Annotated in this window: 56 protein-coding genes; 38 read left to right on the top strand and 18 right to left on the bottom strand. The window is 74.6% G+C overall.

Annotated elements, in window-relative coordinates; all coding sequences use genetic code 11:
- Nucleotides 1–952 precede the first annotated feature (952 nt).
- The 5 genes from ACFWJ4_RS22355 (at nt 953) to ACFWJ4_RS22375 (ending at nt 4,629) form a co-directional block, all read left to right on the top strand.
- Nucleotides 953–1,213: a hypothetical protein gene (locus tag ACFWJ4_RS22355; protein WP_224279085.1), complete on the top strand. Its 261-nt coding sequence runs from the start codon at nt 953–955 to the stop codon at nt 1,211–1,213.
- 44 nt (nt 1,214–1,257) lie between these two features.
- On the top strand, nt 1,258–2,244 hold the full coding sequence (locus tag ACFWJ4_RS22360) for a 3-oxoacyl-ACP synthase III family protein (RefSeq protein ID WP_380546359.1): 987 nt from the start codon (nt 1,258–1,260) through the stop codon (nt 2,242–2,244).
- Nucleotides 2,241–2,996, top strand: a complete 756-nt coding sequence (locus ACFWJ4_RS22365; RefSeq protein WP_380546361.1) for an SDR family NAD(P)-dependent oxidoreductase — start codon at nt 2,241–2,243, stop codon at nt 2,994–2,996. The genes ACFWJ4_RS22360 and ACFWJ4_RS22365 overlap by 4 nt, the downstream gene beginning before the upstream one ends.
- A gap of 922 nt (nt 2,997–3,918) precedes the next feature.
- Complete coding sequence (locus tag ACFWJ4_RS22370) at nt 3,919–4,230, top strand: hypothetical protein (protein ID WP_380546363.1); 312 nt, start codon at nt 3,919–3,921, stop codon at nt 4,228–4,230.
- Nucleotides 4,231–4,296: 66 nt separating this feature from the next.
- The gene (locus ACFWJ4_RS22375; protein ID WP_380546365.1) at nt 4,297–4,629 is read left to right on the top strand and encodes a DUF6191 domain-containing protein; all 333 of its coding nucleotides are present in this window, start codon (nt 4,297–4,299) and stop codon (nt 4,627–4,629) included.
- A gap of 533 nt (nt 4,630–5,162) precedes the next feature.
- Here ACFWJ4_RS22375 and ACFWJ4_RS22380 read toward each other — a convergent pair.
- On the bottom strand, nt 5,163–5,891 hold the full coding sequence (locus tag ACFWJ4_RS22380; protein WP_380546367.1) for an SDR family oxidoreductase: 729 nt from the start codon (nt 5,889–5,891) through the stop codon (nt 5,163–5,165).
- Nucleotides 5,892–6,120: 229 nt separating this feature from the next.
- Entirely contained in the window at nt 6,121–6,621 is a 501-nt protein-coding gene (gene tpx / locus ACFWJ4_RS22385) for a thiol peroxidase (protein WP_380546369.1), read from the bottom strand.
- A gap of 172 nt (nt 6,622–6,793) precedes the next feature.
- Here tpx and ACFWJ4_RS22390 point away from each other — a divergent pair, with 172 nt between their 5' ends.
- The gene (locus tag ACFWJ4_RS22390) at nt 6,794–7,198 is read left to right on the top strand and encodes an Imm7 family immunity protein (RefSeq protein WP_380546371.1); all 405 of its coding nucleotides are present in this window, start codon (nt 6,794–6,796) and stop codon (nt 7,196–7,198) included.
- A gap of 383 nt (nt 7,199–7,581) precedes the next feature.
- Here the strand turns inward: ACFWJ4_RS22390 and ACFWJ4_RS22395 are convergent, their stop codons facing one another.
- Nucleotides 7,582–8,520, bottom strand: coding sequence for an oxidoreductase (locus ACFWJ4_RS22395; RefSeq protein ID WP_380546373.1), 939 nt, complete (start codon nt 8,518–8,520; stop codon nt 7,582–7,584).
- 82 nt (nt 8,521–8,602) lie between these two features.
- On the opposite strand from ACFWJ4_RS22395, the gene ACFWJ4_RS22400 reads away from it, so the two are divergent.
- Entirely contained in the window at nt 8,603–9,295 is a 693-nt protein-coding gene (locus ACFWJ4_RS22400; protein ID WP_380546375.1) for a TetR family transcriptional regulator, read from the top strand.
- Nucleotides 9,296–9,416: 121 nt separating this feature from the next.
- On the top strand, nt 9,417–9,935 hold the full coding sequence (locus tag ACFWJ4_RS22405) for a hypothetical protein (protein WP_380546377.1): 519 nt from the start codon (nt 9,417–9,419) through the stop codon (nt 9,933–9,935).
- A 153-nt stretch (nt 9,936–10,088) separates the two neighbouring features.
- On the opposite strand, the gene ACFWJ4_RS22410 is transcribed toward ACFWJ4_RS22405, so the two are convergent.
- Entirely contained in the window at nt 10,089–10,451 is a 363-nt protein-coding gene (locus ACFWJ4_RS22410; RefSeq protein ID WP_380546379.1) for a hypothetical protein, read from the bottom strand.
- Between the two features lie 393 nt (nt 10,452–10,844).
- On the opposite strand from ACFWJ4_RS22410, the gene ACFWJ4_RS22415 reads away from it, so the two are divergent.
- Nucleotides 10,845–11,162: an ArsR/SmtB family transcription factor gene (locus ACFWJ4_RS22415; RefSeq protein ID WP_380546380.1), complete on the top strand. Its 318-nt coding sequence runs from the start codon at nt 10,845–10,847 to the stop codon at nt 11,160–11,162.
- Between the two features lie 150 nt (nt 11,163–11,312).
- On the top strand, nt 11,313–12,596 hold the full coding sequence (locus tag ACFWJ4_RS22420; protein ID WP_380546382.1) for an MFS transporter: 1,284 nt from the start codon (nt 11,313–11,315) through the stop codon (nt 12,594–12,596).
- Nucleotides 12,597–13,670: 1,074 nt separating this feature from the next.
- On the opposite strand, the gene ACFWJ4_RS22425 is transcribed toward ACFWJ4_RS22420, so the two are convergent.
- Nucleotides 13,671–14,024, bottom strand: a complete 354-nt coding sequence (locus ACFWJ4_RS22425; protein WP_380546384.1) for a winged helix-turn-helix transcriptional regulator — start codon at nt 14,022–14,024, stop codon at nt 13,671–13,673.
- A 78-nt stretch (nt 14,025–14,102) separates the two neighbouring features.
- On the opposite strand from ACFWJ4_RS22425, the gene ACFWJ4_RS22430 reads away from it, so the two are divergent.
- Complete coding sequence (locus ACFWJ4_RS22430; protein WP_380546386.1) at nt 14,103–14,750, top strand: NADPH-dependent F420 reductase; 648 nt, start codon at nt 14,103–14,105, stop codon at nt 14,748–14,750.
- Nucleotides 14,751–14,906: 156 nt separating this feature from the next.
- On the opposite strand, the gene ACFWJ4_RS22435 is transcribed toward ACFWJ4_RS22430, so the two are convergent.
- From ACFWJ4_RS22435 to ACFWJ4_RS22445, 3 genes are all read right to left on the bottom strand, one after another.
- Nucleotides 14,907–15,875 (bottom strand): phosphotransferase family protein, encoded by a 969-nt coding sequence (locus ACFWJ4_RS22435; RefSeq protein ID WP_380546387.1) that lies wholly within the window; start codon nt 15,873–15,875, stop codon nt 14,907–14,909.
- Nucleotides 15,876–15,978: 103 nt separating this feature from the next.
- Nucleotides 15,979–16,350, bottom strand: coding sequence for a helix-turn-helix transcriptional regulator (locus ACFWJ4_RS22440; protein ID WP_359911921.1), 372 nt, complete (start codon nt 16,348–16,350; stop codon nt 15,979–15,981).
- A gap of 451 nt (nt 16,351–16,801) precedes the next feature.
- Entirely contained in the window at nt 16,802–17,674 is an 873-nt protein-coding gene (locus ACFWJ4_RS22445) for a BTAD domain-containing putative transcriptional regulator (RefSeq protein ID WP_359911919.1), read from the bottom strand.
- A 468-nt stretch (nt 17,675–18,142) separates the two neighbouring features.
- Between ACFWJ4_RS22445 and ACFWJ4_RS22450 the strand changes: the two genes are divergently transcribed.
- The 16 genes from ACFWJ4_RS22450 to ACFWJ4_RS22525 all read left to right on the top strand — a co-directional run bounded on the left by ACFWJ4_RS22450 (nt 18,143) and on the right by ACFWJ4_RS22525 (nt 33,811).
- Nucleotides 18,143–19,354, top strand: coding sequence for an aminotransferase class I/II-fold pyridoxal phosphate-dependent enzyme (locus tag ACFWJ4_RS22450; RefSeq protein ID WP_380546389.1), 1,212 nt, complete (start codon nt 18,143–18,145; stop codon nt 19,352–19,354).
- A gap of 74 nt (nt 19,355–19,428) precedes the next feature.
- Nucleotides 19,429–20,664, top strand: coding sequence for a beta-ketoacyl-[acyl-carrier-protein] synthase family protein (locus tag ACFWJ4_RS22455; RefSeq protein ID WP_380546391.1), 1,236 nt, complete (start codon nt 19,429–19,431; stop codon nt 20,662–20,664).
- Entirely contained in the window at nt 20,661–21,527 is an 867-nt protein-coding gene (locus ACFWJ4_RS22460) for a MaoC/PaaZ C-terminal domain-containing protein (RefSeq protein WP_380546393.1), read from the top strand. The genes ACFWJ4_RS22455 and ACFWJ4_RS22460 overlap by 4 nt, the downstream gene beginning before the upstream one ends.
- 5 nt (nt 21,528–21,532) lie before the next feature.
- Entirely contained in the window at nt 21,533–23,143 is a 1,611-nt protein-coding gene (locus tag ACFWJ4_RS22465; RefSeq protein WP_380546395.1) for an AMP-binding protein, read from the top strand.
- 57 nt (nt 23,144–23,200) lie between these two features.
- Nucleotides 23,201–23,485 (top strand): acyl carrier protein, encoded by a 285-nt coding sequence (locus tag ACFWJ4_RS22470; protein ID WP_380546397.1) that lies wholly within the window; start codon nt 23,201–23,203, stop codon nt 23,483–23,485.
- Nucleotides 23,486–23,490: 5 nt separating this feature from the next.
- Nucleotides 23,491–24,624, top strand: coding sequence for a hypothetical protein (locus ACFWJ4_RS22475; protein ID WP_380546399.1), 1,134 nt, complete (start codon nt 23,491–23,493; stop codon nt 24,622–24,624).
- On the top strand, nt 24,617–25,501 hold the full coding sequence (gene trpA / locus ACFWJ4_RS22480; RefSeq protein ID WP_380546401.1) for a tryptophan synthase subunit alpha: 885 nt from the start codon (nt 24,617–24,619) through the stop codon (nt 25,499–25,501). The genes ACFWJ4_RS22475 and trpA overlap by 8 nt, the downstream gene beginning before the upstream one ends.
- Nucleotides 25,495–25,869 (top strand): ectoine synthase, encoded by a 375-nt coding sequence (locus ACFWJ4_RS22485; protein ID WP_359911895.1) that lies wholly within the window; start codon nt 25,495–25,497, stop codon nt 25,867–25,869. Before trpA ends, ACFWJ4_RS22485 begins: the two co-directional genes overlap by 7 nt.
- Nucleotides 25,870–26,061: 192 nt before the next feature.
- Entirely contained in the window at nt 26,062–27,207 is a 1,146-nt protein-coding gene (locus tag ACFWJ4_RS22490; RefSeq protein ID WP_380546403.1) for an acyl-CoA dehydrogenase family protein, read from the top strand.
- On the top strand, nt 27,204–27,923 hold the full coding sequence (locus ACFWJ4_RS22495; RefSeq protein WP_380546405.1) for an N-(5'-phosphoribosyl)anthranilate isomerase: 720 nt from the start codon (nt 27,204–27,206) through the stop codon (nt 27,921–27,923). The genes ACFWJ4_RS22490 and ACFWJ4_RS22495 overlap by 4 nt, the downstream gene beginning before the upstream one ends.
- Nucleotides 27,920–28,621 (top strand): indole-3-glycerol-phosphate synthase, encoded by a 702-nt coding sequence (locus tag ACFWJ4_RS22500; protein WP_380546407.1) that lies wholly within the window; start codon nt 27,920–27,922, stop codon nt 28,619–28,621. Before ACFWJ4_RS22495 ends, ACFWJ4_RS22500 begins: the two co-directional genes overlap by 4 nt.
- Nucleotides 28,618–29,538 carry an alpha/beta hydrolase gene (locus ACFWJ4_RS22505; protein ID WP_380546409.1) on the top strand — a complete coding sequence of 307 codons (921 nt, stop codon included), beginning with the start codon at nt 28,618–28,620 and terminating at the stop codon, nt 29,536–29,538. The genes ACFWJ4_RS22500 and ACFWJ4_RS22505 overlap by 4 nt, the downstream gene beginning before the upstream one ends.
- Before the next feature lie 251 nt (nt 29,539–29,789).
- A complete protein-coding gene (locus ACFWJ4_RS22510; RefSeq protein WP_380546411.1) occupies nt 29,790–30,002 on the top strand; it encodes a hypothetical protein in 213 nt (70 codons plus the stop codon).
- A gap of 441 nt (nt 30,003–30,443) precedes the next feature.
- On the top strand, nt 30,444–31,346 hold the full coding sequence (locus ACFWJ4_RS22515; RefSeq protein WP_380546412.1) for a TIGR04222 domain-containing membrane protein: 903 nt from the start codon (nt 30,444–30,446) through the stop codon (nt 31,344–31,346).
- Nucleotides 31,347–31,602: 256 nt separating this feature from the next.
- Nucleotides 31,603–32,262 carry an AraC family transcriptional regulator gene (locus ACFWJ4_RS22520; RefSeq protein WP_380546414.1) on the top strand — a complete coding sequence of 220 codons (660 nt, stop codon included), beginning with the start codon at nt 31,603–31,605 and terminating at the stop codon, nt 32,260–32,262.
- 157 nt (nt 32,263–32,419) lie between these two features.
- A complete protein-coding gene (locus tag ACFWJ4_RS22525; RefSeq protein ID WP_380546416.1) occupies nt 32,420–33,811 on the top strand; it encodes a hypothetical protein in 1,392 nt (463 codons plus the stop codon).
- A gap of 47 nt (nt 33,812–33,858) precedes the next feature.
- On the opposite strand, the gene ACFWJ4_RS22530 is transcribed toward ACFWJ4_RS22525, so the two are convergent.
- From ACFWJ4_RS22530 to ACFWJ4_RS22545, 4 genes are all read right to left on the bottom strand, one after another.
- A complete protein-coding gene (locus ACFWJ4_RS22530; RefSeq protein ID WP_380546418.1) occupies nt 33,859–34,377 on the bottom strand; it encodes a hypothetical protein in 519 nt (172 codons plus the stop codon).
- A 115-nt stretch (nt 34,378–34,492) separates the two neighbouring features.
- On the bottom strand, nt 34,493–34,813 hold the full coding sequence (locus tag ACFWJ4_RS22535) for a DUF397 domain-containing protein (RefSeq protein WP_380546453.1): 321 nt from the start codon (nt 34,811–34,813) through the stop codon (nt 34,493–34,495).
- Nucleotides 34,814–34,834: 21 nt separating this feature from the next.
- Nucleotides 34,835–35,299 (bottom strand): NUDIX hydrolase, encoded by a 465-nt coding sequence (locus tag ACFWJ4_RS22540; RefSeq protein ID WP_380546420.1) that lies wholly within the window; start codon nt 35,297–35,299, stop codon nt 34,835–34,837.
- 89 nt (nt 35,300–35,388) lie between these two features.
- The gene (locus ACFWJ4_RS22545) at nt 35,389–35,538 is read right to left on the bottom strand and encodes a hypothetical protein (protein WP_380546422.1); all 150 of its coding nucleotides are present in this window, start codon (nt 35,536–35,538) and stop codon (nt 35,389–35,391) included.
- Nucleotides 35,539–35,660: 122 nt separating this feature from the next.
- On the opposite strand from ACFWJ4_RS22545, the gene ACFWJ4_RS22550 reads away from it, so the two are divergent.
- Both ACFWJ4_RS22550 and ACFWJ4_RS22555 read left to right on the top strand, forming a co-directional pair.
- Nucleotides 35,661–35,903, top strand: coding sequence for a hypothetical protein (locus ACFWJ4_RS22550; RefSeq protein WP_380546423.1), 243 nt, complete (start codon nt 35,661–35,663; stop codon nt 35,901–35,903).
- A gap of 257 nt (nt 35,904–36,160) precedes the next feature.
- Entirely contained in the window at nt 36,161–36,670 is a 510-nt protein-coding gene (locus tag ACFWJ4_RS22555) for an SMI1/KNR4 family protein (RefSeq protein ID WP_380546425.1), read from the top strand.
- A 12-nt stretch (nt 36,671–36,682) separates the two neighbouring features.
- Here the strand turns inward: ACFWJ4_RS22555 and ACFWJ4_RS22560 are convergent.
- The 3 genes from ACFWJ4_RS22560 to ACFWJ4_RS22570 form a co-directional block, all read right to left on the bottom strand.
- Nucleotides 36,683–37,488, bottom strand: a protein-coding gene (locus ACFWJ4_RS22560; protein ID WP_380546427.1) for an IS5 family transposase whose coding sequence is annotated in 2 segments (ribosomal slippage) — nt 36,683–37,149 and nt 37,149–37,488 — 807 coding nt in all. Because the reading frame shifts where the segments join, the coding sequence is not laid out codon by codon here.
- Nucleotides 37,489–37,597: 109 nt separating this feature from the next.
- Nucleotides 37,598–37,804 carry a DUF397 domain-containing protein gene (locus ACFWJ4_RS22565; RefSeq protein ID WP_380546429.1) on the bottom strand — a complete coding sequence of 69 codons (207 nt, stop codon included), beginning with the start codon at nt 37,802–37,804 and terminating at the stop codon, nt 37,598–37,600.
- Nucleotides 37,794–38,633: a Scr1 family TA system antitoxin-like transcriptional regulator gene (locus ACFWJ4_RS22570; RefSeq protein ID WP_380546431.1), complete on the bottom strand. Its 840-nt coding sequence runs from the start codon at nt 38,631–38,633 to the stop codon at nt 37,794–37,796. Before ACFWJ4_RS22570 ends, ACFWJ4_RS22565 begins: the two co-directional genes overlap by 11 nt.
- A 113-nt stretch (nt 38,634–38,746) precedes the next feature.
- Here ACFWJ4_RS22570 and ACFWJ4_RS22575 point away from each other — a divergent pair, with 113 nt between their 5' ends.
- The 6 genes from ACFWJ4_RS22575 (at nt 38,747) to ACFWJ4_RS22600 (ending at nt 42,117) form a co-directional block, all read left to right on the top strand.
- Nucleotides 38,747–38,908 carry a hypothetical protein gene (locus tag ACFWJ4_RS22575; protein ID WP_380546433.1) on the top strand — a complete coding sequence of 54 codons (162 nt, stop codon included), beginning with the start codon at nt 38,747–38,749 and terminating at the stop codon, nt 38,906–38,908.
- 64 nt (nt 38,909–38,972) lie between these two features.
- Nucleotides 38,973–39,344 (top strand): ferrous iron transport protein A, encoded by a 372-nt coding sequence (locus tag ACFWJ4_RS22580; protein WP_380546435.1) that lies wholly within the window; start codon nt 38,973–38,975, stop codon nt 39,342–39,344.
- Between the two features lie 40 nt (nt 39,345–39,384).
- A complete protein-coding gene (locus ACFWJ4_RS22585) occupies nt 39,385–39,942 on the top strand; it encodes a MarR family winged helix-turn-helix transcriptional regulator (protein ID WP_380546437.1) in 558 nt (185 codons plus the stop codon).
- Nucleotides 39,939–40,781, top strand: a complete 843-nt coding sequence (locus ACFWJ4_RS22590; RefSeq protein ID WP_380546439.1) for an ATP-binding cassette domain-containing protein — start codon at nt 39,939–39,941, stop codon at nt 40,779–40,781. Before ACFWJ4_RS22585 ends, ACFWJ4_RS22590 begins: the two co-directional genes overlap by 4 nt.
- On the top strand, nt 40,741–41,607 hold the full coding sequence (locus ACFWJ4_RS22595) for an ABC transporter permease (protein ID WP_380546441.1): 867 nt from the start codon (nt 40,741–40,743) through the stop codon (nt 41,605–41,607). Before ACFWJ4_RS22590 ends, ACFWJ4_RS22595 begins: the two co-directional genes overlap by 41 nt.
- A gap of 183 nt (nt 41,608–41,790) precedes the next feature.
- Complete coding sequence (locus ACFWJ4_RS22600) at nt 41,791–42,117, top strand: hypothetical protein (RefSeq protein WP_380546442.1); 327 nt, start codon at nt 41,791–41,793, stop codon at nt 42,115–42,117.
- A 114-nt stretch (nt 42,118–42,231) separates the two neighbouring features.
- Here the strand turns inward: ACFWJ4_RS22600 and ACFWJ4_RS22605 are convergent, their stop codons facing one another.
- Entirely contained in the window at nt 42,232–42,960 is a 729-nt protein-coding gene (locus ACFWJ4_RS22605; RefSeq protein WP_359914913.1) for an NAD(P)H-binding protein, read from the bottom strand.
- Between the two features lie 207 nt (nt 42,961–43,167).
- Here ACFWJ4_RS22605 and ACFWJ4_RS22610 point away from each other — a divergent pair, with 207 nt between their 5' ends.
- Nucleotides 43,168–43,710 (top strand): HEAT repeat domain-containing protein, encoded by a 543-nt coding sequence (locus ACFWJ4_RS22610; protein ID WP_380546444.1) that lies wholly within the window; start codon nt 43,168–43,170, stop codon nt 43,708–43,710.
- Nucleotides 43,711–43,744: 34 nt separating this feature from the next.
- Here the strand turns inward: ACFWJ4_RS22610 and ACFWJ4_RS22615 are convergent, their stop codons facing one another.
- On the bottom strand, nt 43,745–44,689 hold the full coding sequence (locus ACFWJ4_RS22615; protein ID WP_380546446.1) for a hypothetical protein: 945 nt from the start codon (nt 44,687–44,689) through the stop codon (nt 43,745–43,747).
- Nucleotides 44,690–44,799: 110 nt separating this feature from the next.
- Nucleotides 44,800–46,020 (bottom strand): helix-turn-helix domain-containing protein, encoded by a 1,221-nt coding sequence (locus ACFWJ4_RS22620; protein WP_380546448.1) that lies wholly within the window; start codon nt 46,018–46,020, stop codon nt 44,800–44,802.
- Between the two features lie 260 nt (nt 46,021–46,280).
- On the opposite strand from ACFWJ4_RS22620, the gene ACFWJ4_RS22625 reads away from it, so the two are divergent.
- Nucleotides 46,281–46,472 carry a hypothetical protein gene (locus tag ACFWJ4_RS22625; protein WP_380546450.1) on the top strand — a complete coding sequence of 64 codons (192 nt, stop codon included), beginning with the start codon at nt 46,281–46,283 and terminating at the stop codon, nt 46,470–46,472.
- Nucleotides 46,473–46,493: 21 nt separating this feature from the next.
- Complete coding sequence (locus tag ACFWJ4_RS22630) at nt 46,494–46,700, top strand: hypothetical protein (protein ID WP_380546451.1); 207 nt, start codon at nt 46,494–46,496, stop codon at nt 46,698–46,700.
- The last annotated feature ends 216 nt before the right edge of the window (nt 46,701–46,916 follow it).

The raw sequence follows: 46,916 nt of genomic DNA on the forward strand, positions 1-46,916 counted from the left end.
GCGGTTGGATGCCGCCCTTGTGCGGTGTTTCCGGTCGGACTGGGTTGCTGGCCGGGTCAGTTGGTTCCCGGGGTCGGCGGCTCTGCTGTGTTCGGGCGGCCGGGTGCCGCCCTTGTGCGGTGTTTCCGGTCGGACTGGGCTGCTGGCCGAGTCAGTTGGTTCCCGGTGCCTGCCGTGCCGTGCCGTTCGGGCGGTTGGGTGCCGTCCTTGTGCGGTGTTTCCGGTCGGACTGGGTTGCTGGCCGGGTCAGTTGGTTCCCGGGGTCGGCGGCTCTGCTGTGTTCGGTGTGTTCGGCGCCTGTCGTGCCGGGTGGCGGGGTGCTGCCCGGGGGCGGGTGGTTGCGTGCGGGTGCGGTGTGTTGTGGGTCAGGTAAGCGCGTGTCTCGCAAGCGGTGCGCAAGGCAGTGGGGGCCGGGTGGGTTGCGGGCCGGTTGCGTGGGAGCGGGTTTCATGCGGTTTCGGCAAGACGCACGGCTTCCGGGTCCGTTCCCGGGGGGGTGCTTCGGTTCCCGGACGGCGTGTTGTGCGCTGGTGCGGGGGTTGTGGGCGCTGTCGCCGTTGTGTTCCCGGTGTTGTCGGTGCCGGCTGTCCCGCCTGCCCGTTTGCCCGGCCGTCCCGCCTGTTCGTCCGCTTGTCCGCTTGTCCGTGTGTGGTGTCCGTGTCTGTCGGCCGGCCTGTTGTCGGTGTTCCGGTTCGTCCCTGCCCCCCTTGTTCGGTTGTCGGTTGTGTGTGGTGTGTTCCCGGGGGGCCGGGGGTGCGAGGAGTGCCGGGGCCGGGCCGGGGCCGGGGGTGCGGGGCCCGTAGCGGGGTCCGTAGTGGGCGGCGGCGTGGGCGGCGGCGTGGGTGGGTGCGGGCCGGGGGTGGCGGTGGTGTCGGCTGTGTTTTCTGTCCTGCTTCTTTCGATGCGTTGACGGCGTCCACCGTGTGGTGGGCGTGGAGAGGAACGATCACTGATGTCTCAGATCCCCACGATCGAGGACCTGGCCCAGCAGCTTCAGGCGGTCTCCGGTGCCCAGGAGATCGACGCGGACGCGGCGTTGCAGCACATCGCGGACGTCGATTCGCTGGACCTGATGGAGTGGCTGTACGGCTTCCAGAACCAGTACCCGCACATTCCGGCGGACGAGTCGCTGTTCGCGGACATCGACGACACCACGACGCTGCGTGTGGTCCACGAGCGGATCCTGGCGCTCGTGCCGGCCGCCGGTAACTGAGTCCGGGCGCGGCGGCGGAGCGGGAGAGGGAGAGGGGTCGCGTGGTGAGCGGTTTCGACGTCACCGGCTGGGGGATGTCGGTTCCCGAACGGGTGGTGACCAGTGCCGAACTCGCGCAGCGTTTCGGTGTGGACGAGCACTGGATCGTCTCGCGGTGCGGGATCCGTGAACGCAGGGCCGTGGGCGAGGGGCAGACCACGGCGTCGATGGCGGCGGAGGCCGGGCGCCGGGCGCTGGAACGCGCGGGGCTGACGGGTGCGGACATCGCGCATCTGATCGTGGCGACGGCGACGCCGGAGCAGCCCTCGCCGGCGACGTCGGCGTTCGTCCACGAGGAGCTCGCGATCGCGGGCAGCGCGCACGACGTGAATTCCGAGTGTGCCGGGTTCGTGTACGCGCTGGTGACGGCGGCGGGTCTGTTGCGGATGGATCCGCGGCCGATCCTGGTGATCGGCTCGGACACGCACACGCTGACCGCGAATCCGGCCGACCGGGACCTGTCGATCCTGGTGGGCGACGGTGCGGGGGCGGTGGTCCTGCGGCCGGGCGCGGTGGACCGGATCCGGGCGTGGAACCTGGGTGCGGACGGCTCGTGCAAGGACAGTCTGAAGGTCCTGGCGGGGGGTTCGCGGATGCCGACCACCGCGGACACCGTGGCCCGGGGTCTGCACTACGCGCAGATCAACGGCAACGAGATCTATCTGAACGCGGTGCGCTACACGGTGCGTACGATCCGCGAGACGCTGGAGCAGGCGAAGATCACGCCGGAGCAGGTCGACCACGTGGTGCCGCACCAGGCGAACATCCGGATCATCAACTCGGTGCTCTCCCACACCGGTATTCCGGCCGACCGGCTGGTGACGAACCTGGAGCGCTACGGCAACACCGCGTCGGGGTCGATCCCGATCGCGTTGGCGGAGGCGTTGGACGCGGGGCGGATCAAGGACGGTGACACGGTGCTGCTGGCCGGGTTCGGCGCGGGTATGACGTGGGGTTCGGTCCTGCTGACGTGGGGAGGGGTGGCGCGGTGAGCGGCAGGGACGTTTTCGGTGTGCGGCCGCCGTCGCCGGTGGCGCTGGTCACCGGTGCCTCCGGGGGGCTGGGCAGTGAGCTGGCGCTGGCCCTGGACGCGGCGGGCTGCCGGGTCGCGGTGCACTACAACAGCTCGCGCGAGGGCGCGGAGAAGGTCGCCGCGCAGCTCGTCAACGAGCACGTGCTGGTGACCGGTTCGGTCGCGGACTGGGACGCGGTCGGCGCGATGTACGAGCGGATCAAGGCGGCGCTGGGGCCGGTGGACGTGCTCGTCAACAACGGGGCGATCCGCAGGGACGCGCTGATGGCGATGCAGGACCCGGCGCAGTGGCGGCAGGTGATCGACACCAACCTCGTCGGCTCCTTCCACACCGCGCGTGCGTGCGTGCCGGCGATGCTGCGGGCGCGCTGGGGGCGGGTGGTCAACATCGTCTCCCCGTCGGCGCTGATCGCCACGGCCGGGCAGACCGCCTACTCGGCGTCCAAGGCCGGTCTGATCGGGCTGACCCGTACCCTCGCGGCGGAGTGCGGCCGCAGGGGGGTGACCGTCAACGCCCTGTCGCCCGGCTTCATGATCACCGGTATGACGGACACCCTGCCCGAGCACGTCGTGGCGGGCATGCGCGAGAAGGTCCCGGTGCCGCGGTTCGTCACCCCGCGCGAGGTCGCCCGCTCGATCACGCTGTTCCTCGACCAGGACTGCATGACCGGCCAGGTCATCAGCATCGACTCCGGGGCCTCCATCACCTGAACGCCCCCCGGGCGGGCCCGGACGGACCGTCCACCCGCCCGGGCCCGCCGGGGGCCGGCCCGCCCCGGGCGGTCGGAAGTCGGCCGGCCGGTCGTCCCCGGGGAGTCGGCCGCCCCGGGGCCGGCCACGGCGGTCGGCCGCCCCGGGGGCCGGCCCGCCCCCGCCGGGGCCAGGGGTGGCCGCCCGTGTCCGGGCCCGCCTGCTCGTGTCGGGGCCGGTCCGCCCGGGCCCGGGCCGCTTTGGGGCTCGTGTTCGGGTCGGCGGGTCCGTGGCCGGGTCCGTGGCCGGGTCCGTGGCCGGGTCCGTGGCCGGGTCCGGCCGCCGGACCTGTGCCGGGACCCCGGTCCGTCCGCCGTGCCCGTCCCAGGGCCTGGGCCGGGGACAGGGGCCCGTTCCGCCGGGCCCGTTCCGAAGGCCTCGCGCCCTCTTCGGTCCCGTCGGGTCCTGTGCCCGGGGGGGGATCCCGAGGAGGGCGTACCCGTGCCCGCCGTGTCCCGTCCGGCTCGTGCGCGGTCTCGCCGGTCGGGCCGGGTCCCGGCCGGTGGTGGCCGGCGAGGTCGCCGCTGTTCGCGGTTCGGCCGTGGCCGGGGCCGCGGCGGTGCGGTGCCCGTCCCGTGCCGGGGCCGACCTGTGTGTGGTGCCGGTGCTTGCGCGCTACCGGTGCCGGTGCCGCAGGAGCCGTCCCGACAGGGCGTCGTCCCGTCCCCTCGGGGTCCGACGGGGCCCGTGGGGGCTCAGCCGTTCGGAATGTCCTCTCGTCCCGTCGGACTTCGACGTCGCGGAGCAGGCGCGGTGCGGTGGGGTGCGTGGGGTGCGGGCACGAGCGGGGTCCTGCCGTCGGCACGGCGGGTGTGGCCCGGCTCCTGCCCGGCGGTGACGTTCCTGGTCACCGCCGGCTTCGGTCGAGGTCGTTTGTCCACGCGTGGTGCGTACCGCCCGCGACCTGCGTGCGGTGCGCCAGGGCCTGCTGCGGGCAGCGTGTGGCGTGCGGCGCGGACGTGGCATCCGGTGCACGGGCCCGGAGAAGCGCGAGCAGATCGCCGACCGCGAGAAGCGCGGCTCCCGCGGTGGCCGGCCTCCGGAGTCCGACGAGGACGTCTGCGAGCAGCGCCGCGTGGTGGAGCGCGGGACCGACCGGCCGAAGCGAAACCGCGCGACGGCCGCACGGTGCGACAGGCTCGCTGTCCGCTGCGAAACGACGGTGCTGGTCGCCGCGATCGGCGAATGGCCCTGACCGGCGCCGCCCTGACCGGCGGCACCGGCCGGGAACGGATGTGTCGCCTGCGCGCGTTGGGCCGGCATGGTGATGACGGCGGGTCTGCTTTTCATGGCAGTGCTGGTGATCGTGCCCTTCACACTCGCCTCGATCCGGTATCTCGTGGTGCGATCCGGCCGTCCGGGATGGTTGTGCCGCCGCCTGACCACGCGGCCGCGAAGCGGCGGGCCCGGCCTCGGCGCCACCGCGACCGAGGAGTTGCACGCCTTCTTCAATGCCAACAAGCGCGTGCAGATCGAGCAGCGGCGCACTCAACTGGTCATGCGGGACGACGACCACGCCGGTGCCCCGCCGCGCACGGGTATCGACTTGGCCGGCGGTACCGCTGTCGTTCGACAGCGGGAGAAGACGGCGTGACAGGGGGCGGGGCCGTGGGGGGCGGGGAGGGCACCCACGCGGCGGTGGTGGTGGCTCGACAGGAGGAGCGGTGGTAAGGCCGGCACCGGGGAACCGGGGCCTGAAACGGACCGGCGGAGGGCTGCGCCGTACCGGGGCGGCGATGACGGTGTTCTTCGACAACGGCTCCGGCGCCGACGCCGCGACGGCGGCCGCGCAGCCGATGTCGGCGAGTAGGCCCTGGGTCGTCCGGGCGAGGAGGTCCGGGGTGGTCCGGTAGGGCTCTCGCATCCCCTGGATCGCGTACACGGCTCTGAGCAGCCCGACCGGGTCGTCGAGGTCAGGATCCGGGCCGGTGGCTGCCGCGGAGGGGACGAGCTGGGCCTGTCACGCACCGCGCCGCCACGCCTCGCACTGCCTGACGATCGTTCACGGAATCGCGCCCAGAGCATGGACGACGGCCGGTGCTGCTGACGCATCCTGGGATGCTCGTCCTGCAAACACACGCGGACAGGCGGGAGCCCGTCGGCAGCGGCCCGGGGGTGTGCCGGGGTCTACAGCTGTTCGAAGTGGAAGGAGCGGATGAAGCAGTCGCGGGGCCGGCCGATCGCGAACAGGACGCAGTCGAGGACGGATCGGGCGTTCAGCGGGTCGTGCGCGGTGCGGGAGGTGTGGTCCCGGGCGGGGTGGAGCGGGTCGTCGTCCGTGAAGTCCGGCGGGTAGAGGGAGATGACCCGGATGCCCTCGGGGCGCAGCCGGTGGGACAGGACGTCGGCGAAGCCGGCCTGGGCGGCCTTGGCGGCGTAGAACGCGGGGTGGGCCTCGGAGCGGTGGTTGCGGGTCTCGGCGGCGGAGGAGACCAGGTTGACGACGTCGGCGCCCTCGGAGGCGCGCAGCAGGGGCAGGAAGTGTTTGACGGTGAGCAGGGTGCCGGTGGCCGCGGAGGCGACGGTGTCGGTGATGGCCTCGTCGTCGGCGTCCCACAGGTCGGGGCCGTGCAGGTAGCGGGCGCCGTTGTTGATCAGCACGTCCACCCGGGTGGTGCGGGCGGCGACGGCGTGGGCGAAGTCCCGTACGGTGGCGGGGTCGGCCAGGTCGCAGGCGAACGCGTCCACGTGCGCGCCGCTGTCGGCCGTGACCTCGCGGGCGGTGGCGTGGGCGGCGGCGGCCGTGCGGGCGGAGAGGAACAGGCGTGCGCCGGTGCGGCCGGCGTGCAGCGCGAAGGCCCTGCCGAATCCGCGTCCGGCCCCGGTGACCACCACGTGCTTCCCGGCGAGATCCATGCGTGCTCCTCCTTCGACCGTCCTGTGCCGGTCGTGTCACGGTGCGGGCGGCCGGGCGGGCCGGGGGTGGGTGTGCGGCGGCCCGCCGCCGGCCCTGCCCGCCGCCGCTTTCGGGGCGGGGAGGGGAGGGCGCGGGGGCGGGCCGTCACGGACGCGGACCGCGGACCGTGGGCACGGGCCGCGGACGCGGACTGCGGGGCGGCACCGGGGATGTGCGGTGCCGGGCGGGTCAGTTGAGGGCGGCGAGCGCGGCCTCGTAGTTCGGCTCGTCGGCGATCTCCGCGACCAGCTCGGTGTGCAGGACGGTGTCGTTCTCGTCCAGGACGACGACGGCGCGGGCGGTCAGGCCGGCCAGCGGGCCGTCGGCGATCGCCACGCCGTACACGTCGTGGAAGTCCCGTCCGCGCAGGGTGGAGAGGGTCTTGACGTTCTCCAGGCCCTCGGCGCCGCAGAACCGGGCCTGCGCGAACGGCAGATCGGCCGACACGCACAGCACCACGGTGTTGTCCAGCGAACCGGCCTTGGCGTTGAACGTGCGCACCGAGGTCGCGCAGGTCGGGGTGTCGATGCTGGGGAAGATGTTCAGGACCTTGCGCTTGCCCGTGAAGTCCTTCAGGGACACGTCCGCGAGTCCCTCGCCGACCAGCGTGAACCCGGGCGCCTGGCTGCCGGCGGCGGGCAGCGCGCCACCGACCTGCACCGGGTTCCCCTTCAGCGTGACCTGAGCCATGAAAAGCCTCCTACCAGCGGTGTGTACGGGATGCAACGCCGCCGATCCTACTGCCCGCCCCGGACCCCGCCAGGGGGCGGCCACCGACCGGACACCCGACCCCGGCCCCGGCCCGGCCCTGACCCCTGCCCGGCCCCGGGGCGTGGTGGGGCCCGCCGGTAGGGTGCGGGCCGTGTTCGGGTACCACGGCCGGATCGAGGTCGCGCACAGCGCCGCCGCCACCGACGACGACGAGGACGGCGAGGAGCGGCTGCGGGAGATCACCGAGGGCCTCGCACGGCGGATCCGGGAGATCGCCGGCCCCTACCTGCTGGACCCGAGGTGGATGAACGGCGAGCCGTTCGTCCACCTCGCGGGCTTCGCCGACCACCGTGACGAGCGGATCCCGTCCTTCTTCCGGGAGGTCGGGACACGGGCACCGGGCTCGTACGGCCTGCTGCACGTGCGCGACGACGAGGACCCCGGGCACGAGAACGAGGTGCGCGTCGCCAGGACGGTCCGCGGACGGACGACCGAGGGCCCCGAGCCGCTGCTGTCGCCCTGCGTCCCGGTCCTGGAGGACCCGTTCCACGTCTGAGCGCACGCGCGGACCGGGGCGCGCCACGGCGTCCCGGCGCCCCCGCGCGGGCGACCTCGGGCAACGCCCGCCCCCGCACGTGCGGGGGCGGCCCGGATGCGCACGCCGGTCCGGCACCGACGCGCACCCGCCGGCCGTAACCGGCCCGCGGCCTGCGGCAGTTGGCGGCTGCGACCCGAGGCGGCGACGGGGTGCGCGGGCACCCGGCCCCGGCTGCGCCGCGCGGTGGGCGACCACCGGCCGGGCCGGTGGGGGCGCCGGCGGTGGGGCCGTGGCCGAGGTCCGGGGTGGCGGGGCCGGGGCGGCCGGTGACGGGCCCTCACCCCCGGCCCCACCCCGGCCCCACCCCCACCCCGGCCCCGGCCCGGGCGCGGGCGCGGGGGTCAGGCGTCCCCGGTGCCGGGGACGGTGAAGGGCACCCCGGTCAGTTCCTGCGACACCTCCCACAGTCGCCGTCCCACCGCCTCGTCCTGCGCGCGGGGCGCCGGAGAGGTGAGCGCGGGCGTTCCGCGCAGTTCGCCGAGGCCGCTCGGCCCGTACAGTTCCCCGCCGCGCACCTGCGGCGCGGTCGCCGCGTGCAGCTGGGCCAGCGCCCCGCGGGCGGGGGACTGCGCGAGCGGGCGCAGCAGGTGTCCGAACAGCAGCCGCACCCCGGTGACGGTGCCGGCGCGGGGCAGGGCGGTGGCGGCGTAGCCGGGGTGGGCGAGCACGCTGCGCACGGGGCTGCGGGCGGCGTTCAGGCGGCGGTGCAGTTCGAGGGCGAAGACGGCGTTGGCGAGTTTGGACTGGTTGTAGTGGCCCATGGGGGAGTAGGCGTGTTCGCCGTTCAGGTCGTCGAAGTCGATGCGGGCGCGGCGGTGGTTGGCGGAGGTGACGGTGACCACGCGGGGGTCGCGGCCGCGGGCGAGCAGGTCGATGAGGTGGGCGGTGAGGGCGAAGTGGCCGAGGTGGTTGACGGCGAGCTGGAGTTCGTGGCCGTGGGGGGTGAGGGTGCGCGGGGGTGCCATGACGCCGGCGTTGTTGACCAGGACGTCGGGGTGGACGCCGTCGTCGCGCAGGCGCCGGGCGAAGGCGTGCACGCTGTCGGGGTCGGCGAGGTCCAGGCGGCGTACGTCCAGGCGGGCGCCGCTCTGTTCGGCGCGCAGGTGGGCGGTGGCGCGGTGGGCCTTGGCCTCGTCGCGTACGGCGAGGACGACGTGGGCGCCGCGGCGGGCGAGGGCGGTGGTGGTGGCCAGGCCCAGGCCGCCGGCGGCGCCGGTGACGACGAACACCCGCCCGCTGAGGTCCGGGGCGGGGTCGGGGGTCCGGTTGCTCGGTGTCATACGGCTCACGCTGCCCTGCATGTCACCAAGTGTCAAGACTGACGTTCGATGACGTGAGTGGCGTGGGGGCTAGGATGGGGCGGTGACCTCCCGACCCGCCGCCACCCTGGCCCAGCGCAAGCGCCAGCTCGTCGCCGACGAGCTGACCCGCGCGGCCCTGGACCTGCTGGCCGGCGGCGGGTTCGACGCCGTCACGGTGGACGAGATCGCCACCGCCGCGGGGGTGTCCAAGCGCACCTTCTTCCGCTACTTCGCGTCCAAGGAGGACGTGGTCGTCCAGTTCCTGGCCGCGCTCGGCACCGCCATGCGCGAGGAACTGGCCGCCCGCCCGGCCGAGGAGAGGCCCTCGGTCGCGCTGCGGCACGCGGTGTGGCGCTGCGTGGAGGACTGCGCCGGGCACGAGGAACGCGCCCGCAGGGTGGTGCGGCTGATCCTCACCACCCCCGCCCTGCTCGCCCGCTTCCTGGAACGCCAGGCGCAGTGGCGCGACGAGCTCGCCGCGCAGCTCGCCGAGCGCCTGGGCCTGGACGCCGCGCGCGAGCTGTACCCGCGGCTGGCCGCGGACATGGCGCTGGCGGCCTTCCACACCGTCCTGCAGCGCTGGAGCACCGCCGACGCCGACGCCGACGCCGCCGGCAACGGTGGGGGCGCGGGCGGGGACGGCGGCGGGGTGGACATCGCGGTGCTGACGGAGAACTGTTTCGCCGTCATCGCCCCGGCCCTGGACGCCGTCGTGCGCACCCCCGCCCCCGGCGGGGCCCCCGCCACGGCCTGAGCCCGCCACCCGTCACCCCGGCCCCGGGGGACGGACCGGGCAGGGACCGGGCGGGGACCGGGGGGACGGACCGGGCGGGGAGGGAGGGGCGGCAGCGCGGGAACCCCCTACGATGCGGGGCATGGAGACCACGGCGGAACTCGTCCACCTGGAGCGGACGCTGGTCGACTTCGGGGACTTCGGCTTCGAGGGGAACCGGCACGCCTTCCGGTGGGTCGACATCAAGCGCTTCGGGCCGGTCGCCGGGGCGCACGACCGGGACGTGCTGGCCGCGCTGATCGCGCACCCGCAGTTCCGGGACACCTACGACGGGGCCGGGGCCCGGGACTGGCCGCGGCACGGGCAGTGGTGGGTGGAGCGGATCACGCCCGACAGCTACGCGCCCGTGCCGGCGCAGGCGGCGGTCGACCTCGTCGAGGCCTGGACGCTGCAGCACGGCCCGGTGCCGCCGGCGCTGCTCGCGCGGCTGGAACGGGAGGTCCACGCCCCCGCCCGCCGGGCCCACGCCCGCTACCTGCTCGTGCACCCTCCCGAGGACGCCCGCCACGACTACGGCCCCGTCCACACCGACTTCCACGAACTCGTCCTCGTCGACCGCGCCACGGACACCGTCACCCTCCTGGTCGCCGCCGACGACTGACCCGCCCCGGACCGCCCCCGCCCCCGGTGCCCGGTGCCCGGCGCCCGGAAAGGCGCTCGCCCCGCGGCGTCCGCGGGGGATCCGCGGGCGCGACGGGGCGAGGGGCGCCGGTCCGTCACCGCGACGGTGCGGCCACCGGCCCGGCAGGCCGGGTCAGTTGAGGACCAGGATGTCGGTGCGCATCGTCAGCGGGCTGTTCCAGCCGATACTGATCTTGAAGGTCACCACCCCGTTCCCGGGGGCGATGCTCGACACCTGGAAGGGCGCGGCACCGACGAACCGGTTCCCGTTGGAATCGGTCTCGGAGGCCGTGATGACCACCGTCGAGTCGATCCCGATCACGTTCCACGGGATCTGCAGGTTGAACGTCCCGTTGCCCGGGCCCCACATCACCCAGCCCCGCCACACGGCACCGACGTTGCCGCCGACGTCCGCGAGGTGCTGCTCCCCGCCGGCGGACTGCAGGCCGCCCGTGATCTGCGGGACCCGGGAGGCGGTGGGTTCGCTTGCGGCCATGGCGGCTCTCCTCGCGCCGGGAGAGCCCCCCACGAGCCCTCCGGATACCCAGAGTGTCCGCTGCTGTGCACAGCGTCACAATCACTCGTAGGGGTGAATCACCGGCGCGCCGCCGCACCACCCGCGCCGCCGGGGTCCAAGGTTGTACGCCACCCGGCGCGCACCCGCCCCGCCCGCCGGTCCCGGCCTCCGGTCCGCCGGCCGGTCCCGGTCGCCGTTCCGGCCCGTCCGCCCCGCCGCCCGCCCCGCCGCCCGCCCCGCCGCCCGCCCCGCCGCCCGCCCCGATGTCCGCCCCGATGTCCGGCCCGGGGGCCCGCCTTGACACCTCAGGGTCGTATCCAGAATATTAGATACGTCCGGCGAGGGGCCGGGCGACGGGAAGGAGGGTGTGCGGTGGAGCTGGACCCGCTGGCCGTGCACAAGGCGCTCGCCAACCCGGCGCGCGCGGACTTCCTGCGCTGGCTCAAGACGCCCGAGCGCTACTTCGACGAGCCGTACTACCGCGAGCGCGGCGTCGGCTTCCACATCGGCGTGTGCGTCACCGACATCCAGGAACGCTCGGGGCTGTCCCAGTCGGTGGTCTCCGGCTACCTCCAGATCCTGCGCGAGGCCGGACTGCTGGTGTCCGAGCGTGTCGGCAAGTGGACCTTCTACCGGCGCAACGAGGAGACGATCGCCGCCTTCGCCGCCTACGTGCGCGACGAACTCTGACACCCACGCACAACACCCACGTACAACACCCACGCGTGCGCGCACATGCGCACCGCACTCCCCTCCGTGCGGGGGCGCCCGGCCGGCGCCCCCTTTTCTTCGACCTTACGCATCCAACTATCTAGATTTGTGCATCCATTGGAGGCTGTCGTGCACCGCACCGCTCCCGCCCGAAACGCCCTGGCCGTCCCGGTCCTGGCCCTGGGCGTGTTCGGCATCATCACCACCGAGATGGGCGTCGTCGGCGTCCTGCCCGCCCTGGCCGAACGCCTGCACGTGGCCCCCGCCACCGCCGGATGGCTCGTCGGCGCCTTCGCCCTCACCGTCGCCGCCACCGGCCCCGCCGGCGTCCTGCTCGCCTCGCGCCTGCGCCGAAAGACCGTACTGGCCACGGCACTTGCCGTCTTCGCCGGCTCCAACGCGCTCTACGCGCTCAGCGACTCCTTCCCCCTCGTCCTCGCCCTGCGGATCCTGCCCGCCCTGTTCCACCCCGTCTTCTTCGCCCTCGCCCTCACCGCCGCCACCCGCCTCGCCGCACCCGGAAAAGCCGCGCGCGCCGCCACCACCGTCTTCGCCGGCGTCAGCGCCGGCTTCGCGTTCGGCGTCCCCCTCACCTCCTACCTCGCCGACCACCTCTGCCTGCCCGCCGCGTTCTGGAGCGCCGCCGCCCTCAACCTGATCGCCTGCGCCGGCGTCCTCGCCTTCTTCCCCGACCTGCCCGACACCCAACGCCCCACCTACGGCGGCCAGCTGCGCATCCTGCGCCGGGGCCGGCTGTGGCTGGCCGTCGCCGCCGTCACCCTGGTGTTCGCCGCGATGTTCAGCGGCTACGGCTACATCGCCGAATACCTCCAGAACGTCACCGGCCTCGACACCTCCCTCACCGGCCCCGCCCTGATGGCCTTCGGCGTCGTCATGACCGCCGGCAACCTCGTCTTCGGCCGCCTGCTGGAACGCGCCCCCCTGCGCACCGTCACCGCCTACCCGATCCTCTACCTCGCCCTCTACCTCCTCCTCGACGCCGCCGGCCCCCACCCCGCCCCCATGCTCGCCACCGTCCTGCTCTGGGGCGCCGTCCACTCCGGCGGCCTGGCCGTGACCCAGACCTGGCTCGCCCGCGACGCCACCGACGCCCCCGAGTTCGGCAACAGCCTCTTCATCTCCTTCTCCAACCTCGGCATCACCCTGGGCACCACCCTCGGCGGAGCCGTCGTCACCACCGCCGGCCCCCGCCACCTGCCCCTGGCCGGCGCCGCCCTCGCCGCGGCCGCCCTCACCGCCGTCCTCCTGCGCCGCCGCCTCGACCCCGGCCAGAACCGCCAGAACCGCCAGAACCGCCAGAACCGCCAGAACCGCCAGGACCGCCAGGACCGCCAGGACCGGTCGGACCGGTCGGAGCGGCCGGAGCGGGCACACCCCGCCCCGACCCCCTGACCCGCACCCGCACCCGCACCGGCACGGCCCCGAGAAGCGCCGGCCACAGCCCCTGACCCACCGCCGGCCCCAGCCCCGACCGGTCCCCGGAGACCACCGGCCACGCGCTGCGCCCCGCCGATTCCGTGCGGGGCGCGGCGCGTGCGGGCCCCCGGGCCTTTCCGCGCGGTCGCGGTATCGCGCGCACCGTTGGCGAGCACGTGGACGAGGCCCGGTGGCGGCCCCGCCCCGGGGGCCGGGCGTGGCCGGACGCCCGTGTCCGGCCGCCGCGCCACCACCGGGTCCAGCACGGTGCGGTGCGCTGTGGCCGAACGCTGCTCTGCTTCGACCCGGTTCGGGCAGCGGCATGGGTTGGGCCGCCGGGTTCGACGGGACCGGGGAGTCCCGCCGGGCCGCCGTCGCCGTCGCCGTTGCCCTCGATCCCGTTCCGGGCCCGGCCTTTGACGACGATTCCCCCGTGTGGCGTCGTCGTCGGCGTCGAGGGCGGTGGGAAGACTGATGCCGCGGGTGTGCCCCGGCGGCGGGGGTGTCGACCGGGCCGGCGGGGCCGGCGCCGAGAGCGGTCGCACGACGGGTGCCGCCGCTGCCGGGCTGATCATGATCGTGGCGCCTTCCGCGGGCGCCACCGTGCTCTTCGTCGGGCAGGGTGCCGGAGCGTGCCCCGGCTCCTGCGTGCGCCCGTGGTCCGGGAACGGCTTCGTCGGCGCGGGCAGCGGCCGCACATACGGGGCCTGCGGCCGGAACATCGGCGATACGGGGGAAGCCGCGGCGCGGCGCTGCGGGGCGCTGCGGACGCGGACGCGGGGCGCCACCTCGTCGGTGACGGACAACGCCGGCAGCGGCGTCCGCTTCCACGGGCACGACGACTGCGGCGGCGGCGCACGGTCGGGACCGGCCCCCCGGGGGGCGGCCCTGCGTGCCGTCGCGGACCAACGGGAGGATCACCTTCCCCGCGCCGCCCCGCCCGCTCTCCCGGCCGCGCCCCCGTCCGCCTGTGCGGGGGGCGGCACTTCGCCGTGCCCGGGCGCGCCCCCGGGCCGTGCCGCGCCCCCCGGGCCACCCGGGCGGGGGTGGTCAGCCGGTGGCGCGGGTCCGGGCGGTGGTGACGGCGTCGCCGTGGTCGGCGGCCCAGGCGCCGAGGGCGGTGAGGGGGGTGAGCAGGGTGCGGCCCAGGGGTGTGAGGGCGTAGTCGACGTGCGGGGGAGTACCGGGGCGGGGGAGGCGTTCGACGAGGCCGGCGTCGCGCAGGCGGTGCAGGCCCTGGTTGAGGACCTTGGGGCTGATGCCGCCGATGCGCCGCACCAGTTGGTGCGGGCGCACCGGGCCGTGGCGCAGCGCCCACAGGACGACCGGGTCCCAGGTGTGGGCGAGCAGGTCGAAGGCGAGGCGGGCGGGGCAGTCGGCGAGAAGTTCCTGGTGGTCGGTCATGTACCGGATGGTGCCCGATCCGGCGCCTACTGTCGTGGCGAGGGCCGTACGGGCCGCAGGGGACAGGGGAGTTGTGGCATGAGGATCGGGATCGTCGGTACCGGGGCGATGGCGCGGGCGCTGGGCGGCGCGTGGGTGCGGGCCGGGCACGAGGTGCTGGTGGGCGGGCGCGACGCGGGCCGGGCGGCCGGTGCGGCGGGGGACGCGGGCGGTGCCCGGTGGGGCGGGGTCGGGCAGGCGGTGGCGCACGGGCGGGACGCGGTGCTGCTGGCCGTCCCGCACCGGGCCGCGCCCGTCGTGGCCGGCGCGCACGCGCGGTCGCTGGCGGGGCGCACCGTGGTGGACTGCTCCAACCCGGTGGCCGAGGGGTTCGCCCTGGCCACCGGACGGGGGCCCTCGGCGGCCGAGCGGATCGCGGCCGCCGCCCCCGGGGCGCGGGTGGTCAAGGCGTTCAACCTCTGCCACGCGAGCGTGTGGGACCTGCGCCCGCCGGTCTTCGACGGGCGGGCGCTGGCGGTGCCGCTGTGCGGGGACGACGATCGGGCGCTGGCCACCGTCGCGGCCCTGGTGCGGGACACGGGCTGCGAGCCGCTGACGGCCGGGCCGCTGGAGCGCGCCCACCTGCTGGAGGCGACGGCGGCGCTGCTGATCGGCCTGTGGGTGGGCCAGGGCGCCGACGCCCAGGCCATCGCCCCGCCGCTCGCCCACGCCGGCCCCCACGCCTGACCGCCGTCCACGCCTGACCGCCCCGCCCACGCCTGCGGCCCCCGCACCCGCCCGAACCACCCCGCACCCGCCCGAACCACCCCGCACCCGCCCGCACCCGCCCGCACCCGCCCGGACCCGCCCGGGCCCGCCGCGGCCCGAACCGCCCGGCCCCCCTCAGGCGTAGCGGTCGAACAGGCCCTGCAGGTAGTCCTCCAGGCGCCCGGTCAGCACGGCGGGTGTCAGGTCGGTGCGGCCCAGTTCCCGCCAGGGCTCGGCGACCTTCTGCGCGTCGGGGGCGAAGGCGAGGGCGTCCAGCAGCCGCCAGTACAGGTGCGCGCGGCCCTCGGCGAGTTCGCGGCCGCCGGCGGCGGTGTAGCGGTCGGCGAAGGCCAGGCCCGCCCCGGGGCCGTGCAGCAGGGCCAGGGCGGTGGCGCAGTGGGCGACGTCCAGGTCGGCCGGGCCCCAGGAGGTCTCCACCCAGTCGACGACCCCGGCGACCGCCAGGCCGGTGCCCGTGCCGGTGAACAGCACGTTGCCGGGGTGGAAGTCGCGGTGCAGGAAGCAGGCGTGGTGCGCGGGCACCTCGCCGCCGATCACCTCCACCGCCCGCTCCCACAGGCCGGTTCGGGCGGTGCCCGTGGGCACGGCGACCCGGTCGGGGGCCGTCCACGCCTGCCAGGCGCGCGGCCGCTCCCGCTCGCCGACCGCCAGGGCGTGCACGGCGGCCAGTTGGGCCGCCAGCAGGTCGGCGCGGGCGGGCGCGTCGCCGTCCTCGGCCAGGCGCACGCTGCCGGGCAGGTGGGTCATCACCAGCGACGGGTGCTCGCACACCGCCCCCGCCGCGTCCACCGCGACCAGCCGCGCCGCCGGGACGGCGCTGCCCTCCAGCAGGCGCAGCACGGCGGCCTCGCGGGCCAGCAGCCCCGGGGCGTGGCGGCGGTAGAACGGCTTGACGAAGGAGCGCAGCACCAGCGCGTACGGGGCCGCGCCGCCGGGGCGTTCGACGTCCAGGCGGCGCATCCGCGAGGTCCAGCCGCCCTTGAGCGCGGTCACCGCGGTGACGCGTTCACCGGGCCCGAGGTGCTCCTGGACCCACCGGCGCGTGCCGTCCCGTCCCCGCCCGGGGTCGTCGCTGTCGATCATGGGCGGCAAGCCTACGCCCCGCCCCCGACGGCCCCGCCCCACGGGGGGGCCGGAGCCGACCGACGGACGCTCAACTCCCGTACCGTCGCCGACCGGCCCGCCCTCACACCCCCGGCCCCGCGCACACCCCGCCCCCCTGTCCGGCCTCCGCGTCCGCGGCCGCCACCACCGCCGCCAGCAGCCCCGGGAACCGCCGCTCCAGCTCCTCGCTGCGCAGCGCGTTCATCTTGGTGGTGCCCACGTAGTACTGGCGCAGCAGCCCCGCCTCGCGCAGCACACCGAAGTGGTGGCTGGAGGTCGAACGCCCCACCGGCAGGTCGAAGGAACCGCAGCTCAGATCGGCTCCCGAGTGCGCGAGCGTGCGCACCACCGTCCTGCGGGCCGGATCAGCGAGCGCCTCCAGCACCTGCTGGACGCTCACGTCCTCCACACCAGGGTGCACGATCACCCGCGCCGCCACGCGTGCCCGTCCCACACCCACCACCCCTTCCCAACACTCGACCCCCGTCCGTTCGATGGCCAAAGACCGCGCCGTGTGCGCGACTTCACGTACACGACGCTACTATGCCCGACCCGGCAGCCACGCTCACCGCAACAGCCGCGCAACACGCCCCCGGCGCGGGCGACCTGGCGCCGCGACGGCGCAACGGCCGCCGCGCCGCCCGGACACGGCGCCGGCACGGGAGGGCGGCGGCGGCGGGCATCGCCGCAGGCCCCGCGCCCCCGACACACCGGCGGGGCACGACCGGGCACGGTCGGGCGGCACGCGCGCGCCCCGCCGGACGGGGGGACCGGCGGGGCGACGGAACACGGCGGACACGGCGCACGGGCCGGGCGCGCCGGACGGGCCGGACAGCGCCGGGCGGCGGCGGACGGACCGGGCGGCGGCGGGCGGCGGAGGGAAGAAGGAGGGGAGGGGCGGGGCCTCAGGCGGCGCGCACCGGCGCGGGCACCGGACGGGCCAGCCGGGCCAGCGCCAGCGGCTCGAAGATCCCCATCAGCACCGGGTCCACCGCCCGCACCGCCGCCGGAGCGGGCGCCGCGGGGGCGGGAGTGCGCAGCAGCGCGAGGTAGAGCTCCTGGGTCTCGGCGGCCGGGTCGATGCCCAACTCCTCCGCCAGCACCTGACGCAACTGCTGGTAGCAGCGCAGCGCCTCGGCCCGGTTGCCGGCGGCGGCCAGCGCCTCCATCCGGCAGCGGTAGGCGCTCTCGCGGAACGGGGCCCGGCGCACCGCCTCGTCGGCCCAGCGCAGCGCGTGGTGCTCCTCGCCGAGCGCGGAGGCCGCCAGACTCGCCGTCTCCAGCGCACCGATGCGCAACTCCTCCACGTGCTCGCGCACCCCCTGCGCCCACTCGCCCTCGTGGTCGGGCAAAAACGCCCCGCGCAGGTTCGACAGCGCCCCCGCGGCCAGCTGCTGGGCCACCGCGTGGCCGCCCGCCGCCAGCGCCTCGCCGGCCTCGCCCACCGCCGAGGCCGCCGCCTCCAGGTCCACGGCCGCGTCCGCGGGCAGCCGCAGCACGTACCGCCCGCCCTGGGCGATCAACGGGGTCGCACCCGGGCCCTGACCCGGCGCGGTGACGAAGGCCCGCACCCGGGAGACCACGCTGCGCAGCGCGGAGGCCCAGGTGTCGGGCAGGCCGTCGGGCCAGATGGTGTCGGCCAGCTGGTCGCGGCTGGTGCCGCTGGAACGCTCCAGCACCAGGCGGGCGAACGCCACCTGGGCCTGGGCGCTGGACAGGTGCTGCGGGGCGCCGTCCTGGTGCTCGACGGCCACCAGACCGGTGAGGCGGATCAGCATGCGCGCGCCCCCGATCTGCCGGACGGACCGTCTTCCCTGAAGCCATTCGACACGAGCTCCAACCCCCTTGAGTCAAAGCAGAAGTGACGGCCCGTATCGGCCGTCGGCGCGGGAAATCGCGGATCGGAACAATAAACCGCCGACCAGCCGTTCGGTTTCAGCGGATTTCGACCATACATTCGCCGCATCGCGCGGTGTCAACACCGGCCGAGAAAACATACCCACCGGCCGGTCAATGCGTCGTGGACGCAAGGTTTCTGCACGTCAGAGCTTTCCCGCAGGCCAGGAAAGCGGCTATTGCGGACGCCTTGCGCATCCTGCCGTAGAAATGTAGCCATCCTTGAGCACCCCGCGTGAAGGCTTCGAGAAAACACCCCCGCAGCCACCCCGGGCCCCCGCCCCCGCGGACGGGAAGCCGAATGCCCGCGAAAGCCGTGAAAACCGTGACGCCGTGAAGGAGAAACGCCCGTGAACGCCACCGGAGCATGGAACCGCCTGGAGCCGAAGCTCGCCGCAACCAACGCCCGCGTGGCCGCACTGGAGTCCGACCCCTCCCGGCGCAACAGCTTCGTCGCCTACACCATGGAACGCGACAGCGCCTACTGCGACCTCGACGGCGAGCGCCTGCTCATGATGTCCGGCTACAGCTACCTGGGCCTGGCCGGCGACGAGCGCGTCGTGGCCGCCGCCAAGGCCGCCGTCGACGTCTACGGCACCGGCAACCACGGCGTACGGGCCCTGGCCGGCACCATCCCCCTGCACGAGGAACTGGAGGCCGAGGTCGCCCGCTTCGCCCGCCGCGAACGCGCCCTGGTCTTCGGCTCCGGCTACGCCGCCAACGTCGGCACCGTCGGCGCCCTGGTCGGCGCCGGCGACACCGTCCTGATCGACAAGTACGACCACGCCTCCATCGTCGACGGCTGCCGCCTGTCCGGCGCCACCGTCACCCGCTTCCGCCACAACGACGTCGACCACCTGGAACGCCGCCTCAAGGCCGCCGCCCCCACCGGCGTGCGCCTGGTCATCGTCGACAGCGTCTACTCCATGGACGGCGACATCGCCCCGCTGCCCGAACTGCGCGAGGTCTGCGACCGCTACGACGCCCTGCTCATGGTCGACGAGGCCCACGCCCTGGGCGTCATCGGCGCCACCGGCGGCGGCATCGAGGAACACTTCGACCACAAGGTCCGCGTCGACGTCAAACTCGGCACCCTCTCCAAGGCCATCCCCTCCATGGGCGGCTGGGTCGCCGGCAGCCACGACCTCATCGGCCACCTGCGCTACGCCGCCCGCCCGTTCCTGTTCTCCGCCGCCCTCGGCCCCGCCCAGACCGGCGCCGCCCTGGAATCCCTGCGCATCCTGCGCCGCGAGCCCGAACGCGTCACCCACACCCAGACCCAGGCCCGGCGCCTGCGCAAGCGCCTCAACGACGCCGGCATCTCCACCATGCACTCCACCACCGCCGTCCTGCCCGTCATCGCCGGCAGCGACGACGCCGCCTACGACTACGCCACCGCCTGCCGCAAGGCCGGCGTCATCGGCCTGCCCGTCGTCACCCCCGCCGTCCCCAACGACCTCGCCCGGCTGCGCATCGCGGTCACCGCCCGCCACACCGCCGCCGACATCGACTTCGCCGCCGAGGCGTTCCTGACCGCCGCCGCCCAGACCGGCCTGATCTGACCGGCCCCGCCCCCTCACCCCCCCTTTTTTCCCACCGCCGGGCCGCCCGCGTGCAGCGCGAAGGAGACGAAGCCATGGCCCCCCACCACCGGCCGCCGATCGCCGTCACCGGCCTCGGCGTGGTCAGCCCCGCCGGCCACGGCGTCCAGGACCTGTGGCGCACCGTCGCCTCCGGACGCTCCACCGCCACCGCCCTGACCGACCCCGCCCTGGCCCGCCACCGGGTGCGCCTGGGCTGCCGCGTCACCGACCTGCCCGACACCGCGCACCTGCCCGCCAAGGACGCCCGCCGCCTGGACCCCTTCGCCCGCTACGGCACCCTCGCCGCCCTGGCCGCCCACGCCGACGCCGGCCACCCCGAGCCCGAACCCGGGCGCAGCGCCGTCGTGGTCGGCACCGCCGTGGGCGGACGCACCACCAGCGACCGCGAGTCCGCGCTGTACACCCAGCACGGCCCGCTGCGGGTCTCCCCGCTGATGCCGCTGGTCACCATGCCCAACGCCGCCGCCGCCCAGATCGCGATGCGCCTGCACTGGAGCGGCCCGGCACTGACCATCGCCACCACCTGCGCCTCCAGCGCGGACGCGATCGGCCACGCGGCACTGCTGCTGGAAAGCGGACGCGCGGACGTGGTGATCGCCGGCGGCTGCGAGGCCACCTTGACCCCCGTCACCCTGGCCGCGTTCGGCAACCTCGGCGCGCACTCCCTGCGCAACGACGAACCCGCCCGCGCCTCACGGCCCTTCGACGCCGACCGCGACGGCTTCGTGATGGGCGAGGGCGCCGGCTTCCTCGTCCTGGAACGCCTGGACGACGCCCGCGCCCGCCGCCGCACCCCCTACGCGCTGCTCGCCGGGTACGGGGCCAGCGCGGACGCCTACCACCTGTCCAACCCGCGCCCCGACGGCGCCGGCGCCGTCGCCGCGATGCGCGCCGCCCTCGCCGACGCGGGCCTGGCCCCCGGCGACATCGCCCACGTCAACGCCCACGGCACCTCCACCGTGCACAACGACCGGGCCGAGGCCGCCGCCCTGCGCGCCGTGTTCGGCCCCCACGGCGTGCCGGTCACCTCCACCAAGGGCGCCATCGGCCACCTGATCGGCGCCGCCGGCGCCGTCGAGCTGATCACCGCCATCGAGGCCATGAACGAGCGCACCGTCCCTCCCACCGCCAACCACGAGAAGACCGAAGAGGGCCTGGACCTCGACGTCGTGCACACCGCGCCGCGCCCGATCCGCGCCGGCGCGGCCCTGTCCAACTCGTTCGGCTTCGGCGGCCACAACACGACCCTGGTGGTGACCCCGCTATGACCCCACCCACGACCGCCCCCGCCCCCGCCGCGACCACCGCGGCGCCGGGACCCGTCCCGCGCACCCGCCTGCACATCCGCGCGCAGGACCTGACGGCCTACCGCGCCGCCGCCCGCGCCCACCTGGGCGCCCCGCGACGCGACGGGGCCAGCCCCGCACACCCCTTCGTCGCCGCCCACGCCCTCGCCCAGCACACCGTCACCGCCCTGACCGCCGGCGACCCGGGCTTCACCGGCGTGGTCCACCTCGCCCAGGAGATCCGCACCCACGCCCCCCTCGCCCCGGGCGACCTCGACATCGCCGTCGAGGTCACCGCGGTGCGCCGCGAGGCCCGCGGCACCCGCCTGGCCCTGACCACCCGCCTCACCGACGCCGCCACCGGCGCCCCCGTCGCCGACCTCGCCACCGCCGCCCTCCTGCTGGGCGCCACCCGCACCGAACCCCACGGCGCCCTGCCCGCCGCCGCCCACCCCGGCACCGCCCCCGACGGCACCGGCCACGTCTCCACCCACGTCCTGAGCGCCGCCGACACCACCGCCTACGCCCACGCCTCCGGCGACCTCAACCCCATCCACCTCGACGAGGACGCCGCCAGGGCGGCCGGCTTCCCCACCGCCATCGCCCACGGCATGCACCTCGTCGCCCTGGCCGCCGAACGGATCACCGACCTGCACGCCGACGGCGACCCCGCCCGCGTCACCGCGCTCGGCGCCCGCTTCGCCGCCCCCACCGTGCCCGGCACCGAACTGCGCCTGACCCTGCAGCCCCACGACCGGGGCACCGTGGTGCGCTTCACCATCGCCACCGACACCGGCACCGCCGTCAAGGCCGGCTGGGCACGCATCGCACCGGCGGGGGAGTGAACCCCGTGACCACGAACCCCACCGCCACGAACCCCGCGACCGCCACCGGCGCGACCGCGACGGGCGCGACGACCGCCACGGGCACGAACCCCGCGACCGGCACGAACCCCGCGACCGCGACGGGCGTCACGGGTGCGGCCCCCGCGCCGCCGGCGCCGCTGGCGCTGCCCGACGCGTTCACCGCCCACGCCCGCACCCGCCCCACCGCCCCGGCCCTGCTGTGGCACGAGCACACCGTCACCTACGGCGAACTCGCCGAGGCCGCCGAGGCCGAACGCGCCCGCCTGAAGGCCCTGCGGCTGGCGCCGGGGGAGCCGGTGGGCCTGTACGCCGTCAAGTCGCCCGGCGCGATCGCCCTGGTGCTGGCCTGCCTGATGGAACGCCGGCCCTTCCTGCTGCCCTCCCCGCAGCTCGCCCCCGCCCTGCTGGCCGCCCTCTTCGCCCAGGCCGGCGCCCGGCGCCTGCTCGCCCCCCTCGGCCAGGACACCCCCGCCCTGCCCGCCCTGCCCCACCCCGCACCGGTGCCCACCCTCGCGGCCGGCACCTCCTTCATGCTCACCACCTCCGGCTCCACCGACCTGCCCAAGATCGTCCCCCTCGCCCAGTCGGCCGTGGACCGCTTCACCGCCTGGGCCCACGACACCTTCGACCTCGGGCCCGGACGCGTCGTCGCCAACTACGCGCCCCTCAACTTCGACCTCGCCCTGCTCGACGTGTGGGCCACCCTCGCCGCCGGCGGCACCTGTCTGCTCATCGACCCCGCCCACGCCCTCAACGCCCGCCACCTGCTCACCCTGCTGACCCGCCACCGCCCCCACGTGCTGCAGGCCGTCCCCCTGGCCTACGCCCTGCTCGCCCAGGCCGCCGGCCCCACCGCCGTACTGGACAGCGTCGAGCACGCCGCGTTCACCGGCGACGCCATCGACGCCCGCACCCTCGCCGCGCTGCCCGCCCTGCTGCCGAACGCCCACCTGTACAACATCTACGGCTGCACCGAGACCAACGACAGCTTCCTGCACCGCCTGGACCGCCTGGACGCCGCGGCCGCCCTGCCCGTGCCCATCGGCGAGCCCCTGCCCGGCGTGCGCACCCTCATCACCACCGACGACGGCACCCCCCTCACCGGCCCCGGCAGCGGCGAACTCCACGTCTCCACCCCCTTCCAGGCCGCCGGCTACCTCGACCGCTCCCGCGACACCGGACGCTTCACCACCCGCCCCGAGGGCGCCGGCGAGGGACGGCGCTGGTTCCGCACCGGCGACCTCGTCACCCGCGACGACAGCGGCCGCATCCACCTCACCGGCCGCGCCGACTTCCAGGTCAAGGTCCGCGGCGTCGCCGTCAACACCGCCGAGATCGAACGCGTCCTGCTCGCCCACCCCGACGTGCGGGAGGCCGCCGTCGCCGCCGCGAGCGACCCGCTCACCGGCAAACGCCTGCACGCCGCCGTCCAGCGCACCCCCGGCTCCACCCTCAACAGCCTCGTCCTGCGCGAGCACCTGGCCCGCAACCTGCCGCGCGCCGCCGTCCCCGAGAAGCTCGCCATCCACGACACCCCCCTGCCCAAGACCGCCACCGGCAAGGTCGACCGCAGAGCCGTCCTGCCCGCCCCCTGAAACCCCGCACCACCGAACAGCAACCAACCACCCACTCATACAAGGGAGTTGCCCGCCATGAGCAACATCGACCGGATCAAGCGGTTCCTCATCGAGGAGTTCCTGCCCGACATCACCCCCGACCAGCTCGCCGACGACCACGACCTGCTCTCCGACGGCGTCATCGACAGCCTCGGCGTCCTCAAGCTCATCGCCTGGGTCGAGGACCACTTCACCCTGCCCGTCGACGACACCGACCTCGACCCCAACAACTTCCGCTCGGTCGCCGCCATCGACGCCTTCATCACCGAACGCCGCACCGCCGCCACCGCCGCCGCGGCCACGGCCACCGTGGGCGGCTGACACCCGTGCACCCGGCCCTCACCGCGCTCCTCGCCGCCCGCCCCGTCGACGCCGAGGCCTGGCACTCGTGGTGGGACCAGCTCGAACACCGCACCCTGGGCCCGGCCGACACCGACCGGGCCCAGGCGGCGGCCCTGCTGGCCGGCCTCACCACCCGCCTGCCCGACCCGGACACCCTCGCCGCCCTGGTCACCTCGCTCACCGAACGCACCCCCCACCCCGGCCCCGCCCACCCCCACAGCGTCAACATCGTCGGCACCGGCGGCGGACCGGCCACCTTCAACCTCTCCACCGCCGCCGCCCTCACCGCCGCCGCCATCGGCATCCCCGTCGTCAAGACCGGCTCCCGCGCCTACACCAGCGCCGCCGGCTCCGTCGACCTCCTGGAGCGCCTGGGCATCACCCTCACCTCCGGCCACGCCGCCACCGCCGACCACCTCGCCCGCCACAACATCGCCTTCGCCGGCCCCCACGTCTACCCGCCGCCCCTGACCCGCCTGGCCCGCACCCTCTACCCCCTCACCCTCAAACCCTTCGGCGCCTTCCTCAACACCCTCGGCCCCCTGCTCGCCACCGTCCCCGTCACCGCCCAGCTCACCGGCGTCTCCACCCCCGCCGCCCTCGACGCCCTGCGCCCCCTGGCCGCCCGCCTGCCCGCCCGCACCGTCTGGCTGGCCCACAACCGCACCGGCGCCGACGAACTCCTGCCCTTCGCCGACAACACCCTGCACACCCCCACCGGCACCGTCCACCTGCCCGCCGGCTGCGTCGCCCCCGACAGCGGCACCCTCGCCGACCTCGCCCCCCACCCCGGCGACCTCACCGGCCACTTCCTGCGCGCCCTCGCCGGACAGGCCGGCACCACCGCCACCCGCACCATCGCCCTCAACGCCGCCGCCCTCGCCCTGGCCTCCGGCCGCCACACCCACTGGAACACCGCCTACGACGCCGCCCTGGACGCCCTCGCCGACGGCACCCCCCGCGCCCTGGCCGAACGCCTCGCCACCGCCCGCCCCGCCCGCCCCGCGGCCCCGGAGACACCCGCGGCACCCGCGGCACCCGCGCCACCCGCGGCACCGGCCGCCAGGACCGCCGCCCCGGACCCCGCGGCCCGCCGACCGGAGGCCACCCGTGCCTGAACCCCTCTTCCCCCAGGACCGCCCCGGCCTCGCCCTGTTCCTCAACGCCGGCGACCCCGCCGACCGCCTCACCGACCTCGCCCTCATGCTCGACGAGCAGCGCGTCGACGTCCTCGAACTCGCCGTCCCCTTCCCCGACTCACCCACCGACGGCCCCGTCATCCGCCGCTCCGCCACCCGCGCCCTGCACACCGGCACCACCTGGGACACCGTCCTCGCCGACCTCACCGACCTCACCCCCCGGCTGCGCCACCTCAAGGTCGTCCTGCTCGCCGACTGGAGCCACAGCCTGCGCCACCGCGACCCCGCCGCCACCGCGCGCGCCGCCACCGCCGCCGGAGCCCGCGCCCTGCTCGTCCACGCCCTGCCCCCACGCCTGCGCCCCGCCTGGCAGCAGGCCCTGCGCGACGAAGGCCTCCCGCAGGTCACCACCTGCTACCCCGCCTCCGCCCCCGACGTCCTCGCCGCCGCCGCCCGCGACGCCACCGGCGCCTACGTCTACCTCGTCGCCCACTACGGCCGCTCCGGCACCACCCCCACCACCGGCCACCGCGCCCTGGCCACCACCGTCGCCACCCTGCGCACCGCCGCCCCCGCGACCCCCGTCGCCATCGGCTTCGGCGTCAGGACCGCCGCCGACCTGGACGCCGTCACCGCCGCCGGCGCCGACGCCGCCATCGTCGGCTCCGCCGCCGTCGCCCGCCTGGAACACGCAGCCGCCCACGGCCTGGACGCCGTCACCGAACTGCGCGCCTTCCTCACCGACCTCCGCCCCGCCCGCCCCCCTCACCCGGACGCAAGAGGCGGACCCCGCTCCACCCCGCACACCCCCACCACCCCCGGCACCACCACCCGAGAGGAACAACCCGCATGCTGATCCGCGACCTGGCCGACGTGAAGACCGTCGAGTGGGGCAACGGCCTGTCCCGCCGCTTCCTCGTCGAGAGCGACAACCTCGGCTACAGCCTCACCGACACCATCGTCAACGCCGGCACCAAGTCCCGCCTGGAGTACCGCAACCACCTGGAGGCCTGCTACTGCATCGCCGGCTCCGGCGAGGTCATCGACATGGACGGCAACTCCCACCCCATCACCCCCGGACGCCTCTACGCCCTCGACGAGCACGACGCCCACTACCTGGTCGCCGGCCCCCACGAGGACCTGCGCCTGGTCTGCGTCTTCTCCCCGGCCCTGCGCGGCGACGAGGTCCACCAGCTCGACGCCCACTCCTCCTCCGCCTACTAGCCACCCCGCCAGGCACCCGCGGCCAGGCACCCCCGCCAGGCACCCCGCGCCCCACCCGGGGCCCGCCGCCCCCACCCACCGCCCGGGGGCCCGGGCCCCCGCACGGGCCCTGGAACCGACGTCAGCCGGCGCCACCGGGCGCCGGCCTGCCACCCCGGGCCCCGACGGCCCGGGAGGAAGGCGGCACCCCCGATGATCCGCTGGAACGCCGACCAGACGGCCCTGCGCGAGGGCCTGGCCCGCTTCGGCGACGACCTCAGCGCCGGCCACATCGAAGGCGACGAACAGGCCGCCTTCTCCCACGACAAGTGGCGCCTGATCCAGAAGACCGGCATCCTCTCCCTGCCCTTCGACGAACGCCACGGCGGCCTGGGCCAGTCCCTGCTCACCACCATGTACGTCCTCGAAGGCCTCGGCCAGACCTGCCGCGACGGCGGCCTCAACTTCTCCGTCACCACCTCCATGGCCTCCACCGGCGTCCCCCTCCAGGCCTTCGGCTCACCCGCCCTCAAGGACGCCTACCTGCCCCGCATCGCCTCCGGCGACGCCATCGGCGCCCACGCCATCACCGAGTCCGAATCCGGCTCCGACGCCATGCAGATGCGCACCCGCGCCGTACGCGACGGCGACCACTTCGTCCTCAACGGCTCCAAGACCTTCGTCTCCAACGGCCCCGTCGCCGACGTCGTCGTCGTCTACGCCCGCACCCACCCCCAGGGCGGAGCCCTCGGCGTCACCGCCTTCCTCATCGACGCCGACACCCCCGGCCTCACCACCGGAAACCCCGTCAAGAAGATGGGCCTGCGCACCTCCCCCCTCTCCGAGCTCTACCTCGACGACGTCCGCGTCGGCGCCGACCGCGTCCTGGGCCGCGTCGGCGGCGGCTTCCTCGTCCTCGACCACGTCATGAAACGCGAGATCCTCTACACCTTCATCGTCAACACCGGCGAGATGCAGCACCGCCTCGCCCGCTGCCTCGACTACGCCAAGACCCGCATGTCCTTCGGCAAACCCATCGGCTCCTACCAGTCCGTCGCCAACAAGATCGTCGACACCAAGATCCGCCTGGAAACCGCCCGCAAGTGGCTGTACGACACCGCCCAGCGACTGGAAGCCGGCGACAACGTCACCGTCGACATGGCCATCGCCAAACTCCTCACCAGCGAATCCAACCTCGCCACCTCCCTGGCCGCCGTCCAGGTCTTCGGCGGCAACGGCTACATGTCCGAATACGGACTGGAGAAGGACGTGCGCAACGCCGTCGCCGGCACCATCTACTCCGGCAGCAACGAGATCCAGTACAACCGCATCGCCGCCATGCTCGGACTCGGCAAATGACCGCCCCCGCCGCCCCCCACGCCCCCACCCGCAGCGGCCACCTCAAAGTCTGCGGCGCCCGCACCCGCGCCGACCTCACCCTCCTCGCCGACACCGGCCCCACCCTGGTCGGCCTGTGGCACGGCATCCCGGGCGGCCCCGCCGAACTCGAGGCCGACCGCCTCGCCGACCTCGCCGCCACCGCCATCCGCCTGGGCCTGGAACCCGTCCTCGTCACCTTCCTCGACCACGCCCCCACCCTCGCCGCCCTCGCCCGCGCCACCGGCATCCGCTGGATCCAGCTCCACGCCTACCAGAGCCCCGCCCTCGTCGCCGAACTGCGCGAACACCTGCCCTACGCCGTCCTCGTCAAAGTCCTCCACCTCTCCCGAGGACGCTGCCTCGAACGCGCCTTCACCGGCGCCTTCGCCCGCGCCGGCTGCGACCTGTTCCTCCTCGACACCGTCACCGACGACGGCCGCGTCGGCTCCACCGGCCAACCCCTGGACCCCGCCCACGTCCACGCCCTGCTGCCCCGCCTCACCATCCCCTTCCTCCTCGCCGGCGGCCTCAGCACCACCAACCGCGACACCTACCGCACCATCACCGACCACCCCCTCTACGCCGGCGCCGACATCGACTCCGCCGCCCGCGACCGCACCGGCCGCTTCACCCACGAGAACGTCACCGCCCTCACCCGCGCCTGGCACCCGCGCCTCCAGGAGACGACCGCATGAGCCCGAGCTTCATCGACGCGCTGCTCACCGCCGCCCGCCCCCTGGTCATGGAAGTCAAACTCCGCGACCCCCACGGCACCGACCTCCTGGGCCCGCGCACCGTCACCGACCTCGTCACCCGCTACGAACAGGCCGGCGCCCCCTGCCTGTCCGTCGTCACCGGCCGCTGGTTCGGCGGCACCCCCCGCCTGCTGCGCGAGGTCACCGCCGCCACCGAACTGCCCGTCCTGCAGAAGGACTTCCTCACCCGACCCGCCCAACTCGAAGCCGCCCGCGCACTCGGCGCCTCCGCCGTCCTGCTCACCGCCGCCCTGCTGCCCGCCACCTCCCTCGCCCGCCTGGTCACCAGCGCCCTCGACCTCGGCCTGACCCCCTTCGTCGAGATCACCGACGAACGCGAACTCGACACCCTGCCCCGCATCGCCGACTGCGTCGTCGCCGTCAACAACAAGGACATCCGCACCCGCGAACGCGACCGCGGCGACCTCGGCCGCAGCCTGCGCCTGCTGCCCGCCCTGCGCGCGGCCGGCTGCCGCGCCCCCGTCTCCGCCTCCGCCATCACCGACCCCGCCGACGCCGCCCGCCTCCTGGACGCCGGCTACGCCGCACTGCTCATCGGCACCTCCCTCATGCGCAACCCCGACCTCACCGGCTGGCTCGCCGACCTCGACAACGCCCGCACCGGAGTCGCCGCATGAGGAACGACCTGCGCACCCGCTCCCTGGTCCTGGACGCCGCCGGCATCCCGCTGTCCGCCCTGGTCGCCGAACCCGAGGACCGCGCCCCCAAAGCCGTCCTCCTCGCCGTCCACGGCCGCGGCATGCGCGCCGCCTACTTCGCCGGCCCCGCCCACCCCGACACCAGCCTGCTCACCCTCGCCGCCGACCTCGGCTACACCGTCCTCGCCGTCGACCGCCCCGGCCACGGCGCCTCCGCCCACCGCCTGCCGGCCGGCCAGCTCATCGCCGACCAGGCCGCCACCCTCCACGCCGCCCTCACCGACTACGCCCGCGCCCACGACACCGGCGCCGGCGTCCAACTCCTCGCCCACTCCTTCGGCGGCAAGATCGCCCTCCAACTCGCCGCCCACTGGCCCGACAACCCCCGCCTGCCCCTGCTCGGCTGCGACATCTCCGGCCTCGCCCAGCACTACGCCCCCGGCGCCTGGGACCGCCCCGACGACCTCGCCGGCGGCGGCCGCCTCAACTGGGGCCCCCTCAACCTCTACCCGCCCGGCACCTTCCACGCCGCCCGCACCCTGCTCACCCCCGTCCCCGCCCTCGAATCCCGCGAACTGGCCACCTGGCCCGCCCGCTACAGCGCCCTCGCCGCCCGCGTACGCGTCCCCGTGCGCCTGACCCTCGCCGAACACGAACACTGGTGGCGCCTGGACGAGGCCTCCCGCACCGCCCTGACCACCGCCTTCCCCACCGGCCTGGCCCACCTGGTCACCGCCCACGGCGCCGGCCACAACCTCTCCCTGGGCCACGCCGCCCGCCCCTACCACCTGCGCGCCCTCGCCTTCACCGACGACTGCCTCACCCGGCCCGCCACCGCCGCCGCACCCGCCGCCGGTGCGGCCGCCGTGCCGGCCCCCGCCCTCGCCACCGTCTGACGAGGGCCCACCGACCACCTGGCGCAGGGTGACAGGAAGGCCCCGCCGTCCCCCCGGGCAAGGGGACGGCGGGGCCCGCCCCCCGCGCGCCGAGCGCGGGAATCCCGTACCGCCCGGGGAAGTTGCGGCCGACAGCCCACGAACGGACCCCCGGTCCGCCGCGGGCACACCGACGGCCACCGCCGCTTCGTCGCCGCCCGAACCCCGCCCACGCCCCCCCGCGGCCCCGCCACCGCCCGGACGGTGCCCGCATGCCGGTAGTCATCGCAGGCGGCCACGGCAGGGTCGCACTCCTGACCACCCGTCTGCTCACAGGCCGGGGCCTGCGGGTGTCCGGGATCATCCGGCGCCCCGAACAGGGCGCCGACGTCCGCGCCGCCGGCGCCCGACCACTCGTCGCCGACCCCACCCCCGTCCACGAAGCCGTCACCCACGTCGCCGCACGCTCCCTCACCGACCACTGACCCCGCTCGCCGGGCCCGGCCCGTACCCGGCGAGCCGAACGCGGCCCCGCCCGCCGCCCGCGCCCGCCCCCACCGGCCCGTACCGGCGCGGCCTCGGGCAAGTCCGCCGCGCCCACTGCCTGTTCGCCCCGCCGACCCATGACATCACCCACCGGCGCCTTCCGGGGCCGCCCCCGCCGGGAACCCGCCCGCTCGGCCGCGACGCCCCCGCCCCGACCGTCGCCGCAGACCCGCATACCGGTGACGGCGTCCACGGCGCCGTCAGCGCCCCCGTCACCCGGCGGCCTGTCCGCCCGTGACGGCACCGGCTCCCGGGCAGCCCGCCGACCGGCCCCCGGCGGTGCAACGCCCGGCAAGTCCCACGGCCCGTGCCCGGCCCGGGACTTGCCGCCCGGCCCTGGCGCGCCCACACTGGGCCGACCTGTGGGGAGAGGGGGCGTCATGTGGGTGGTCCTGGTCCTTCTGGCGGGGGCGGGGGCGGCCCTGGCCGCGGCCGGGGCGCGCTGCCGCCGCGCGCTGCGCGAGCTGAACCGCGCCGAACGGCTCGCGGCGGGCCGGGACTTCGACCTCGACCGGGAGGAACTCGCCTGCCTGGCCGGGAACCTGGCGGAGCTGACACTCGCGGAGATGTACGACAGGGGCCGGATCGTCGCCTCCCGCTCGGGGGACGTCACGCTGACCACGGCGGCCACGACCGGGGACGGGGACGGGTTCGAGGCGGTGGCCGTGCGCGCGTTCGGCCCCACCCGCACCGGCGACGTCGGGAAGCTGATCCCGTCGGTGGACTGGTCGCCGGAGGCGAAGGCGCTGCGCAAGCGGCTGGCGGCCTCGGGGCTGATCGACGACGAGAAACTGGTCGAGCGGGTGCGCAAGGCCTACGGGTGGATGCCCGTGGTGCTCCTCGCGGTGGCCGCGGCGGGCGTGGCCGCCCTGGTGTGGACGCTCACGCGGGACGGGAACCGGCTCGTGCCGTCGGCGGGTTTCGTCGTTCTGTTCGCGGTCGCCCTGTGGGTCAACCGCCTGGTGCGGCCGCCCGTGCGCCCGCTGCGCCCGCTGACCGCGCTCGGCTCCCGCGTGCTCGCCGACGCCCGGACGGCCGAGCGCCGCGGGCAGGGGCCGGCGACGGTGGCCCTGGGCGGGCTGTCGGCCCTGCCCGTCGACCACGACCTGCGGATCTGCCGGGAGGCGGCCCGCGCCCGCTCGAACGCCCTCGCCCGGACCGCGGCCGCGAGGAGCACCACCACCTCCCACAGCGGCGGCAGCGGCGGCGTGGGCCTGGGCGGGGGCTGCGGCGGCGCGTCCTGCGGGGGCGGCTGCGGAGGGGGCTGCGGCGGCGGTCTCTAGCCCCGGCGCGGCCCGGTTCTGCGGCACGTCGCGGACCTCGGTCCGGCCGGCGGCGCATACGCCCCGCTCGCCGGGGAAGCCGAGTGGGCGGCCCGGACCGGCGCCGCTCCCGGCCGGGCCCCCGGGGAAGCTCGGAGGAGGCCCCGGGGCGCCGCCCGCACCCGCACCCGCACCCGCACCCGCGGGCGCGGGCGCGGGCGGCGCACGGCACACTGGGCGCAGCCGGACATCCGGTGCCGCATGAGGGAGTGGTGTGATGGTGCAGGTAGCCGTGGTCACCTTCGACGGGTTCAACGAGCTCGACAGTTTCATCGCCTCCGCGCTGATCAACCGCTGCCGCAAGGACGGCCTGGAGGCCTTCATCACGACGCCCACGCCGCGGGTGACCTCGATGAACGGTGTCGAGGTCGCCGGGCAGCGCCCGATCGGGTTCGTCACCGAGGCCGACGTCGTGCTGATCGGCAGCGGGGTGCGGACGCGCGACGTGGTCGCCGACGCGCCGCTGCTCGCCCGGCTGCCGCTCGACCCCGCGCGGCAGTTGATCGGCTCCCAGTGCTCCGGCGCGCTGGTGCTGGCCCACCTCGGCCTGCTGGGCGCGATGCCGGCCTGTACGGACCTGACGAGCCGCCCGTTCGTCGAGGCCCGCGGCGTCACCGTGCTGGACGCGCCCTTCCACGCGGAGGGCAACATCGCCACGGCGGGCGGCTGCCTGGCCTCCCAGTACCTCGCGACCTGGGTGGTGATCACCCGCACCCTCGGCGAGGACGCCGCGCGCGCCGTCCTCGACTACGTGGCCCCGGTGGGCGAGAACCGGGAGACCGCCGACCGCGCCCTGCGCGCCGTCAGTGCCATGGGTGCCGTGGGTGCGGTCCCCGCCGTGGGTGCGGTCCCCGCCGCCTCCGCGGCCCGGGCCTGAGCGGGCGAGGAGCGCGACGCAGGCGGCGATCGCCGGCGTCGGGGGACGGTCGGCGTCGGTGCCGTCAGGGAGCCGCCGCACCCGGGGGGTTGAGCGGGCCCGGCCGGCGGGCAGGTCCGGCCGCGTCGCACCGGAGCAGTCCTGGCATCCTGGCCGCATGGATGCCGACGCCCCGACCCCGGTCCGCCTCGACCACGTGCTGGACGGGCTGGCCGTGAACCCCGCCCTGCCCGCCGCGATGGTCCGGCGGCTGTTCGCCCGGCGGCACGGATTCGGGGAGGTGGCGGGTCGTGCGGACCTCACCGAGGACATGATCGACGAGATCGTCGCGACCGGCGACCACTGGCTCCTGCACAGTCCGGCCCTCAACGACCGGCTGCCGCACCGCTTCCGCCTGCGCCTGGCCGCCCATCCGGACGAGGGGGTGCGGGCCGCGCTCGCCGTCCGTGCCGCGACCGCGCCGCGGCGGATGCTGGAGCAGTTCGTCGACGATCCGGAGCCGAAGGTCCGCGAACACCTGGCCCAGGAGGACGGCACCCCGCCCGACCTGAGGGCCCGTCTCGCCGCCGACCCCGAGCCGGAGGTCCGCGCCGCCGCCTGCTCCACCTGCTCCGCGCACCTGCCGCATCCGGTACCGCCCGCGGACCTGCTGCCGGCGCTGCTGGCGGACCCGGTGACCCGGGCGGGCGCGGTGGTCCACGCCGTCCTCGACGCGGACACCGCCCGGCGGCTCGCCGAGGACCCGGACAGCGGCGTGCGCGCCGAACTCGCCCGGCATCCCGACCTGCCGCCGGCGCTGCGCGAGGCCCTGGCCGTCGATCCGGCCCTGAGCGTGCGGGTGAAGGTCTTCGCCCGGCCGGACACGCCGGAGCACGAGCGGGCACGGATCCACACCTCGGTCCACGAGGCGTCGCGCTCGACGGCCGAGCCGGGCCCCGACGCCGACGACGAGGCCTTCCTGCGGTGGTACGAGAACTCCTTCGCGCCCACGGAACTACGGATCCTGCGCCTGGACTGGGTGACGGCCGACCCGCTGCCGCACGTCGACTCGCCCTACGTCTGCTTCCGGGTCTCCGCTGCCGCCGCCAAGGCCCTGCCCGCCGAGGCGGTGGCCCGACTGCTCGCCGACGAGGAGGAGTTGGTCCGCCTCACCATGGCGCACACCGCCCCGCACCTGGTCGACCCGGCGACCGCCGAGGACATCGAGCGCCGCTACCGCCGACGCGACAAGTTCACGTTCTGGTGGGACAGGGCGCAGGTCCTGCCGTTGCCCCCGGAGACCCTGCGCCGCTTCGCCACCGACCCCCAGCCCCGGCTGCGCTCCCTGGCGCCCCGCGATCCGGACCTGCCCCCGGAACTCGCCGGGCAGCTGGCCGACGACCCCGAGGAGCGTGTGCGCCGGGCCGTCGCCGCCCACCGCAACCTTCCGCTCCCGTCCCTGCTGCGGCTGCTCGCCGACCCTTCCGAACACGTCGCGCGGGCCGCCGCCGCTTCGCCGTTCCTTCCCGTCGAGCACATGGAGCGGCTGCTGACCGGGGCGGGCCTGTAGCCGTCGCGGACCCGCCGTCAGGCCCTCGGGCCCCGAGTCCAGTCCCCTCAGGGCCTTCGGTTCGCCGGCCCGGCCTCGACCCGTCGCGGCACGCGTACCGGCGCGAGGAACTTCTCGTTGAGGACCAGCAGCCACGCCAGCGCGATGATGCCGACGATCGGGAGCCCGAGCAGCAGCAGGAGGAAGAGGATCGGGTGCTCGTGGCTGAACGCGTCGGCGTTGAGCCCGAAGAGCGTCACGGGACCGGCGACGACCAGTGGCACCATCAGCCAGCAGAACAGGTAGGTGCGGATCACCTCGCTCGCGCGCAGCTCGGCCTCGCCGAGGAACACGTACTCGGTGGTGGTCGTGGAGGCGCCGCCTCGTCCGGGGACGTCGACCGTCTCGCCCTCCTTGACGTAGTAGCGGCCCAGCGGCCGGATCGGCAGCATCAGCACGGTGAACCAGTGGGTGGCGAAGCAGGCGCCCTGGGCGTCCACGCGGGTCTTGCCCAGCATCGTGCGCCCGAATCCGTTGACCGTGCCCAGCCGTGGTGCCGCGCGCAGCGGCCTGACCTTGTCCGGCATCCGCCCCCCTCGTCCCCTCCCGGTGACAACTCTTGACCCCAGCATGCCAGTCGCCGGCGACAGCGTGCCGGGCCGGGGCGCAACACCCCGGCCCGGGCAGGTCACTGAAGGAGCCTCAAATGCCGTCGGCCGGGCCGACTTCCCACGGGAGGCGTCCACGCGCGGCGGTGCGGGAGACGGGGGTTCGTCCGCGCGTCGCCGCCCGGAGGCGGGCGGCGACGCGCAAGTGCCCTCGGCCGGCGTCGATTTCGCCCGCGCGGGCGGCGGGGGAGAGGAAGGGGAGGGTGGGGCCGTCGGGGTCCTTGGAGTTGCGGACGGGTGTGAGGCCGGGGATGCCGTCGGCGACCTCGATGCACTGGCCGCCCTGTCCGTTGCGGGTGCTCCTGCGCCAGGTGACGGGGTGCTGCTCTTCCCTCCCGGTCGGGCGGTGGAGCAGGAAGTCGGCGGGGCCGACTTCTCATGCGAGGCGTTCGGAGGCGGTGAGGTGCCGGCCGTCATGGGAGCGGATGCGCGTGAGGCCGGGGCGCAGGGCATCGAGGACGCGGACGGCATAGACCTCGGCCATGCGGTCGGTGACCTCGTCGGGGGTCAGCCAGGCGATGGCGGTGGATTCGGAGGAGAGTTGTTCGGCGCCGTCCTCGGGGTGGCACCGGAAGACCAGGGCGACGATGCCGCGGGTCATGTTCTTGTAGACGCCGGTGAGCCGGTCGACGCCGACCTTGAGCCCCGTCTCCTCGTGGATTTCGCGGCGCAGGCCGTCCTCGACGGTCTCGGTGAGTTCGAGGACGCCGCCCGGAGGCTCCCAGGTGCCGTTGTCGGCCCGCCGGATGGCCAGCACGCGCCCGTCCTCGCGAACGACCACGCCCGCGACGGACACGGAGTGGAGCGGCATCGGGGCGGGCCGGCAGGCGTCGTGGCTCATGGACACGAGGATAGAAGCCTCGCCCGCCACCCTCGTCGCATGCGCCCGCCGCCCTCGTCGGGGCGGCGGGCGAACCGGGAGACGCGGATTCAGGCGCTGGTGCGGGCCGGGATGGTGGGAATGTCGCTGCCCCGGGACCAGAGTTCCTCGATGTGCTCGGCGAAGCGGTCGAACATTCCGTTCTCCTCGCTGCGCCGCAGGTGCATCAGCGGGGAGTCGTGGCCGACGGTTCGGGCCAAGTGCGGGGTTACCAGGGCGTGTTCGTCGAATCGGAAGACGGACAGGCCGATGTGGTTCGGGCCGTCCTCCGGGGAGCTGAAGTGGGCCTCGACGCCCTGGGTGCCGGAGAGAGCTTGGACAGGTGCTCCAGCGTGACCCGGATCCGGGTGGACACGGTGAGGGCCACGTCCTCGATCTGCTCACGCCGACGCGTCGTCTCGGACCCGGGATCGCCGAGGAGGAAACGGATGCGGCAACCGCTCTCGGCCTTGCGCCGCAAGGTCTGGAGGAGGGCGGGCTGCTCCAGCCGGACGAAGTAGTTGGTGTACCCGGCGAGGAAGACCTCGGACCGCGCCTCGGCGATCAGCTGCGCCAGACCGACTGAGGGCAGGCCGACCGGTGCGGATAGACGGCGAACACCTCCCGGTCGTGCCCGGTCTTGACGTTCGCCCGGACGCTGTTGGGCCAGACCACTCGTTCATCAACCCCTGAAGCCGCGCAGACATCGATACGGTTCCGCTGATGCGGCACCAGTGCCGCATCGGAGAGCTGGCGTTCCACTGTCTTACTGGTCGTTTCAAAGTGAGGCTTGCCCTGCCTCGATGCCAGGTGGGGCACCTGTCCACCCGGAGCGGGAGTCCTATGCTCGCGGAGGCGGCAGAACCGGGTGAGAGGTGGGGCGCGATGGATCGAGTGTCTGAGAGTCGTCCGAGAAGCGTGCTCTCGGAGGCGGAGGTTCTGTCCTTCGAGCGTCAGTACGGGGTGACCCTCCCTGAGGACTACCGAACCTTCTTGACGACCATCGGCAACGGTGGCCCGGGGCCTTACCACGGTATTTGGCCGCTGAGCAGGTCGTACGGTCCCAGGGACGAGGCCTGGTGGCCCGGGTACCTTGCGACGCCGTTCCCATTCACGCGTGCGGTGGGCCCGGACGACCTCGAAGACGACTACGACGAGGACGGGATCATTCCGGGGTCAATGATCATCTCGGACATGGGGTGCGGCGCGTTCGTTCGGCTGGTGGTCACTGGAGCCGCCAGCGGGCAGGTCTGGTTCGACACCCTTGGGATAGAGGACAGGCTGGCCCCTGGCCCGGTCTTCGGGGACTGGTATCGAGCGTGGACGACCAGTGGGAACCACGATGCGATGTGAACGTATCGCAGTTCAAGCCCCATGGAGTCGCCGGAGACAGATGAGGCTGGAGGCCAGTTCGAGCAGGCCCTGGTGGAGGTCGGCGCGGCGTTCATAGCGGATGCGCAGGCGCTTGAACTGGTGCAGCCAGGCGAACGTCCGTTCCACTACCCAGCGAACCTTGCCGAGGCCGGAGCCGTGGGCGATACCGCGGCGCGCGATCATGGGCTTGATACCGCGCTTCCACAGCAGGCGGCGGTACTTGTCGAAGTCGTAGCCCCGGTCCGCGTACAAGCGGCGTGGTCTGTGCCGAGGGCGTCCCCGCAGGCCACGGATCGACGGGATCGCATCCAGGAGTGGTATGAGCTGGGTGACATCGTGTCGGTTCCCACCAGTGAGGGTGACAGCGAGCGGGATGCCATGTCGGTCGACGATCAGGTGGTGCTTGGAGCCGGGACGGCCACGGTCGACCGGCGACGGCCCAACGTGATCCCCCCTTTCAGCGCCCGCACATGCGACCCGTCCACGGCACAGTCGTCCAGGTCCAGCAGGTCGGCACGGCGCAACTCGTCGAGTAGCGTGGCGTGCAGACGCGGCCAGACACCAGCCTCCGTCCAGTCCCGCAGCCGGCGCCAAGCCGTCACCCCTGAGCAGCCCACGACCTGCGCGGGGACATCGCGCCAGGCGACACCGGTCCGCAGCACGTACAAGACACCGGCGAGCGCGGCCCGGTCAGGAACGCGTAGCCGCCCCGGGTGACGGTAGCGCCGCTCAGGCGCAGGCGGCAGCAACGGGGCTACTCGCTCCCAAAGATCGTTCAGCACAAGATCAGCACGCACGCGGACACCCTGCCGACCAAGATCACTGAGCGCAAGACCTGGGGCTCAAGCCATTGTGAAATGATCAGTTAGGTGTAACACCGACCCGGGCGGCGAAGCGCAAGTGCCCTCAGGGGGCGTCGAATTCGCCGGTGCGGACGGCGGTGACGAAGGCCTGCCAGGCGGGAGCGGGGAAGAGGAGGGCCGGGCCGCCGGGGTCCTTGGAGTCGCGCACGGGCATGACACCGCTGAAGCCGTCGGCGACCTCCACGCAGCCGTTCTGGGCCCCGCTGTAGGTGCTCTTCCGCCAGCCAGCGTGGGTCAGGTCAACATCCATCCTCATAGCCCTTCCGTACCGCACGGATCATCTCCATGGATGCGGCCTGATTCAGTGCCTCGATCTGAAGCCGATCGTAGCCCCTGAACAGTGGAAGGACAGTGTCGATATCGCGATCAAGGTAACCGCGGACTTCGGTCTCGCCGTACCCGAGCAACTTGCGGTCGGGCATGGTCAGCAGGGTCACATGGGAGCTGAAAGGCCGTTCCTCGCCCAGGGAGTACGGGGCGACCTGAATGATCACGCTCGGGGAGGCGGCAAGCTGCTCAAGGTGCTGTAGCTGCTCGATCATCACCTTCGCTCCGCCGACAGGTCGGCGCAGGCAGCTTTCATCGAGAACTGCATGAAGGAGAGGGGTCGGAGTGCGGGCCAGGAGTTGTTGGCGCGTCATGAGGAAGGCGACCCGTTCCTCGGCCTGTTCGGGAGTCGCGGTGCCGCGCCTGATGTTGGCCGCTTCCCAGGCGCCGGCGTAAGCATGGGTCTGCAGCAGCCCGGACACGATGTCGATCGAGAACAGCCGCACCTCTGCGGCGCGGTTCTCGTGGTTGGCGTACTCCGGGAAGCCCGGCACGAGCGCGGTGTGCTTGTGCTGCCACCACATCAGCATCAACGTCCCGCCCGTTTCCAGGACTTCGTCGGCCTTGGTGGCAAACTTTTCACTCGGCGGTCGGTGCGCAAGTTCAACGAACGAGACATACGAGGCACTGACTCCGCACTTGCGCGCGAGCTGGTGCTGCAGGAGGCCCTTCGCCTTGCGTGAGTTGCGGAGTTGGATGCCGAAGGGGGCCCTTGGGCTGGACGACGGGTCGATTTCCTTGATGTTCACCATGGGGGCTCCGACTCGACGCGGCCTCGAAGTCAAGTTGTTTGCGCTTCCGATGCTGGGCGAATCCAGGCCACCATATGCACAGAACGTGAAACTCCGATCGCAGAGGGTTCACCATGCCCCACGGCCAAGCCACCCGCCTCCCCGGCTACGGCGCCCGCTTCGTCCCCGCCCGCGACCTGCCCGACGTCATGGCCCCCTCCCAGACCGCCCGCGTCGACGAGGCCCTCGCCAACCGCACCCTGCCCGCCCTCGTCCACGGCCAGCGCGCCGCCTGAACCCCGCCCGAACCCACCGATTAACCGGTGGCTCTCCCGGCCCCCGTCCGTGGAAGCTGAGCGCATGAGCGTCGACCCGTCCTCCGACACCGCACACAACCGGGACCAGGATCAGGACCGGGACCGGGCGGCCGTCGAACGGATCCTGGACCGCCCCCTGAACCGCGACCGGCCCGCCGGTGCACTGCCCCCGGGCACCCGGGTCACCGTGGTCCGCGACCCGCAGTGGGACGGCCCGTGGCAGGTGGAGTTCACGGGCACCATCGACCCGATGGGGGCGCCGGAGCCCGCCGGCAACCCGCGGGCCGAGGACGGCGAACTGGCCTACTGGGTCGCCTTCGACGCACCGCAGTACGACGGCGCCGGCGACGGCCCCTACCGCAAGGCCCAGATCTGGGCCCGCCACCTGCGCAGCGCACCGGAAACGGACGCGTGACCCCCGCCGGATAGCTCTCACTGAGAGCTAAAATGAGGGTATGACCGCGACAGAGCCGCAGACGCTCGACGTCGCGCCGGCGGACGAGTTCTCCACCCTCCTCGTCGGCATCCAGCGACTGGTCCGCCGCCGCCTGCGGCAGACGATGGACGAACCCCGCCTGCGCGGCGCCCAGGTCGAACTGCTGCGCCTGGTGACGGAAACCCCCGGACTGCGCGTCTCCGAGGCCGCCGAGGAGCTGTGCCTGGCCGGCAACTCGGTGTCCACCCTCGTCAACCAGCTCGTCGCCCTCGGCCTGCTGCGCCGCGAGACCGACCCCGCCGACCGCCGGGCCGCCCTCCTGCACGCCACCCCCGAGGCCGTCGAGCGGATCGAGGCCTGGCGCCGGCGCCGCCGCGCGCTGATGGAGGACGTCGTCGCCGGCCTGCCCGCCGACCGGCGCGAGGCCCTGGCCGCCGCCCTGCCCGCCCTGCGGCAGGTCGCCGAAGGCCTGCGCACCCTGCCCGCAGCACCCGCAGCACCCGGAGGACCTGCGGCACCTGCTGCGCCCGCAGCGCCCGCAGCACCCGCAGGAGCCTGCGGGGAGGAGGAGCCATGAGCACCGAGGACGCGGTGGTGTGCCAGGGCCTGGAGTACGTCTTCCGCCACGGCCGCGGCAGGACCACCCGGGCCGTCGACCGGATCGACCTGACCGTGCGCACCGGCGAGGTGTTCGGCCTGCTCGGCCCCAACGGCGCCGGCAAGACCACCACCATCCGCGCGATCACCACCCTGCTGCCCGTCGGCGCCGGAATGGTCCGCGTCTTCGGCCACGACGCCACCCGCCACCCCATGCAGGTGCGCCGCCTGCTCGGCTACGTCCCCCAGCAGCTGTCCGCCGACGCCGGGCTGACCGGACGCGAGAACGTCGCCCTGTTCGCCCGCGTCTTCGACGTCCCGCGCGCCGAACGCGCCCGCCGCGTCGCCCAGGCGCTGGCCGCCGTCGACCTCACCGAGGCCGCCGAGCGGATGGCCGCCACCTACTCCGGCGGCATGGTGCGCCGCCTCGAACTCGCCCAGGCCCTGGTCAGCGCCCCGCGCCTGCTCGTCCTGGACGAACCCACCATCGGCCTGGACCCGATCGCCCGCACCGGCGTCTGGGAACGCGTGGACGCCGTACGCGCCGCCACCGGCATGACCGTCCTGGTCACCACCCACTACATGGACGAGGCCGACCGCCACTGCGACCGCATCGCCCTCATGGACCGCGGCCGCATCCGCGCGCTCGGCACCCCCGCCGAGCTCAAGGAGCAGGTCCACCGGGCCGACCCGGCCCGGCCGGACCCCAGCCTCGACGACGTCTTCCGCCACTTCGCCGGCCGGCAACTGGCCGACGCGACCGAAGGAGACTTCAGCGATGTCCGCCGAACCCGCCGCACCGCGGGCCGCGTCGGCTGAATCCGCCGGCGCCGCCGGCCCCGACCTGTCCCTGCTGCTGGTGCCCCCGCGCGCCCGCACCGGCTGGCGCCTGGTGCCCGCCCGCATCGGCGCGATGTGCGCCGTCGAACTGCAGAAGCTGCGCCACGACCGCACCGAGCTGTACACCCGGGCGGTCCAGCCGGCGCTGTGGCTGCTGATCTTCGGCCAGACCTTCACCCGCCTCAAGGCGATCCCCACCGGCGGCATCCCGTACCTGGACTTCCTCGCGCCCGGCATCATCGCCCAGTCCGCGATGTTCATCGCGATCTTCTACGGCATCATGATCATCTGGGAGCGGGACTCCGGAGTCCTCACCAAACTGCTGGTCACCCCGACCCCGCGCGCCGCCCTGGTCACCGGCAAGGCCTTCGCCGCCGGGGTGAAGGCCGTCCTGCAGGCCGCGGTGGTGGTGCTGATCGCCGCCGCCCTCGGCGTCGCCATGACCTGGAACCCGCTGCGGCTGCTCGGCGTCGTCGCCGCCGTCCTGCTCGGCTCGGCGTTCTTCTCCTGCCTGTCGATGGCCATCGCCGGGATCGTGCTCACCCGCGACCGCCTGATGGGCATCGGCCAGGCCATCACCATGCCGCTGTTCTTCGCCTCCAACGCCCTCTACCCGATCGCCCTGATGCCCGGCTGGCTCCAGGCCGTCAGCAAGGCCAACCCGCTCAGCTACCAGGTCGACGCGCTGCGCGGCCTGCTCATCGGCACCCCCTCCCACCTGCCCCTGGACTTCGCCGTCCTCGCCTTCGCCACCCTCCTCGGCATCGCCGCCTCCTCCGCCCTCCTCGGGCGCCTCGCGCGCTAGGAGGGCAGGAGGGAACGGACCCCGGACCTGACGGCGTCCCGGGCCACGGCGCCGGGAAACCCGGTGACAAGCGCGCGCCGCACCAGGAGACTTCCTCCCGACAGGCCGACAGGCCGACAGGCCGGCAGAGCGGCAGACGGACGGGCCGCCGGGCCGCCGGGCCGAACACCGGGAGGCAGCACCGTGGCACTGGCCAAGAAGGGCGCGCGCCGCATCGTCGTCGACGGCGTGGCGTACCGCTGGCGCGTCACCAAGCAGCACTGGTGCTGCGACTTCGAGGGCAGCACCCTCGGCTACGCGGTGGAGGACGCCGCCCACCCCGCGACGACGCTCGTCGTGGACACCGGCCGACCCACCCGGCACACCCCGGACGCGGTGCCGGCCCACGTGGTCATGCCGGGGGAGGTCGCCGCGGGCATCCGCTCCGCGCGCACCGAGGGCTGGACGCCCACCGCCAACGGGTCGCCCTTCAGGCTGCGCCTGTCCGCCGCCGGACCACCGGCCGCCTGACGGGGGCCGGTGGTCCGGCCTGCCGCGCACGCCGCGTCGCCGGGACCGTCGCCACGTCCGCGCCCGTGTCCGTGTCCGTGCGGCATCCAGGTGTGCGGGGCCCGGGCGCGCGGGTCAGGAGAGCCAGTCGGCGTAGCGGGTGGGGGCGAGGCGGGCGCGGGGGTCGGTCAGGACGTCCCCCTTGACGACGGCGAACATCCCGGCGGTGGGGTCGGTGACGACGGTACGGCTGTCGCCCTTGCGGGACAGGGTGATGCGCCCCAGCTCGTCCAGGGGGAAGATCTCGGGGCCCGCGATGTTGCGGATGCCGCCCAGCGGGGCGCCCGCCGCGACCTCCGCCACCGCACGGGCCACGTCCGCGGAGGCGATCGGCTGGACCGGCGTGGCGGGCAACCGGACGGTGTCGCCGTCGGCGGTCCAGGACAGGACGGCGTCCACGAAGTCCATGAACTGCGTCGCCCGGACGATCGAGTAGGGGATCGGCCCGGCCGTGAGGATGTCCTCCTGGAGCACCTTGGCACGGTAGTAGGCCAGCTCCGGCACCTGGTCCACGCCGACGATCGAGAGGATGACGAAGTGGCCGACGCCACCGTCGCGGGCCGCGGCCAGAAGGTTCTCCATCGAGGTCCGGAAGAAGTCGAGGGAGGCCTCGTCGAAGGTCGGGGAGTTCGTCAGGTTGACGACGACGTCGGCCCCCGCCACCGCCTCGGTCAGGCCCCGGCCGCTGATGACGTCGGCTCCGGTGGACTTGGAGTGCGGTACCGCCTCGTGCCCGGCGGCGTTCAGATCTTCGACGACCTGCGAGCCGATCAGCCCGGTACCGCCGATGACCGCGAACCTCATGACATGCCTTTCGTCGGGACCATGTCCGCAATATGGCATATGAACTCCGTGCGGGCCTGGCGTGCGCCCACCCGGGCGGGCCGTTCGCCGCGGTCGCGGGAACCGGGCGGGGAACGGCGGCGGCGCCGGCCTGTGGTGGCGGCGGGCGGTGGCGGCGGGCGGTAAATCCCTTTGCCCGGCGCCGTTTTGCGGCCCGACACTGGGCGCATGCTCGGATTCGTCAGCACCGACAACGAAGCCCTCGTCTCCTGCCTGGGCGATCCCCGGCGCACGGTGGCCGCCCACCGGGAACTGCTGCGGCGCGGGCAGGACGTGCTCGGGGCCGTGCGGGCGGGCCTGTCCCACGAGAACGCGGCCGTGCGGGAGGGCTGCTGCCGGCTGCTGGACCACCTGGTCGACACCGAGTCCATGGACCAGCTCGTCGCCATGGCCGACGACCCGGACGCCCGGGTGAGGACCGCCGCCTTCCACGCCCTGGCCTGCGACCGGTGCAAGGGCGACACGTGCGCACCGGGCGCGGACCGGGTCCTCGAACCCGCGCTGCGCCACCTGGCCCACGATCCCGACCCGGGCGTGCGGGCCAGGGCCGCCGAGCTCGTCGGCCGCTTCGCCCGCACCGAGGCCCGGGCCGTGGCCGCCCTGCGGGCCTCCCACGACCGGGACCCGAGCCCGGCGGTCCGCAAGAAGGCGGGCTGGTACATCCCCGGCGGCGCGATCTACGAACGCGCCGCCGCCCGTACGGCCCGGTGAACGGGCCCGGCAGCGGGCCGGGCCAGGACGCCGGTCAGGCGCAGGTGTGGCGCACGGGGTGGCCGTCGGGGCCGGTGGTGAGCCAGGAGCCGTCGCCGAGCGGGCGGATGTCGTACGGGTCCGTGGTGCGGGCGTCGAACTCGCCGTGGACGCGGCCGGTGCGGGCGTCGAGGCGGTAGTGGCGGAACCAGTCCTCCTCGTCCTCGTCCTGGCCGACGAGGGTGGCGACGACGGTGTCGGCGCTCAGGTGGCCGCCGCTCCATTCCAGGAAGACGGTGTCCGGGTCGTGCCCGAAGTCGGCGGCGGTGCGGGTGAACAGCACGTCGCCGCCGGGGAAGGCGTGGACGGCGAGGTCGTTCTGGGCGTGGTCGACGGTCAGGAACCGGTGGCCGTCGGGTGACAGGTCGATGAGGCACCGGTCGTCCCAGGGGTAGCGGGCGAGTTCGATCCGGCCGCCGGTCAGCGACGCGCGGTGGATCACGCTGCCGTCCTGCCCCTCGCCGACGTTGAGGAGGATCTGGCCGCTCGCCGGGTGCGCCAGCTGCACGGCGCCGTGCCCGACCGTCTCCAGGTCGGCCCGGGCGAGGACGGTCCCGGTCGCGGCGTCCATGGCGACCCACTGGTCCGGGCGGCCGCGCCCGGCCATGGCGTCGGGCCGGTAGACCCACAGCACCCGCCCGTCCGGGGACAGTTCGCAGCCGGGCCGGTGACCGAAGACCTCGCTCGCCTCCGGCTCGAACCGCGAGCGCCACAGCTGCGTGCCGTCCGCCCCCACGCAGACGGCCGCGTCGAGCGTGGTGTAGTGGGCGCGGCCCAGGTCGGCGGCGACGGCGTGGCCGACGACCTCGTCCCCCGGCAGGGGCCGGAAGGCCGCCACGGGGGACAGCGCGCCCACGGCGCCGGCGTGCGGGGCGTAGGCGTGGACGAGCCCGTCGACGAGCCGCGTGGCGGGCCGGACGGCACGGGGGGAGGAGACCATCCCCGGAGGCTACCCAACCCCCTGCCGCCGCCCCGCGCGGGGCGGCAAGGAAATCGCCGGGCATCGCCCCGACCCGCACCCCTGACCTGCATGGCAGGCGCTCGACGTCCCTACGACACGCCTGTTCGCGCGGCGAGCGCCCGCACGCCGGCCACCGTCACCGGCGCATACAGCAGGTCCGCCGTCAGCGCTCGCACGGCAGGACGGCGGACCTCCTCCGGTGCGACCTGCTCCGTGAACCGGAGCGCGACGACCGTGCGGCGGTGGTCGCCGAGGTGATGCCACATGCGTGCGCAGTCCGTGCCGTACCGGGCCTGGCGCTCCGCTGTCGGCAGCCGGCCCGGGACGATCCGTGCCGCGTACGGTACGGCCTCGTCGGGAGTGCCCAGCGCGGTGTGCACGCCGATCCGGTACAGGTCGGCCTGGGCTCTGGTGGCGTCGACCGTGAACAGCGGACTCGGAGGCCTGGTATCGGCAGAGGCCAGACGGTCGACCGCGTCCTCGGCGCCCGCCATCAGGTCAAGAGCATCGGCGCGGCGCCGGCCGCATGCGGCCGTGTAGGCGCCCGTCAACAGCAGCGTTGCCGCCACCGCCTGGGCCACGTCGCTCCGGTCCTGTTCGAGCGAGCCCGCGGTGCGGCGCAGGAAGTCGACCGCCGCGCCAGGGCGCCCGGCACGCCGCATCGTGATCGCGAGGACCCGGGCCGCCTCCCCCCGGACCACCGGGTCGCCACTGGCCTGTGCCGCAGCCAGAGCCCGATCCGCAGCTGGCCAGGCCACCTCGGAATGTCCTTTCAAGGCGAGCTCCGTTGCCAGTACCCAGGCGCGGGCAACGGCGGCGTGCGCCTCCTCCCGGGCCCGGCCGGACAAGGTGTTCCGCGTCGCCTCGCCAGTACCCAACAGGCCGGGGAGAGCGGCACCGAGATCCTCGTACCGGGCCGCCGTGAACTGCGTGCGCGCCGAGGCCAGTGCCCGGCCGAGTTGCTGCAGTGACACAGGTGCCGACTCCGTCGGGTCGTACAGTGCTCCGACGATCCGGGCCGACGCATCCGGGCGTGCTGCGGCGGTTGCCGTCGACGGGAGCATCGATGTCCCGGCCGCCGCCATGCCCGCCACGAGCAGTTGCCTGCGGAGCATGGCGTCCTCCTGATCCGGGGTCACATCTCGCGCCAGAGTAGCCGGTCGGTCGAGGTCGAGGGCGTCAAGCGAGATCCCCAGCACCTGGGCAATCCGAGGGAGTGACTCCTCGGCCGGCCGCAGCAGTCCCGCCTCCACCCGACTGATCGCGGACGCCGAGTAGCCGCATGCCCGACCCAGTTGGGCCTGCGTCATCCGCTGTGCACACCGGGCGGCCCTGATGACCGTCCCGAGTCGACGATGACGTGACACGGCGCCCCTTCCGACCGTACGGGGCCGCCACCGTACCGACAGGACCGCACCCATGGGCAGGGCACGCACAGGGTGTGCGAGGCACGCACACGGCGTGCGGGAGCGCCCCTGGGCCTCCCCGTGAGGCCGCCGACCGGGAAGCCTGGTGAGTGCCCCGGCCGGGCGCACCCCCAATCCGATCCTCGTCCGGAGGAGAGTGCGTCATGAGTGCAGCCCTGCTGCTCGACCGCCCCGAGACCCCGAACCTGACGTACGGCGTCCCGCAGCCCGGTAACGTGCCGAACAGCGACCGGACCACGTCCGCCATGGCGTGCCCGATCTGCGGGTCGGGAGCCACCTACCAGACGATGGACGGCCGCTGGGGCTGCACCATGTGCGGCTCCACCTGGGCCTGAGCGAGTGAGGAGGGCGGCAGCATGCCGATCTGCGCCGAGTGCCGCACAGTGGACGCGGCCATCGAGGACCTGGACGTGGATCCCCCGCGACCATGGTGCCTGGGGTGCGCCACCGTCCTGGTCGCCGCAGGTGACCCGGTGCTCAACTACCGGAACGTGGGTGACGGGGCGGCCGAATACTCGCGTGTCCTGTGCGGGCGCAGTACCGCGGTGCTGCCGTTCGGGTAGCCGCCGGCCGGACACGCGACGACACGCCCCCGCCCCTCCCGAAGGGGCACTGTCGGTGAACTCCGCCTCGCCGTTGATGCGGCGAGGCGGAGCCGTCCGAGGGGCGTCACCCGTCCGAGGGCACGCGGTGAGCCGGTGGGCCAGGCGTCCGGCGGACGTTCAGGGGCCGGCCCCGCACCACCGGGCCGGGGCGAAGGGGCGCGCGCGGAGCCGGGC

The organism is Kitasatospora sp. NPDC127067 (assembly GCF_042724755.1).
GTDB classification, from domain to species: Bacteria; Actinomycetota; Actinomycetes; order Streptomycetales; family Streptomycetaceae; genus Kitasatospora; species Kitasatospora lactacystinica.

Bases quoted from the DNA above. Each gene is read 5' to 3' on its own strand.
- ACFWJ4_RS22555 (WP_380546425.1), top strand. From the start codon at position 36,161: ATGCTCGCGGAGGCGGCAGAACCGGGTGAGAGGTGGGGCGCGATGGAT.
- ACFWJ4_RS22625 (WP_380546450.1), top strand. From the start codon at position 46,281: ATGAGTGCAGCCCTGCTGCTCGACCGCCCCGAGACCCCGAACCTGACG.
- ACFWJ4_RS22520 (WP_380546414.1), top strand. From the start codon at position 31,603: ATGGTGCAGGTAGCCGTGGTCACCTTCGACGGGTTCAACGAGCTCGAC.
- ACFWJ4_RS22525 (WP_380546416.1), top strand. From the start codon at position 32,420: ATGGATGCCGACGCCCCGACCCCGGTCCGCCTCGACCACGTGCTGGAC.
- ACFWJ4_RS22630 (WP_380546451.1), top strand. From the start codon at position 46,494: ATGCCGATCTGCGCCGAGTGCCGCACAGTGGACGCGGCCATCGAGGAC.
- tpx (WP_380546369.1), bottom strand. From the start codon at position 6,621: ATGGCTCAGGTCACGCTGAAGGGGAACCCGGTGCAGGTCGGTGGCGCG.
- ACFWJ4_RS22615 (WP_380546446.1), bottom strand. From the start codon at position 44,689: ATGGTCTCCTCCCCCCGTGCCGTCCGGCCCGCCACGCGGCTCGTCGAC.
- ACFWJ4_RS22375 (WP_380546365.1), top strand. From the start codon at position 4,297: ATGGTGATGACGGCGGGTCTGCTTTTCATGGCAGTGCTGGTGATCGTG.
- ACFWJ4_RS22500 (WP_380546407.1), top strand. From the start codon at position 27,920: ATGAGCCCGAGCTTCATCGACGCGCTGCTCACCGCCGCCCGCCCCCTG.
- ACFWJ4_RS22485 (WP_359911895.1), top strand. From the start codon at position 25,495: ATGCTGATCCGCGACCTGGCCGACGTGAAGACCGTCGAGTGGGGCAAC.
- ACFWJ4_RS22460 (WP_380546393.1), top strand. From the start codon at position 20,661: ATGACCCCACCCACGACCGCCCCCGCCCCCGCCGCGACCACCGCGGCG.
- ACFWJ4_RS22605 (WP_359914913.1), bottom strand. From the start codon at position 42,960: ATGAGGTTCGCGGTCATCGGCGGTACCGGGCTGATCGGCTCGCAGGTC.
- ACFWJ4_RS22470 (WP_380546397.1), top strand. From the start codon at position 23,201: ATGAGCAACATCGACCGGATCAAGCGGTTCCTCATCGAGGAGTTCCTG.
- ACFWJ4_RS22510 (WP_380546411.1), top strand. From the start codon at position 29,790: ATGCCGGTAGTCATCGCAGGCGGCCACGGCAGGGTCGCACTCCTGACC.
- ACFWJ4_RS22505 (WP_380546409.1), top strand. From the start codon at position 28,618: ATGAGGAACGACCTGCGCACCCGCTCCCTGGTCCTGGACGCCGCCGGC.
- ACFWJ4_RS22530 (WP_380546418.1), bottom strand. From the start codon at position 34,377: ATGCCGGACAAGGTCAGGCCGCTGCGCGCGGCACCACGGCTGGGCACG.
- ACFWJ4_RS22595 (WP_380546441.1), top strand. From the start codon at position 40,741: ATGTCCGCCGAACCCGCCGCACCGCGGGCCGCGTCGGCTGAATCCGCC.
- ACFWJ4_RS22410 (WP_380546379.1), bottom strand. From the start codon at position 10,451: ATGGCCGCAAGCGAACCCACCGCCTCCCGGGTCCCGCAGATCACGGGC.
- ACFWJ4_RS22620 (WP_380546448.1), bottom strand. From the start codon at position 46,020: ATGACGCAGGCCCAACTGGGTCGGGCATGCGGCTACTCGGCGTCCGCG.
- ACFWJ4_RS22515 (WP_380546412.1), top strand. From the start codon at position 30,444: ATGTGGGTGGTCCTGGTCCTTCTGGCGGGGGCGGGGGCGGCCCTGGCC.
- ACFWJ4_RS22575 (WP_380546433.1), top strand. From the start codon at position 38,747: ATGCCCCACGGCCAAGCCACCCGCCTCCCCGGCTACGGCGCCCGCTTC.
- ACFWJ4_RS22425 (WP_380546384.1), bottom strand. From the start codon at position 14,024: ATGACCGACCACCAGGAACTTCTCGCCGACTGCCCCGCCCGCCTCGCC.
- ACFWJ4_RS22355 (WP_224279085.1), top strand. From the start codon at position 953: ATGTCTCAGATCCCCACGATCGAGGACCTGGCCCAGCAGCTTCAGGCG.
- ACFWJ4_RS22455 (WP_380546391.1), top strand. From the start codon at position 19,429: ATGGCCCCCCACCACCGGCCGCCGATCGCCGTCACCGGCCTCGGCGTG.
- ACFWJ4_RS22395 (WP_380546373.1), bottom strand. From the start codon at position 8,520: ATGACACCGAGCAACCGGACCCCCGACCCCGCCCCGGACCTCAGCGGG.
- ACFWJ4_RS22490 (WP_380546403.1), top strand. From the start codon at position 26,062: ATGATCCGCTGGAACGCCGACCAGACGGCCCTGCGCGAGGGCCTGGCC.
- ACFWJ4_RS22590 (WP_380546439.1), top strand. From the start codon at position 39,939: ATGAGCACCGAGGACGCGGTGGTGTGCCAGGGCCTGGAGTACGTCTTC.
- ACFWJ4_RS22540 (WP_380546420.1), bottom strand. From the start codon at position 35,299: ATGAGCCACGACGCCTGCCGGCCCGCCCCGATGCCGCTCCACTCCGTG.
- ACFWJ4_RS22565 (WP_380546429.1), bottom strand. From the start codon at position 37,804: ATGGATGTTGACCTGACCCACGCTGGCTGGCGGAAGAGCACCTACAGC.
- ACFWJ4_RS22405 (WP_380546377.1), top strand. From the start codon at position 9,417: ATGGAGACCACGGCGGAACTCGTCCACCTGGAGCGGACGCTGGTCGAC.
- ACFWJ4_RS22445 (WP_359911919.1), bottom strand. From the start codon at position 17,674: ATGCTGATCCGCCTCACCGGTCTGGTGGCCGTCGAGCACCAGGACGGC.
- ACFWJ4_RS22495 (WP_380546405.1), top strand. From the start codon at position 27,204: ATGACCGCCCCCGCCGCCCCCCACGCCCCCACCCGCAGCGGCCACCTC.
- ACFWJ4_RS22380 (WP_380546367.1), bottom strand. From the start codon at position 5,891: ATGGATCTCGCCGGGAAGCACGTGGTGGTCACCGGGGCCGGACGCGGA.
- ACFWJ4_RS22585 (WP_380546437.1), top strand. From the start codon at position 39,385: ATGACCGCGACAGAGCCGCAGACGCTCGACGTCGCGCCGGCGGACGAG.
- ACFWJ4_RS22580 (WP_380546435.1), top strand. From the start codon at position 38,973: ATGAGCGTCGACCCGTCCTCCGACACCGCACACAACCGGGACCAGGAT.
- ACFWJ4_RS22570 (WP_380546431.1), bottom strand. From the start codon at position 38,633: ATGGTGAACATCAAGGAAATCGACCCGTCGTCCAGCCCAAGGGCCCCC.
- ACFWJ4_RS22435 (WP_380546387.1), bottom strand. From the start codon at position 15,875: ATGATCGACAGCGACGACCCCGGGCGGGGACGGGACGGCACGCGCCGG.
- ACFWJ4_RS22610 (WP_380546444.1), top strand. From the start codon at position 43,168: ATGCTCGGATTCGTCAGCACCGACAACGAAGCCCTCGTCTCCTGCCTG.
- ACFWJ4_RS22430 (WP_380546386.1), top strand. From the start codon at position 14,103: ATGAGGATCGGGATCGTCGGTACCGGGGCGATGGCGCGGGCGCTGGGC.